A 55,845-nucleotide genomic window follows, 5' to 3' on the forward strand; every position below is an offset into this window, starting at 1 on the left:
CTGCCGGTTCGCCGAGATCGGCGCGCTGGAGGCGATCGTGACGAGCACCCTGCTGCCCACGGCCGAGGCCCACCGCTACTCACTGCTCGGCCCCCAGGTCATCCGCGTCTGACCCCCGGACCCCACACCCCCTCAGGGCGCAGCCACGCCCTGCCATGCCCCTTATCTCCCCATATCTCCAGGAGCGATCCATGCGAACCCAGAGCCGACGACGGCCACCGCGAGCCACGCTCGCCCTGGCCGCCGCAGGGACGCTGCTCGCCCCGCTGCTGTCCGGCTGCTGGGTCGGCGCGGGCGGGGCCGGATCCGGCGGCGACGCCATCAACGTCCTGATGGTCAACAACCCGCAGATGGTCGAGCTGCAGAAGCTGACCCGGGCCCACTTCACCGAGGAGACGGGCATCAAGGTCAACTTCACCGTCCTGCCCGAGAACGACGTCCGCGACAAGATCAGCCAGGACTTCGCCAACCAGGCCGGCCAGTACGACGTCGCCACCCTGTCCAACTACGAGATACCGATCTACGCCCGCAACGGCTGGCTGCACGAGATGAACGGCTACCTGGCCAGGGACCCGGCCTACGACGAACAGGACGTGCTCAAGCCGATGCGCCAGTCCCTCACCGGGGACGACGGCAAACTCTACGGCCAGCCCTTCTACGGCGAGTCCTCGTTCCTGATGTACCGCAAGGACGTGTTCGAGAAGAAGGGCCTCACGATGCCCGCGCGCCCCACCTGGCAGCAGGTGGCGGACCTCGCCGCGAAGACCGACGGCGCCGAACCGGGCATGAAGGGCATCTGTCTGCGCGGCCTGCCCGGCTGGGGCGAGGTGATGGCCCCCCTGACCACGGTCGTGAACACCTTCGGCGGCACCTGGTTCGACAAGGACTGGAAGGCGCGGCTCGACTCCCCCGCCTTCGAGAAGGCGACGAAGTTCTACGTCGACCTGGTGCGCCGGCACGGCGAGTCCGGCGCCGCCCAGTCCGGTTTCGCCGAGTGCCTCAACAACATGACCCAGGGCAAGGTCGCCATGTGGTACGACGCCACCTCCGCGGCCGGATCCCTGGAAGCGGCGAACTCCCCGGTCAAGGGCAAGGTCGGCTACGCCCCCGCCCCCGTGGAGAAGACCGAGTCCTCCGGCTGGCTCTACACCTGGGCCTGGGGCATCCAGAAGGCCTCCCGCAATGCGGACAACGCCTGGAAGTTCGTCTCCTGGGCGTCCGGAAAGGGCTACGAGGAACTGGTCGGCGACACGGCCGGCTGGTCCGACGTCCCCGCGGGCAAGCGGGCGTCCACCTACGCCAACCCCGCCTACCGCGCGGAGGCCGCCGCCTTCCAGGAGATGACCAGGAAAGCCATCGAGGGGGCCAGGCCCGACGACCCCGGCGTCCAGCCGCGGCCCGCGCCCGGCATCCAGTTCGTCGGCATTCCCGAGTTCACCGACCTCGGTACCAAGGTCTCCCAGGAGATCAGCGCGGCCATCGCCGGACGCCAGTCCGTCGAGTCGGCCCTGAAGAAGTCACAGGCGCTCGCCGAGAAGATCTCCGAGGAGTACGAGGGACGATGACAGCGACGACGACGGCCCCCGTGGCCACGACCCCCGTACCGGCGACCCGGCCACCCTCCGCCCGGCTGCGCGCCTGGGCGACCAGAGCCCCGCTGCTGCCCGCCCTGATCTTCATGATCGTCGTCACCCAGCTGCCCTTCGTGGCCACGCTGGTGATCTCCTTCTTCGACTGGAACGCCCTCTACCCCGACGCCCGGCACTTCACCGGCCTCGACAACTACCAGGAGGTCCTCACCGACGCGGACCTGCGCCACTCGGTGTGGACGACCGTGCTGCTGACGGTGGCGGTGGTGCTGGCCGGCCTGGTGCTGGGGCTGGTGCTCGCCCTGCTGCTGGACCGGAGGTTCCGGGGCCGGGGCGTGGTCCGCACGCTGCTGATCGCGCCGTTCCTGGTCGTCCCGGTCGCGGCGGCCCTGCTCTGGAAGCATGTGCTCTACAACCCCGAATACGGCCTGTTCAACGGGTTGTTGCACTATGTGGGCGGCCCGCAGCCGGACTGGATCTCCACCACCCCGCTGCTCGCCGTCGAGGCCTCGCTGGTCTGGCAGTGGACGCCGTTCATGATGCTGATCCTGCTGGCCGGCCTGCAGAGCCGCGACCACGAGCAGATCGAGGCGGCCCGGGTCGACGGCGCGAGCGACTGGCAGATCTTCGTCCACCTGACCCTGCCGCACCTGCGCCGGTACCTCGAACTGGGCGCCCTGCTCGGCTCGATCTACATCGTCCAGAACTTCGACGCGGTCTTCACGATCACGTCCGGCGGCCTGGGCACCGCCAACCTGCCCTACACCGTCTACCAGAGCTTCTACCAGGCGCACGAGAACGGCCTCGCCTCGGCCGCGGGCGTCCTGGTCGTCATCGGCTCGATCGTCATCGCGACCTTCGCCCTGCGCGTGGTGTCGTCCCTGTTCCGTGAGGAGGTGTCCCGCGCATGAGCGCACCGCCGGGCAACGTCATACGCCGTAACGGTCTGGGCCTGCTGGCCTGGCTGGCCGGGATCGTGTTCTTCCTGCCCATCGCCTGGATGGCCCTGACGTCGTTCCACTCGGAGACGGACGCGGCGACGAACCCGCCGTCCTTCGCGGCCTCCCTCACCCTGGACGGCTACCGGGAGTTCTTCGGCGCGGGCGGCGGCGCCAGCCCCTGGCCCGCCCTGGTCAACTCGACCGTCGCGTCGGTCGCCTCCACGCTCCTCGTCCTCCTCCTGGCCCTGCCGGCGGCGTACGCGCTGTCGGTCGACCGCGTCCGCAAATGGACCGACGTCCTGTTCTTCTTCCTCTCCACGAAGATGCTGCCGGTCGTGGCGGGCCTGCTCCCGGTCTACCTGTTCGCCAGGAACGCCGGGATGCTCGACAACATCTGGCTGCTGGTCGTCCTCTACACCTCCATGAACCTGCCGATCGCGGTGTGGATGATGCAGTCGTTCCTCGCCGAGATCCCGGTCGCGGTGATCGAGGCCGCACGGGTGGACGGGGCCAGGCTGCCGACGGTCCTCACCCGGATCGTCGCCCCGATCGCCCTGCCCGGCATCGCGGCGACCGCTCTGATCTGCTTCATCTTCAGCTGGAACGAACTGCTCTTCGCACGGGTGCTGACCGGCGTCGTCGCCGAGACCGCCCCTGTCTTCCTGACCGGCTTCATCACCAGCCAGGGCCTGTTCCTGGCGAAGGTCTGCGCCGCGTCGCTCGTCATCTCCCTGCCGGTGCTCGCCGCGGGGTTCGCCGCCCAGGACAAGCTGGTCCAGGGCCTGTCGTTGGGAGCCGTGAAATGAAGGCCGCCGTCATCGAGTCCGTGGGCAAGGCCGTCGTCGCCGAGGTCCCGGACCCGACGCCAGGGCCGCGGCAGGTCGTCGTCGAGGTCGCGGCCTGCGGGCTGTGCGGCACGGACCTGCACATCCTCCAGGGGGAGTTCGCCCCCGAGCTGCCGATCGTGCCCGGGCACGAGTTCGCGGGCGAGGTGGTCGGCGTCGGCACCCGGGTCACGGAGGTGTCGGTGGGCGACCGGGTGGCGGTGGACCCTTCCCTCTACTGCCACGAATGCCGCTACTGCCGCACCGGTCACAACAACCTCTGCGAACGCTGGGCGGCGATCGGCGTCACGACGCCGGGCGGCGCGGCCCGGTACGCCCTCGCCCCGGTGGCGAACTGCGTGAAACTGCCCGACCACGTCCGCACCGAGGACGCGGCGCTCGTGGAGCCGCTCTCCTGCGCGGTGCGCGGCTACGACGTGCTCCGCTCCCGCCTCGGCGCGCACGTCCTGATCTACGGCTCCGGCACGATGGGCCTGATGATGCTGGAGCTTGCCAAGCGCACGGGCGCGGCCAGCGTGGACGTCGTCGACGTGAACCCGGCCCGCCTGGAGACAGCCCGCCGCCTGGGCGTCTCGGCCGCCGCGGCGAACCCCGGCGAACTCGACCGCCCGCAGGGCTGGGACCTGGTCGTCGACGCCACCGGCAACGCGGCGGCGATCCAGGACGGCCTGGACCGGGTGGCGAAGGCGGGCACGTTCCTGCAGTTCGGCGTGGCCGACTACGCCACGCGCGTGACGATCGACCCGTACCGCATCTACAACCAGGAGATCACCATCACCGGCTCCATGGCGGTGCTGCACAGCTTCGAACGTGCGGCGGAGCTGTTCGCGAACGGGGTGCTGGACCCGGAGATCTTCATCAGCGACCGCCTGCCTCTCGACCAGTACCCGCAAGCACTGGAGCAGTTCGCGTCCGGGATCGGCAGGAAGATCGTGGTGGTCCCGTAACGCGCCGTACAGCGGGGGGGGCAGGCGAAAACCGCTGGGCCACCTGCCTCCCGCCCCCTACGCTCACGCCATGCGACGACCCCACGGATTCAGCTACGAGCAGCACACCGGCAATACCGTCCGCATCACCCACCACGGCCGCCCCGCCACCACCCTGCACGGGCCCCGGGCCGCTCAGTTCCTCACCGAGGTCGAGGCATCCGACCCCCAGCTCGTCATGGCCCGCTGGACCGGCAACTACAAGCGGGGCAACGAACGCACGGCGCGCGATCACCCCCGCAATCGCCGCTGACCCGATTGGGCGCAGAGTAAGGGAACGGCAAAACCGCCTCGCTCGTTCACGGGGCATGACAGCTATGACCCCCGGCTCGAACATCCCCCTCTCCGCCGCCCGCGTGACGGTGGACGTCGCCGCCCCCGTGCGGCTCGACGTTTCGGGCCTGCTGCTCACCGCCGACGGCAAGGTGCGCTCCGACGACGACTTCATCTTCTACAACCAGCCGTCGGGCCCGGGCGTGACGTACCGCTCGGGTGGCGGCACCTCGCCCGACGCGATCGTGGTGGACACCGCGGCCGTCCCCCCGGGCATCGAGAAGATCGTCGTCACGGCGAGCCCGGACGCCGCGGGCCAGACCTTCCAGGGCATCGAACCGACGGCCACCCTCCGCAACGCGGACGACAGCTCCGTCCTGGCCACGTTCACCCCTCCGCAGCTCGGCGCCGAGACGGCCCTGGTGATCGTCGAGATCTACCTGCGAGGCGGCCAGTGGAAGGCCCGGGCCGTCGGCCAGGGGTACGCCAACGGCCTCGCGGGCATCGCCACGGACTTCGGGGTCACGGTGGAGGAGCCGGCCGCCCCGGCCCAGACGGCGGCCCCGGCCCAGCCGGTGTCCCCGCCGCCGGCACCGCCGCAGCCCCCCGTCGCGCCGCCCGCCCCGCCCGTCTCCACGCCCGCGGCTGCCGCCGCCCCGGCCGCGCCCGCGCCGCCCGCGCCCGGCGCCGGGAAGATCAACCTCGACAAGGGCCGCGTCAGCCTCCAGAAGAACCAGACGGTCTCCCTGGTCAAGGGCGGGCGCCCCCTGCTCTCCCAGGTCCGGATGGGTCTCGGCTGGGAGCCGGCGTACCGCGGCAAGGACATCGACCTGGACGCCTCGGTCATCGCCTACGGGCCGCAGCGCAACCACATCGACAGCTGCTACTTCGGCAAGCTCCAGATCATCGGAGGCGCGATCCGGCACTCCGGTGACAACCTCACGGGCGAGGGCGGCGGGGACGACGAGGTCATCGCGGTCGACCTCGGCCGTCTCCCCCAGGAGGTCACGGGCCTGGTCTTCACGGTCAACTCCTTCTCCGGCCAGAAGTTCACGGAGGTCGCCAAGGCCTACTGCCGCCTCCTGGACGGCACGACCGGCGAGGAACTGGTCCGCTTCGACCTCACCAGCGCCGAGCCGCAGACGGGCGTGATGATGGCCAAGCTGATCCGCCAGTTCTCCGGAGAGTGGGAGATGACGGCGATGGGCGACTTCGTGAAGTCCCGCACGGTCAGGGGCATGGTCAAGCCGGCAGCCCAGGCCCTGTAAGCGCCTTCTTCCCCGCGCCCCTTCAAGGGGCGCGGGGAACTGCGCGACAAGCCCCCACCGGCGGCACCCTGCGACACTCCCGCACCCCTACGGCGCCCGGGAGCGGCGACCGGCGCCGCCGCTCACACGGCCCTCGGCCGCACGCCCTCCACCCACAGCATCAGATAGCGCCGCACGTACGCGCACTCCGCATCCGCCAGCTCCGCCGCGGCGGCTACACCATGGACCAGCCGCAGGATGTCGACCGGCTCGACGTCACCCCGCAGCGTGCCTTCTTCCTGAGCCGCCCGGACCAGCCGTCCCGCCGCGCTCCTCACCGAGTCGCCGCAGGCCGTCCCCACGGGGGAGCCGGTGTCGCTGGCGGCCGGGCCCAGCAGGGCCTTCAGGCCGCGCACCTCGATCAGCCCGGCGCCGAGTTCGTACAGCCACTCCACCAGCGCCTCACCCGGCGGCAGCCCGGCCGCCAGCTCGTCCGCCCGGGCCGCGATCGCCTCGACACGGTCGAGGTACACGGCCTCCAGCAGCGCGTGCCGTGTCGGGAAGTGCCGGTACAGGGTGCCGGAGCCGACCCCGGCCCGCTTGGCGATGTCGTCGAGCGACGCCCCTTCCCCGTACTCGGCGAAAGCCTCCACGGCGACCTTCAGCAACCGCTCGTGGTTGCGCCGCGCATCCGCCCGCATGGGCCTGGCCCGCACCATGCAGCACTCCTCACCAGCCGGGAACCCCACTCCTCAGCCTAGTGCCGGGGCAGGCGACGTCTTGCCCGTCGAGGAGCGGCGTCCGGTGCCTGCTCTCGGCGTGCCGGTGCGTGCCGGGCGTCGCGCCGGGGCGAACGTCGCCTGCCGCGGCGCCGGATCCAAGCCGCCGCCCCGGACGCCCGGCGTCAAGGGGTTCCGGTGCCGTCGCCCGGGCAGGTCCGCCGAGCCAGGCGGCCTCAGGCCGAGGCGCGCACCACGAGTTCGGGCACCACCCAGGCGTCCGCTCCGCGCAGCGGCTCCTCACCCGCGCGCAGCCGGGCCACCTGCTCGACGGCCAGCCGGCCGATCCGTCGCTTGTCGATGTGCAGGGTGGTCAGAGCGGGGTCCACCAGCTCGCCCAGCGAGAGGCCGTCGAAGCCGAGCACGGCCAGGTCGTCCGGAACCCTCCGGCCGTGCCGGCGGGCGGTACGCATCGCCCCCACCGCGATCAGGTCGTTGAAGCCGAAGACGGCGGTGATCTCCGGCCGCGCCGCGAGGAGCCGTTCCATGCCGGCCTCACCACCGGTCACGCTGTGCTCGGGGCACACCACGACCGCGTCCGCGCCGACCGGCAGGCCGAGCCGCCGTACCTGCTCCAGGAAGGCGAGCCTGCGGGGGCTGGGGCCGTGCACACCGTCCAGCATGCCGATCCTGCGGTGCCCCGCGCGGAACAGGTGGTTCATGCCCTGCTCGACTCCGGTGGCGGCGTCGATGCCGACGGCCGCGAACCGGGTCTGCTGCGGGCCGCGCTCCAGCAGCACCAGGGGCACGCCCCCGAGGTGCCGGGTCAGGACGTCGTCCGGGTCCCGGAAGTAGCCCACGACCGCGTCGGCCTGGTGGGAGAGCACGTCGAGGGCCTGCCGTTCCCTGGCCTCGTCGATCCGGGAGTCCCACACGACGACCTGCCAGCCGCGCTGCTCGGCCGCCTCCAGCACCCCGGCGGCCACCTCGGGGAAGAACGGGTTCCGCAGGTCCGGGATGACCAGGCCCGCCGTCACCGTCCCCTTCTGGACGAGCCCGCGCGCGAACCGGCTCGGCCGGTAGTCCAGCAGCCGCGCCGCCTCCAGCACCCGCTGCTTGGTCCCCGGGTCGATCTCCCCCTTGTCGTTGACCGCCCGGGACACCGTCTGGCGTGACACCCCGGCCAGTCGTGCGACGTCATGGATCGTCGCCCGGCGCCGGGCACCGGCGGGCCGGTCCGCACCCGGCTCCGCCCCCTGATTGTCCGTCCACACGCGCAGCACTGTATCCGGCGGCCCCGGGGCCCGGCAGGGTCAGCCGGGCCCCCGGGCGGCGGACCGGCGGGGACTCGGCCGGCGGCCCCGGCGACGCGCTCCGTACAGTGCCGGCGACCGTCGGTGATCCGGCGGCCTGTCAAACGCGAGGCACTGCTGACAGGCCCTGGGCGGCCGGTCGGCTTCGGCGTTCTAACGCCGCTGCCGCTTCCAGGGGCCGGTGATGGCGAGCAGAATGCCCGGGTCCTGGATGTTGGCGTAAAGGGTCCTGCCGTCGGGCGAGAAGGTGACGCCGGCGAACTCGCTGTACTCCGGCTCCTCTTCGGTGCCGACGTTCAGCTCGTTGCGGGCGATCGGGTAGGTACGGCCGCTCTCCGTGGCGCCGAAGAGGTGCGAGACGCCCTCGCCGTCCTCGGCGAGCACGATCCCGCCGTACGGGGAGACGGTGGTGTTGTCGGGACCGTCGAAGGCACCGTCCTCGGACGGGTCCGGGTTGACTCCGAGCAGGACCTTCAAGGTCAGTGTCCGGCGCCTGGGGTCGTAGAACCAGACCTGGCCGTCGTGCTGGACGGGGCTCTCCTCACGGGCGTACGAGGAGACGATGTAGGCGCCGCCGTCGCCCCACCACATGCCCTCGAGTTTCCGGGCGCGGGTGACCTCGCCGTCGCCGAACTGCTTGCGCACGGGGGTGGTGCGGGCGTCCCGGTCGGGGACGTCCACCCAGTCGACGCCGTACACCGTGCCGGTCTTCGTGGCGCGGGACAGGTCGTCCACGAACCTGCCGCCGGAGTCGTAGCACTTGGGCGCCTGCAGGACACCGGCGTCGTCGGCCAGCTCGCGGAACTTCCCGTGGCCGTACTCGAAGCCGCGCGGCGGAGTCCAGCGGAAGAAGAGGCCGTTGGGGGCGGCCGCGTCCTCGGTGAGGTAGGCGTGGCCGCGCTTGGGGTCGATGACGACGGCCTCGTGGTCGTAGCGGCCGAAGAACTTCAGGGGTTTCGGATCACGGTTGGCGCGCCGGTCGCTGGGGTCGACCTCGAAGACGTAGCCGTGGTCCTTGGTCATGCCGTTGAGGCCGGCCTTGTCGGAGTTCTCCTCGCAGGTGAGCCAGGTACCCCAAGGCGTCCGGCCCCCGGCGCAGTTCGTGGAGGTTCCGGCGATGCCCACCCACTCGGCGACCCGTCCGTCGGGGCGCACCTCGACGACGGTGCAGCCACCGGCCGCGGCCGGGTCGTAGACGAGGCCTTCGGTGAGCGGCACCGGGTACTTCCACTTGGAGCGCGGGCCCTTCAGCTCGTGGTTGTTGACGAGCAGGGTGGTGCCGCGAGGGCCGTCGAAGGTGGCGGTGCCGTCGTGGTTGGAGGGCGTGAACTCGCCGGATTCCAGCTTGGTCCGGCCGCTGTACGTGATGATCCGGTACTCGAACCCGGCGGGCAGGGCCAGGATTCCCTTCGGGTCGGGGACGAGCGGCCCGTAGCCGACGCCGTGCCGGGCATCCGCTGCCTCGTCCCCCGCGCTGCCGGTGTCGTAGGACGCCAGGGCGTTCGGCGCGGTGGCGAGGGCGCCGACACTGCCCGCCAGCGCGACACCGGCACCGGTGATCGCGGTGCTTCTGGCGAAGTCCCTGCGGGTGAGCGACATGGCTGTCTCCTGTGACGGTGAGGATGCCGTGGGAGGTGGCGGACCTCGTTCGGCGAAACCGTCCCGCTCATCCGTGAACACCAGTTGAACAACACCCCAGGGGCGCGGGGAACGGCGCGATAAGCCACAACGGCGCCGCACCCGCCGGGATGCTCAGCCCCCTTGCTGCGACCGCGCCTTGAACGCCGCCTTCCGGGCCTCCTTGGCGACCTTCTTGTCGGGATGCAACCGTCCCATCGCCTCCAGCACATCAGCCGTGGCCGGGTGATCGACTCGCCACACGGCTGCGAAGAACCCACCGTGCTGCTGCGCGAGCCCCTCCACCAGCGCCCGCAGCTCCTCGGAGTTGCCCTCCGCCGCCAGCTGCGCGGCCACCGTGTCGATGGTCAGCCAGTACACCATCGCCTCGGACGGCGCAGGCACATCCGCCGCGCCGTGCTCGGTCAGCCACACCCGGGCCAGCCCGCCCAGCTCGGGGTCGTCGAGCACCTCCCGCAGCGCCGGTTCGGCCGAAGCACCCACCAGCGACAACGCCTGCTGACACCGCAGCCGCCGCAACGGCGCCCCGGTGTCCGAACCCCGCGCCGCCGCCAGCAGCTCCCGCGCCGCGGCGAGGGATTCGCGCCGCTGGAGCCACTGCTCGGTCTCGGCCTGCGCAGCGCCCGGCGGGTACTCCGCCGTGCCGTCGAGCAGCGCGTCGGCCCCCTTGTCCACGAGGTCCCCGACGGCCGGCGCCTCGAACCCGGCCTCCATCAGCCGGGCACGCAACCCGTACAGCCCGAGCGGGGTGAGCCGGACCATGCCGTACCGGGAGACGTCGGTGTCGTCGACCGGCGCCGCGGGCTCCTCGTCGGCATCACCCATGAGCGCCTCGTCCACGGGCTGGTAGGACACGAGTCCGATCGGCTCCAGCATCCGGAACTGGTCGTCGAGCCGCATCATCGCGTCGGACACCTGCTCGAGCACGTCGTTGGTGGGCTCGCCCATGTCGCTGGGCACGATCACCGACGCGGCCAGCGCCGGCAGCGGCACGGGCGCGTCCCCGGGCGTGTCCTCGCCGGCGGTGAGCAGGTACAGGTTGCCGAGCACTCCGTCGAGGAACTCCGCCTCGGCCTCCGGGTCCCAGTCGAGGGCGGAGAGGTCGATCTCGCCCTCCTCGTCCACGAGATCCGCGATCCCTTCGAGGTCGGGCACGCTCGCGTCGGCGAGCACGGCCTCCAGGGCCGCCAGCCACACCGAAAGCACGTCGTGCGGCGAGCCGCCGGTGAGCAGGGCCAGCTCCTCGCCCGCCGCGACGGTGCCCTCCTCCTCGTCGACGATCTCGACGAGCCCGGCGTCCACGGCCACCCGCCAGGCCTCACTTGCGTCGGCGGCGGCGTCCTCACCGCTCAGTCCGAGTGCCTCGGCCGCCGCGGGCAGTTGTTCGTCGACGAGCCCGCCCCCGGCGTCGACCCGGGTCTCGGGCCCGGCCCAGCGGGCCAGCCGGGCGGCCCGGGAAAGCAACGGCGTGGACAGCGCGTCGCGCGCCAGCTCCGCTTCGGTGTGCAGCCGCACCGGCGGCAGGGGGGAGCTGTCTGACATCGGCTGGTTCTCCTAGGACGCATACGACTCAGCCGCTCAGCCTAGACGGATTTACACCCATGACGCCCACTTCATCTCCGCGTCAGCGGCCGTACATGGCCGAAACCTTGACAAGTGGCTTGGCCAGGCTGGAGATTGACGCGCGTAGAAGTCGGCGGACACTTGTTCACCGGGCTGGCCCCACCCACAGCCCGTCCACCGCCCTCTACGCGCGTCACACCGCCCGCCGCCCCACAGGTAGCGGCAGACAGTCCACGCACCACCCTCGTCCCGGCGCCCTGTCACGTCCCCGGAGGGATTCCCGTTGCCGAGCAAGTCGTCCGCGCGCCTCGCCGCGCTCACCGTCGCCGCCGCGTGCTCCGCGGTCTCCACGATCGTCCTCACCACTCCCGCGCACGCAGACGCCGTGCGCATCCACGACATCCAGGGCACCACCCGGATGTCCCCGTACGCCGGCCGGCAGGTCACCGACGTGACCGGAATCGTCACCGGCATCCGGACCTACGGCTCGTCCCGCGGCTTCTGGATCCAGGACCCGAACCCGGACGCCGACCCGGCGACCAGCGAGGGCGTCTTCGTCTTCACCGGCTCGGCGCCGAAGGGGGTCGCCGTCGGTGACCTGGTCACGGTCGGCGGCACGGTCACGGAGTACGTCCCCGGCGGCGCCGCCTCCGGCAACCAGTCGCTGACGCAGATCACCAAGCCGACGGTCACGGTCGTGTCCAGCGGCAACCAGCTCCCCGCCGCCACGGCCGTCACCGCCAAGTCGGTCCCCGCCGCCTACGCACCGGCCGGTGACACGACCGCGAACGGCTCGATCAACGCGCTCCCCCTGGAGCCCGCGAAGTACGCCCTGGACCACTACGAGTCGCTGGAGGGCATGACCGTCCGGGTCGCCGACACCCGCGTGGTCGGCGCCACCGACCCCTACACCGAGCTCTGGGTGACGGTGAAGCCGCACGAGAACCGCACCCGCAACGGCGGCACGGTCTACGGCTCGTACGAGTCCCAGAACACCGGCCGCCTCCAGATCCAGTCCCTCGGTTCGACGGCGGACTTCCCCAAGGCGAACGTCGGCGACACCCTCGCCGGCACCACGGCGGGCCCGCTGGACTTCAACCAGTTCGGCGGCTACACCCTGGTCGCGAGCGAGCTCGGCACGCTCAAGTCCGCCGGTCTGAAGCGCGAGACGACGACCGCGCAGCGCTCCTCGGAACTCGCGGTCGCCACCTACAACGTCGAGAACCTCGACCCGGCCGACGACACGTTCGCCGCGCACGCCTCCGCGATCGTGAACAACCTGAAGTCGCCGGACATCGTGTCCCTGGAGGAGATCCAGGACAACAACGGCGCCAAGAACGACGGCACCGTCGCCGCCGACCAGACCCTGACGAAGCTGATCGACGCGATCGTCGCGGCCGGCGGCCCGAAGTACGACTGGCGTGCGATCGACCCGGCGGACGGCGCCGACGGCGGCGAGCCGGGCGGCAACATCCGCCAGGCGTTCCTGTTCAACCCCGAGCGGGTCTCCTTCACCGACCGCGCGGGCGGCGACGCCACGACGGCCACCGGCGTGACGAAGATCCGCGGCAAGGCCCACCTCACCCTCAGCCCCGGCCGCATAGCCCCCGCCGACGAGGCCTGGAAGAACAGCCGCAAGCCGCTGGCCGGCGAGTTCGCCTTCCGCGGCCGCACGGTCTTCGTGATCGCCAACCACTTCAACTCCAAGGGCGGCGACCAGGGCCTGACCTCCCAGTACCAGCCGCCCGCCCGCAGCTCCGAGACCCAGCGCCACCAGCAGGCGACCCTGGTGAACGCCTTCGTCAAGGACATCCTCGACACCCAGAAGAACGCGGACGTCATCGCCCTGGGCGACATCAACGACTTCGAGTTCTCCCGCACCGCCCAGCTCCTCGAGGGCCGCGGCGAACTCTGGTCGGCGATCAAGTCGCTCCCGCGCGGCGAGCGTTACTCGTACGTCTACCAGGGCAACAGCCAGGTCCTCGACCAGATCCTGATCAGCCCGTCGATCCGCTGCGACTTCGAGTACGACAGCGTGCACGTCAACGCGGAGTTCAACGACCAGATCAGCGACCACGACCCGCAGGTCCTGCGCTTCCGCCCGTAACACGCGCACCCACGGGGCCGGCCGCACCACCGGGCCGGCCCCACCACACGAGCCTCACCCGGGCACGAGCCCCAGAGCGTGCCGGTACCTGCTCCCGCTCGCCCCCTTCATGCCCGGATACGTCCGCACCCGCTCCCAGGCGTCGGTCACGGGCGCGGCCAGGGTCCTGTCATAGGCCTGGTCACTCTCCCACTCGGCGTAGTTCAGCATGTGCCCGCCGTCCGCGCTCAGGTGGAAGTGGGCGGAGACCAGCCCGGCGTGCCCCTTCGGATCGTCACCCAACGCCTTGAGCACGAGATCGACCCACTCCTCCCGCCGCGCCCCCGCCTCGAAGTCGACCCGCACGACGACGATCAGTCCTGGAACCCGGTCGTCCCCGACCGCCCGCTCCCGGCTGCGGTACCGCCGGTACGGCGCGATCCCCACCCGCTCGATCCCCGGCACGGCAGTGTCGATCTCGTCGATTCGCTCCTGCCGCTGCGTCTTGACGAAGGCCTCGTATCCCTGCCGGCTGCTCCACTGCGAGTAGTGCATCAGCGTGGACCCGTCGTGCCCCACGTACACGTGATAACCCAGCAGATCCGCGCCGGGCCACGGCCGTCGCTCCCAGGTCCGCCCGATCTCCTCCACGGCCCTCTGCTGACGCTCGGGGGTTCCCACGCGCCAGGTACTGAAGAAGGGGACACCGATGCGGGGGTCGGTGAGGTCGGGGTGCTGCTCGGTTCGACGGCTCATGTGACACTCCAGTGATGTGCGCCTGCTGTGTGCACACCACTGTTCAACCTCGACCAAGCTTGAGGTCAAGGCGTGAGAGGAACTCGCCGTCGGGGCTGGGGCAGGGCGCGGCGGCGGCCTGCGCCCGGTTCCAGGTACCCGGCGTGGGTACTGGGGGCGGGGCGTTGCGCAGCCCGGCGTCGCGGGGTGCCGCTGCGCCCACCCGTGCCGCCCCAGCGGCACGACTGCCCGCAGCGGCGGCACGACTGCCCGCAGCTGGGGCGGCCACGACGCGCCGCAGCGGCGGGGCGACTGCCCGCAGCTAAGACGGCGTGCAGCCGCGTACGTACGGAAGGGGACGTGTCGGGGGGTGTCCGCCCGCAGCGGTTGGCGCGTCAACGGACAGTCACTCGTGATCCGACTCCGTCGCGCCGTTCCGAGGACGGACACCCCCCGACACGTCCCCGGCCCCACCCACCACGTAGGCGCTACTCAGCGATGCCCGTGGTTCCGCCGCCGATACACCTCGACAACCACCACAGCAGCCCCCGCGGCCACCCCGGCGATCAGCACCGGCTTCGGATGCCGCATCCCGGCCTGGACAGCACCCCGCACCGGACGGGGCCCCGCATGCGCAGCCCTCTCCTGCACCGTGTGCCCAGCCTGAGACGCGCTGCTGCGCAACTGCACCGTCATCGCCCCGGCCTTGTCCCGGAGATCGGCCGCCCGCGCCCGCGCACGCCCCTTCACATCCGCCTTCCCCGCCAATTCCTCCACCGTGTCCCCGAGCTCGGTACGAGTCCGCTCGATCTGCCGCCGCAGCTCATCGGGCCCCTTGGCCCCACCCGTCGCGTCCGTCATCGATGCGCCCTTTCCTTGATCGCCTCCACGTCCGCCCTGACACTGCCGAGTGCCTCCTCAGGCGTGGGAGGCGTGGCCCGGCGCAGCTGCCCCCGGCCGATCGCGGCGAGCACGGCCGCGATCACGAACAGCACCCCCATCACGATGAGCGCCGCGGCCCAGACAGGCAGCACCAGGGAGAGAGCGGCCGCCCCCGCACCGGCCAGCGCGAGAAACCCGGCGTAGGCGACCGCACCCGCCGCACCGAGCAGCCCGCCACCACGCCCCGCACGCCGCCCCTTCTCGGCCAGCTCTTCCTTCGCAAGAGCCACTTCCTGCCGCACGAGCCGGGAGAGCTGCTCCGCGGCCTGTGAGACGAGCTCGCCCACGGAGTGGTGCTCGTCGCGCACGGCCCGTCGTTCCATGGTCCCCGTCACGGTGTCCCCGCCTCCTCTCGAAGTAGGAACCCCCGAGTACCCGGCCCACCCCCCGCTACCCCTGCGGCGGATCCTCCACGCCCCCGAAGCCACCCTTTACAGTCACTTACCAATACCCGAAAGAAAATTTAATTGGAGCTACACAATCACCCCGCCGACACTACTCACCATGACGCCCCACTTCGGCCGCACCCTCTGCGCCATGGTCACCCCGTTCACCCCATCCGGCGCCCTGGACCTCGGCGGCGCGCAGCGCCTGGCCGCCCACCTGGTCGCACAGGGCTGCGACGGCCTCGTCCTGTCCGGTACGACAGGCGAATCACCGACCACCACCGACGCCGAGAAGGCGGCTCTGATCACGGCCGTCCGCGAGGCCGTGGCCGACCGCGCGTCGATCGTCGCGGGCATCGGCACCCCCGACACCCGGCACACCGCCGACCTGGCGAGGGAGGCCGAGAAGGCGGGCGCCGACGGCCTGTTGGTGGTGGCCCCGTACTACAGCAGACCTCCGCAGGACGCGATCGAGGCCCACTTCCGTGAGGTCGCGGACGCGACGGAACTCCCGGTCATGCTCTACGACATCCCGTTCCGCACCGGAACCCGCATCGAACCCGACACGATCCTCCGCCTCTCCGAACACCCCAGGATCGCCGCCGTCAAGGACTGCTCCAACGACTTCCTCGCCGCCCAGAAGGTCCTGGCCCGCACGGACCTGGCGTACTACGCGGGCTGCGACGAGCACAACCTCGCCCTCTACGCCGTAGGCGGCGCCGGCTACGTCAGTACGGTCGCGAACGTGATCCCGGCCCACCTGCGAGCGGTCCTGGACGCCTTCGACGCGGGCGACACGACCGGGGCGGCCGGTCTCCAGCAGCAGGCCACGCCCCTCATCGAGGCGATCATGGCGGCGGGCCTGCCGGGCACCGTCACGACCAAGGCGCTCCTGAACACCCTGGGCCTCCCCGCGGGCCCGGTACGCGCCCCGCTCCAGCCCGCCGACCACGAAACGACCGAAGGACTGCGCTACCTGCACGAGAACCTGATCAACGTGTGAACCACCGGGTCACCGAGCGGACGGCCCACACGAGACCGACACGAGAGCGGGCCGGGGCCGGGGCCCGCACCGCAACCGCACACGACGCGGCCCCCGGTCCTCCGGCGTGTCGGCTCAGTCCCACGCGTACCCGTCGCCGAACAGCAGAGTGTGCTCCAGCACGTCCTCCGCCGGGTCGTCGACCTGGCCGACGTCGGCGTTGAGCAGCCCGAACCGGTGACCGTTCTTCGAGTCCGTGGTGGTCTCGTCGGCGTGCGCGGCCCCCGCCTGAAGCCAGCACACCGCCAGCGCCGCGGCCACCCCGGCCAGCCCGCGCACCACGACCCGCCCCTGCTCGTTCCTCATTGCCCCGGTCCTCATCTCATCGGTTCGGCGTCTGATCGGACACTGCGTCCACCCGTTCATCCGCCAGGACCGCCGCGAGGTCACGCCGGATAACTCGTTCGTGGCCGGCTCACAGGGTTCACAGCCCTCCGCCTCACGCACAAGCGCCCTCCCGGGCCGTCCTGGGGCCGTGGAAGGGCGCTCGATGCCGGCCTCGTCCGGCGAGGCGATCAGTTGTGGCTGTGCAGGATCTCGTTCAGTCCGCCCCACACGGCGTTGTTCGGCCGGGCCTCGACCGTGCCGGTGACCGAGTTGCGGCGGAAGAGGATGTTGGAGGCGCCGGACAGCTCGCGGGCCTTGACGATCTGGCCGTCGGGCATGGTGACCCGGGTGCCCGCGGTGACGTAGAGGCCGGCCTCGACGACGCACTCGTCGCCGAGGGCGATACCGACGCCCGCCTCGGCGCCGATCAGGCAGCGCTCGCCGATGGAGATGATGACGTTGCCGCCGCCGGACAGGGTGCCCATGGTGGAGGCGCCGCCGCCGATGTCCGAGCCGTCGCCGATGACGACGCCCGCGGAGATGCGGCCCTCGACCATCGACGTGCCGAGCGTGCCGGCGTTGAAGTTGACGAAGCCCTCGTGCATCACGGTGGTGCCCTCGGCGAGGTGCGCGCCGAGGCGGACCCGGTCGGCGTCGGCGATCCGGACGCCCTTCGGGGCCACGTAGTCCGTCATCCGCGGGAACTTGTCGACGGAGGTCACCTGGAGGTGCAGGCCCTCGGCGCGGGCGTTCAGCCGCACCTTCTCGAGGTCGTCGACGGCGACCGGCCCGAGCGAGGTCCAGGCGACGTTGGCGAGGAAGCCGAAGATGCCGTCCAGGCTCTGGCCGTGCGGCTTGACCAGGCGGTGGGAGAGGAGGTGCAGACGCAGGTAGGCGTCGTGCGCGTCGATCGGCTTCTCGTCGAGCGAGGCGATGACCGTGCGGACCGCGACCACTTCGACGCCCCGGCGCGCGTCCGGGCCGATCGCCGCGGTCGCACCGCCGCCGAGCAGTTCCGCGGCCTGCTCGGCGGAGAGCCGCTCGGTGCCGGACGGGCCGGGCGCTTCGGCCAGCTCGGGCGCGGGGAACCAGGTGTCGAGAACGGTGCCGTCGGCGGCGATCGTGGCGAGGCCGGCGGCCACGGCGCCGGTGGTGCGAGGAGCAGTCGTGTCGGTCATGAGGGCAACCTAACCGGCGGACACCGGTCGAGGCGAACCCGTGTGTGGGCGTCTCACGGGACGGGCGGTATCCCCACCCGGACGCGGCCCGGCGGCAGCGCGGAGATGCGCCCCGGCGTCATTCCCGGGCCCCTGCGAGGACCCGCCCCAGCACCTCCCTGGCATACGCCTCGTCGTACGGCGCCCCCGTCAGCAGCACCTGCAGGCAGATCCCGTCCACGACCGCCACCAGCGCCCGCGCGGTCACGGGGTCCGTGCGCCGGGACAGCAGTGCGGCGACCCCTTCGGCCCACTCGGCGGCCACGGGCCGCAGGGCCGGCCTGCGCAGCGCGGCCAGGTACAGCTCGTACTCCAGCTCGACGCCGGTGCGGTCGCCCGCGAGCCACTCCCCCATCCAGGCGGCGAGCTCGGCCGCCAGATCGGTCCGGGGGTCCTCCAGCCCGCCCCGGCCCGCGACCACCTTGGCGAAGCCCTCGTTGGCCTGCCGCAGCGCGGCGACCAGCAATTCGTCGAGAGTCTTGAAGTGGTACGTCGTCGAGCCGAGCGGCACATCGGCCTCGGCGGCGGCACTGCGGTGGCTCAGCCCCGCGATGCCCTTGGCCCCGACGACCCGGATCGCCGCGTCGATGATCCGCTGCCGCCGCTCGGGGTCGTGGCGCCGGGCCATCAGTGGGCACCTCCCAGGTTCAGCACCACGACCCCGGCGATGATCAGCCCGATGCCGGCGGCCTTGGCCAGGGTCATCCCCTCTCCCAGGAAGACCATCCCGATCGTGGCGATGGCCGCGGTGCCGGCCCCGGCCCAGATGGCGTAGGCCGTGCCGACGGAGAGGGTCTTCAGCGTCTGGGCGAGCAGCGCGAAGGACACGAGGTAGCCGAGGAGCGTGAGGACCGAGGGCCCGGGTCTGCTGAAGCCGTCGCTGTACTTCATGGCGGTGGTCGCGCCCACTTCGGCGGCGATGGCGCCGGCCAGCAGCAGATAACCCATGTGTACGAGCGTACACACCATATGTACGTCCGTACACAACGGGCCCAAGATCTCAGCCGGAAAACGCTCTCATCAATCGAGCCCCAGGAATCACACGTGTGCACTACGGTGTCACCGATCACACACCGGGCCCCCACAACCGCACCGCCGTCAAGGGTGCCCCGCCGGAGGAACAACGCATGTCACAAGAGAAGTCCCGGCCGCCTCAGGACCGTCCCTGGGAGAGCGACTGGGCCCCGGACACCACCCGGGCACCCGGAACCTTGCGGCTCTGGCTGGCGGGCGCACTCGCCCTGGCCACGATCACCGCCTGTGTCACAGCCGTCACCGTGATGGAGAACGAGTCCAGCGAGCCGGCCGCCAAGGCGGCGGAGCCGAGCACACTCGCCAGCTCGGCCCCGGGCGGCCTCATCTCCTTCGCGACCCCGTCCAAGGGCGGCGGCGAATCCCCGGGCGCGGACCGCGACCGTCCGTCCCCCACGCCCAGCACGAGCGCGCCCAGCAGCGCCGCCCCCAGCGAGAAGCCGAAGAAGAAGGCCCCCGGGCCTTCACCGTCGGACGCCGCTGCGAAGCCGTCGAAGCGCCCGAAGCCGCCGGCCTCCCACGGGACGTCCATACGCTCGGTGAACTACCCCGACCGCTACTGGCACGTCCGCGACGGCTACGTCCGCCTGGACCGGATCGGCTCCGGCTCCGAGCAGCGCGAGGACGCCACGTTCCGGCGCGTCTCCGGCCTCGCCGACCCCTCCTGCTACTCCTTCGCCACGGCGGACGGCGGTTACCTCCGCCACCGCAGCTTCGTCCTGGTCAAGGACGCCGACGACGGCTCGGCCCTGTTCCGCAAGGACGCCACCTTCTGCCCCCGCCCCTCGGCCTCCTCGGGTGCGGTGATGCTGGAGTCGGTGAACTATCCGGGCCGCTTCCTGCGCCACCGCAACTTCCAGCTCCGCCTCGAGCCGTACCAGCACGACGGCCTGTACCGCGCGGACACGGCGTTCCGGCTGGTGGCCGGGCTGGACTGAGCACGGAAAAGGGCGGCACCCGCTGGTGCCGCCCTTTTCTCAGTCAATGGGTCTCAGACGTTGAACCCGAGCGCCCGAAGCTGCTCCCGCCCGTCGTCCGTGATCTTGTCGGGGCCCCACGGGGGCATCCAGACCCAGTTGATGCGCAGTTCGCTGACCAGGCCGTCCGTGGCGGACTTGGCCTGGTCCTCGATGACGTCCGTCAGCGGGCAGGCCGCCGACGTCAGGGTCATGTCCACGGTCGCGATGTTCGCGTCGTCGACGTGGATGCCGTAGATGAGACCCAGGTTGACGACGTCGATGCCCAGCTCGGGGTCGACGACGTCCATCAGGGCCTCACGGAGTTCCTCCTCCGAGGCCGGCTTCATCTCCACGGTCTCGCTCATGCCGTCGTCTCCTTCTCGGCGTCGGCTCCGCCCAGCACCTGGGCCGTAGCGTCCTTCCAGGCCATCCAGCTCAGCAGGGCGCACTTCACCCGGGCCGGGTACTTGGAAACCCCGGCGAACGCGACCGCGTCCTCCAGGATCTCCTCCATGGCGTCGTCGGGCTCGAGCTTCCCCTTCGACTGCATCAGCTCCAGGAAGGTCTCCTGGATCTTCCGCGCGTCGGAGAACTCCTTGCCGACGAGGAGTTCGTTCAGGACGGACGCGCTCGCCTGGCTGATCGAACAGCCCTGGCCCTCGTACGAGACGTCCTCGATCCTCGTGCCGTCGTACTTCACGCGCAGTGTGATCTCGTCACCGCACGTCGGGTTGACGTGGTGCACCTCGGCGTCGCCATTCCGCAAGCCCCGCCCGTGCGGGTTCTTGTAGTGGTCCAGGATGACTTCCTGGTACATGGAGTCCAGTTTCACCGTCTAGCACGCCCTTCAGCCGAAGAAGTTCCGTACGTGCTCCAGGCCGTCGACCAACGCGTCGATCTCGGCCGGCGTGGAGTACAGATAGAACGACGCTCGCGTGGTCGCGGGAATTCCGTACCGCAGGCAGACCGGCCGCGCGCAGTGGTGGCCGACCCGGACCGCGATGCCCTGCTCGTCCAGGACCTGGCCCACGTCGTGCGGGTGGATGTCGCCGAGGGTGAACGAGATCGCCGCGCCGCGCTCCTCGGCCGTGGTCGGGCCGATGATCCGCAGGTCAGGAACCTCCAGCAGCCGCTTCACCGCGTACTCGGTCAGCGCGTGCTCATGGGCGAGGATCTTGTCCATGCCGATCGACCGGAGATAGTCGATCGCCGCGCCGAGACCGACCGCCTGGGCGATCGGGGGCGTGCCCGCCTCGAACTTGTGGGGCGCCGGGGCGTACGTCGACGAGTTCATCGACACCGTCTCGATCATCTCGCCGCCGCCGAGGAACGGAGGCAGGTCCTCCAGGAGCTCCTGGCGGCCCCAGAGGACGCCGATGCCGGTCGGGCCGCACATCTTGTGGCCGGTGAAGGCCACGAAGTCGGCCTGCAGGGCCTGCACGTCCAGCGGCATGTGCGGCGCGGCCTGGGAGGCGTCGACGCAGACCAGGGCGCCGACCTCCTGGGCGCGGCGCACGATCGCCTCGACCGGGTTCTGGGTGCCCAGGATGTTGGAGACCAGCACGAACGAGACGATCTTCGTCTTCTCCGTGATGACCTGCTCGATGTTCGACAGGTCGAGGCGGCCGTCGTCGGTGAGGCCGAACCACTTCAGCTTCGCGCCCGTGCGCTGCGCGAGCAGCTGCCACGGCACGATGTTGGAGTGGTGCTCCATCTCCGTGATGACGATCTCGGTCTCGGAGTCCACGCGGTAGGGCTCGTCGGCCCAGCCCAGCATGTTCGCCACGAGGTTGAGCGACTCGGAGGCGTTCTTGGTGAAGATCACCTCGTCGCGCGAGGGCGCGTTGACGAACTCCGCGACCTTGTCGCGCGCGCCCTCGTACAGCGCCGTGGCCTCCTCGGCGAGCACATGCACACCGCGGTGGACGTTGGCGTTGTAGCGCTCGTAGTACTCACTGAGTGCGTCCAGCACCTGGCGCGGCTTCTGGCTGGTCGCCGCGTTGTCCAGGTACACGAGCTTCTGGCCGTCGTGGACCTGGCGGTCCAGGATCGGGAAGTCCTTGCGGATCGCCTCGGTGTCGAGGAGGCCCGGCAGCTGTGTCACGCGGATGCGCCACCCTTCTGGTATGCCTCGTAGCCCTCGTTCTCCAGCTTGTCGGCGAGCTCGGCGCCGCCGGACTCGACGATGCGGCCGCCGGAGAAGACGTGCACGTGGTCGGGCTTGATGTAACGCAGGATGCGCGTGTAGTGGGTGATCAGCAGGGTGCCGACCTCCCCCGTCTCGCGGACGCGGTTCACGCCCTCGGACACCACGCGCAGGGCGTCGACGTCGAGACCGGAGTCGGTCTCGTCGAGGATGGCGACCTTCGGCTTGAGCAGCTCCAGCTGGAGGATCTCGTGGCGCTTCTTCTCACCGCCGGAGAAGCCCTCGTTGACGTTGCGCTCGGCGAAGGACGGGTCCATGTTGAGGCGCTCCATGGCCTCCTTGACCTCCTTCACCCAGGTGCGCAGCTTGGGGGCCTCGCCGCGGACGGCGGTGGCGGAGGTGCGCAGGAAGTTGGAGACGGAGACGCCGGGGACCTCGACCGGGTACTGCATGGCGAGGAACAGTCCGGCGCGGGCGCGCTCGTCGACGGACATCTCCAGGACGTCCTCGCCGTCGAGGGTGACGGTGCCGCCGGTGATCGTGTACTTCGGGTGACCCGCGAGGGAGTAGGCGAGGGTCGACTTGCCCGAGCCGTTGGGGCCCATGATGGCGTGCGTCTCGCCCTGCTTCACGGTGAGGTCGACACCCTTGAGGATTTCCTTCGTGCCGTTCTCGACCTCGACGGTGACGTGCAGGTCTCGGATTTCAAGCGTTGCCATGGGTGCCTCAGGACTCCTGGGAGAGGGAGACGAGCACGTCGTCCCCTTCGATCTTTACGGGGTATACGGGGACGGGGCGCGTCGCCGGAAGGGCGTCGGGCTTGCCGGAACGGAGGTCGAAGCGCGAGCCGTGCAGCCAGCACTCGATGTGGCAGTCGTCGACCTCGCCCTCCGCCAGGGAGACGTTCGCGTGCGAGCAGATGTCGTGGATCGCGAACACCTCGCCCTCGGTCCGCACGATGGACATGGGCGTGCCGTCGAGCTCCACCCGCTTCGGGGTGTCGTCCTCCAGCTCGCTCAGTCCACAGACGCGTACGAATGCGGTCATCCGACCGACGCCTCCAGCTCCTCCTCGATCTTGGCGATCAGACGCTCCTCGATGTCGGGGAGGCCGATCTGCTGGACCAGCTCGGCGAAGAAGCCGCGGACCACCAGTCGGCGGGCCTCGAACTCCGGGATGCCGCGGGCCATGAGGTAGAAGAGCTGCTCGTCGTCGAAACGGCCGGTCGCCGAGGCGTGGCCGGCGCCGACGATCTCGCCGGTCTCGATCTCCAGGTTCGGTACGGAGTCCACGCGCGCCCCGTCGGTGAGGACCAGGTTGCGGTTCATCTCGTACGTGTCGGTGCCCTCGGCCTTGGCCTCGATGAGCACGTCGCCGATCCACACCGCGTGCGCGTCGTCGCCCTGGAGCGCGCCCTTGTAGACGACGTTCGACTTGCAGTGCGGGACGTTGTGGTCGACCAGGAGGCGGTGCTCCTGGTGCTGGCCCTGGTCGGTGAAGTACAGGCCGAACAGCTCGGCCTCGCCGCCGGGGCCGGCGTAGCTGACGCGCGGGTGCAGCCGGACGACGTCACCGCCGAAGGTGACGACGACCGACTTGAAGGAGGCGTCGCGGCCGACGAGGGCGTTGTGCTGGGCGACGTGGACCGCCTTCTCGTCCCAGTCCTGGACGGAGACGACGGTCAGCTTGGCGCCGTCGCCCAGCAGGTAGTCGACGTTGGCGGCGAGCACGGCGTCACCGGTGTGGTCGATGACCACGACGGCCTCGGCGAAGGCGCCCAGCTCGATCACCTGGTGGCCGAAGGCGGTGCCGCCCTCGCCGTGCACCGCGATGCGGATCGGCTCGGTGAGGACGGTCTCCTTGGGCACGGTCACGACCGAGGCCTTCTCGAACGCCGAGTAGGCCTGGGCTGCGACCCGGTCCACCGGGGTGCCCGCCTTGCGGAGGCGGGCGTCGTCGCGGCCGACGGTCTCGACGGTGACGCCCTCGGGAGCCCGGACGTCGACCTTCACGCCGTCGCCGTTCGCGACGGCGGTGCCGTCGTGCAGACCGCGCAGGCGCTCCAGCGGGGTGAACCGCCACTCCTCCTCCCGGCCGTGCGGGACGGGGAAGTCCGCCACGTCGAAGGAGGGCGGCGCGCTCATGCGCGTGGCGACGGTCGACTCCGCGGCGACCGCGATCGAGCCCGTGGTGGTGGATCCCACGGGAATGTTCTGGGCCTCAGCCATGGCTGTCGTAGTGCTCGCTTTCCGTTGCGTAAGGGGCTTGATGGGGCTGCGGACGTAATTAACCGACCGCGCCTTCCATCTGCAGCTCGATCAGCCGGTTGAGCTCCAGCGCGTACTCCATGGGGAGCTCCTTGGCGATGGGCTCGACGAAGCCGCGCACGATCATCGCCATGGCCTCGTCCTCGCTCAGGCCGCGGCTCATCAGGTAGAAGAGCTGGTCCTCGGAGACCTTGGAGACGGTCGCCTCGTGGCCCATGGACACGTCGTCCTCGCGGACGTCCACGTAGGGGTAGGTGTCCGAGCGGGAGATCGTGTCGACGAGCAGCGCGTCGCAGAGCACGTTCGACTTGGAGCCCGGGGCGCCCTCGCCGATCTCGATGAGTCCGCGGTAGGAGGTGCGGCCGCCGCCGCGCGCCACCGACTTGGAGACGATGTTCGAGGACGTGTTGGGGGCCATGTGGACCATCTTGGCGCCCGCGTCCTGGTGCTGGCCCTCGCCGGCGAAGGCGATGGACAGGGTCTCGCCCTTGGCGTGCTCGCCCATCAGGTAGACGGCCGGGTACTTCATCGTCACCTTGGAGCCGATGTTGCCGTCGACCCACTCCATGGTCGCGCCCTCGTAGGCCACGGCGCGCTTGGTGACCAGGTTGTAGACGTTGTTCGACCAGTTCTGGATGGTCGTGTAGCGGCAGCGGGCGTTCTTCTTGACGATGATCTCGACGACCGCGGAGTGCAGCGAGTCCGACTTGTAGATCGGGGCGGTGCAGCCCTCGACGTAGTGCACGTAGGCACCCTCGTCGACGATGATCAGGGTCCGCTCGAACTGGCCCATGTTCTCCGTGTTGATGCGGAAGTAGGCCTGGAGCGGGATCTCCACGTGCACGCCCTTCGGCACGTAGATGAAGGAGCCGCCGGACCACACGGCCGTGTTCAGCGCGGCGAACTTGTTGTCGCCGGCCGGGATGACCGTGCCGAAGTACTCCTTGAAGAGCTCCGGGTGCTCCTTCAGGGCCGTGTCGGTGTCGAGGAAGATGACGCCCTGCTCCTCCAGGTCCTCGCGGATCTGGTGGTAGACGACCTCCGACTCGTACTGGGCGGCGACACCGGCCACGAGGCGGTTCTTCTCGGCCTCGGGGATGCCCAGCTTGTCGTAGGTGTTCTTGATGTCCTCGGGCAGGTCCTCCCAGGAGGCCGCCTGCTTCTCCGTGGAGCGCACGAAGTACTTGATGTTGTCGAAGTCGATGCCCGACAGGTCCGAGCCCCAGTTCGGCATGGGCTTCTTCTCGAACAGGCGCAGGCCCTTGAGACGGAGCTTGGTCATCCACTCCGGCTCGCTCTTCTTGCCGGAGATGTCCCGGACGACGTCCTCGCCCAGGCCGCGACGCGCCGACGCACCGGCATCGTCCCGGTCGGCCCAGCCGTATTCGTACTTGCCCAGGCCCTCGAGCTCAGGGTGGGCAGTCTCCGTGGGGAGAGTCATGCGGGGTTCCTCCCGGCCGTGCTTGCAGATGCGTTGTGGGAAATCTTGGGGATGAACGTCGTGCAGACGCCGTCGCCGTGCGCGATGGTGGCGAGCCGCTGTACGTGTGTACCGAGCAGCTCGGCGAAAAATTCCGTCTCCGCCTCGCACAGCTGGGGGAACTGCTCGGCGACGTGGGCGACCGGGCAGTGGTGCTGGCAGAGCTGTTCACCCTTCTGCGGGTGGGGCGCACTGCGCGCCGTAGCAGCGTACCCGTCCGCGCTCAGGGCCTTGGCCAGCGCTTCGGTCCGCTCCTCGGGGGCGGCGTCCTCGACCGCCCGGCGGTACGCGCCGGCCTGCGCGGCGATCCTGGCCCGGGCGAAGGCCGCGATCGCCTCGCCGCCTCCCTCGCGATCGGCGATCCAGCGCAGGGCGTCCGCGGCGAGCTTGTCGTACGACTGGTCGAAGGCGTCCCGGCCGCAGTCCGTCAGGGCGAACACCTTGGCCGGGCGGCCGCGCGTACGGGCGCCGTAGACACGGCGCTCGCGCGCCTCCACGACGTTGTCGGCGACGAGCGCGTCGAGATGCCGGCGTACGGCCGCCTGGGTGAGCCCCAGCCTCTGGGCGAGTTCCGCGACGGTCGACGGGCCGTGGTCCAGGATGGACCGCGCGACGCGGTTGCGGGTGGACCGCTCCCCGGTCGCAAGCTCCTCGTGGGCCTCGCCGACGTTTTTCACAACGCCATTGTTGCGTAATTCCCGAGAGCCGGGCAAGCCGCGATCACATCGCCCGGCGGTGCCGTGCGTCACTTAGGTACACCTAAGCCGACCTGCGGAAACGATCTCCGGTCGGTCGCCGCCCGAGCCTGGGGCCCGTGATGCCCGTGTGGCCGAAGCGACCACTTGCATCTAATTTGTTACTAATTGCCCCAGTTGGTCTGGATGACGATGGACTCTCGACTCACATCGGTACACGTTCTGGTGATCGAGGACGACCGGGATGTCAGTGCCCTGCTGAAGCGGCATCTCAGTGGTCTCGGCTGCCGCGTGACGGTCGCGGACACGGGCGAGGAAGGGCTGGACCTCGCGTTCGCCGACCCCCCGGACATGGCGATCATCGATGTGCTGCTCCCCGGCATCGACGGGCGCGAGGTCATCCGCCGGCTGCGGTCGGACCGGCGGACACGGCACTGCCACCTCGTCGTCTCGTCCGTGCTCGACCCGGAGGACCTGGTCGGGCTCGCGACGGACGAACTGCTGGCCAAGCCGTTCCGGCAGGCGGCGGTGGCGCGACTGCTCGCTTCCTACCGACGCTCGGGATAGCAGGAGGAGTAATGGCTCATGTCCTGATCGCCGACGACGACGCCGACATCCGGGACCTCGTGGCGTTCAAGCTGACGCAGAGCGGACACCAGGTGGCGGCCGTGGAGGACGGGCTGGCGGCACTGCGGGTGGTTCGTGATCAACCGCTGGACCTCGCGCTCCTCGACATCCGCATGCCGGGGCTGTCGGGACTTGACGTGTGCCGGGAGCTGCGCTCCGCCCCGGGCACCGCGTCACTCCCGGTCATCCTGATCACCGCCCGGTCTCAGGAGGGAGATGTCGAACTCGGTTTCGCGGCGGGCGCGGACGACTACATCGTCAAGCCCTTCAGCCCCCGTGAGCTGTCCAGCCGGGTCAACGCGGTACTCGCCCGGGTAGAGCGGTGATCTCCCTCGGTCTCGTCACCCAGGCACTGCTGTACCTGATGACCGTCGGGCTGGTCCTGAGTCTGCTGATCACGGGTATCCGCGGGGTGCGCGGTTACCGCCGGCGCAGACGCCGCCGTCTCGCGGCGCCGGTGCGCGGTCTGCTCCTGGAACTGCTGTGCGCGCAGGACGACGACCAGGAAGCCCTGATCGACCGCATCGCACACACCGACAAGAAGACCTGGGCCGCGCTGGAGCCGACCGTGGCGGCCATGCTGGGCAAGGTGTCCGGAAGAGCACGCACGGCGCTCGTCCGGCTCTACGAGCGGCACGGCTCACTCGCGCAGGCCGTAGCCGATCTGCGCAGCCGCAGCGCGCCCCGGCGGGGTCGCGCCGCACAGGTGCTCGGCCGGCTGCAGTACCGCCGGGCGGCCCCCGCGCTGTGCCGCCTCCTCGACGACCGGGACCACGAGGTGCGCATGGCCGCGGCACGGGCACTCGGGCGGCTCGCCGATCCCCTTGCCGTACCGCACCTGCTGGACAGCCTGCACGGGGCGCGGACCGTGCCGCCCACGACAATCACCGCCGCGGTGGCCTCCATGGGTCGCGAGGCCTGGTCCCCCGTGGCGGCGGGGCTCGGTGACCCCGCACCCCTCGTCAGGGCCGTGGCCATCGAGGTGCTCGGAGTGACCGGCGCGATCGCCCGCACCCCCGAACTCGTCCACGTGTTGCGCGCGGACCCCGATCTCGAGGTCCGGATCCGGGCTGCGCGGGCGCTGGGCCGGCTGGGCATGCCCGAAGGCCTGGAACCGCTGCTGGCCGCCATCCGGCCCGGTCAGCCCGTCGCCCTGCGGATCGTGGCCGCCGGGGCCCTGGGCCGTCTGGGAGCCGTCGCCGCGACCCGGGCGCTGACGGAGCTGCTCGGCGACGACCGTCCGCACCTGGCGGCCACCGCCGCCCGTGCCCTGCTGCGGCTCGGCCCTGCGGGCGAGACGGCGCTGCGCGAGGCCGCGGACGACCGCTCGGACGGCGGGGCCGCCGCGCAGGCCAGGGCCGCCCTCGCGGAGGCGGCCGTCGGCGGCACCCGCTACGACGTCCTGGCCGAGGTGGCCCTGTGAACGCCGCGCCCGTCGAGATGTGGGACGGGTTGCTGGGGACGCTGCACGGCCTGATCGCGGTGTCCGACACCGCGATCATCCTGTACTTCCTGGCCATCAACACCGGCTACCTGGTGCTGATCCTGCTCGCCCTCGGCGAGCTCGTCAGGAGGGTGCGCCGCGCTCCCTTCGCCGGTTACGAGGACGCCGCCACCAGCCCGTTCACCCCTCCCATCTCGGTGATCATGCCCGCGTACAACGAGGCGGCGGGCATCACCGAGGCCGTGCGGGCCATGCTGCTGCTGCACTATCCGGTGCTGGAGGTGATCGTCGTGGACGACGGCTCCACCGACGGCACGCTCGAAGCCCTCACCGATGCCTTCGGCCTCGCCGAGGTGGACCATGTGGTCACCGAGGACGTCCCCGTGCGCGGCAAGGTCACCTCGCTGCACCTGCCCAGGGGCGGGCCCATCCCCGTGGTCGTGGCCCGCAAGGCCAACGGCGGCAAGGCCGACGCGCTGAACGTCGGGATCAACCTGGCGCGCTACCCGCTCGTGTGCATGGTGGACGCCGACTCCATCCTCGACTCCCAGGCCCTGCTCGCCGTGGCCAAACCGTTCGGGGACGACCCGCTGCGGGTGGTGGCGACCGGCGGAGTGGTCGGCATCGCCAACGGCTGCACCATCGAGGCCGGACGTGTGGCCGAGGTGCACGTGCCTCCCGACCTGCTCGGACGCGCACAGGTCGTCGAGTATCTGCGCGGCTTCTTCCTCGGCCGGACCGGATGGTCCAAGATCGGCGGTCTGCTGATCATCGCCGGCGCCTTCGGCCTGTTCCGGCGAGACGCCGTGGTGGCGGTGGGGGGCATGGACCCGGACTGCATCGGGGAGGACGCCGAACTCGTCGTCCGCCTGCACCGGCACCTGCGGGAGCAGGGACTCGGTCACCGCGACTACCGCATCGTCTTCGTCACCGAGCCGATCTCCTGGAGCGAGGCGCCCTCCAGCCTCCGGGTGCTGGGACGTCAGCGGCGCCGGTGGCAGCGCGGCCTGACGGAGATCCTGCTCAAGCACCGTCGCCTGATCGGCAACCCGCGCTACGGCCGCGTCGGCCTGACGGCCCTGCCGTTCTACGTGCTGTTCGAGCTGATGGCTCCGCTGGTCGAACTCGCCGGTCTCGTCCTCGTGCCCCTGGGCGTGCTGCTCGGCGCCGTCGACACGGACTTCCTACTGCGCTTCCTGCTCGCCGCCTACGCCTACGCGATGGTCGTCAGCCTGGTGTCGGTCGCGGTCGAGGAGTACGCCTACCACCGCTTCTCACGGTGGCGGGACGTGTGGGGTGCGTTCGTGGGCGTGGTCGTCGAGAACCTCGGCTACCGCCAGTTCACGGCGTGGTGGCGGCTGCGCGGCATGTGGGACGCGCTGCGCGGGGCCCCTCGGGTGTGGGGTGCCATGAGCCGCAGCGGATTCGGAACGACCCGGCGGGAGACCGAGGGCGGTGGCCGCGCATGAGATTCACTCCAGGACGGTCCGAAGTCTGCGTGGGACGCCGGCTCACCATGACCTTCGGGCTGCTGGTCGCCGTGCTCCTGCTCCTCGGCGTGGGGTCTCTGGTCACCTCGTGGGTGGTCGTGGAGCTGCACAGCCGAACCACCCGGGTGGAGCCGGTGCTGAACGAGAACACGCGTCTGCGGGACCAGGTGACCCGCATGACCCGTGCCGTGCGCACCTATCTGCTCACCGGCGACGCGGCTGCGCGCAGCGACTACCTCCGCATACGCGGGGAGCCCTTCGTCACCCTGGCCCAGGCCCGCGAGATCGCCACCCCCTCGGCCCGCCGGAATCTCGACGTCCAGGACCGGCAGCTCGGTGCCTACGTCCAGGTCTCCGATCAGCAGGCCGAGGCGGCACCCGGCAGCGCCGACGCCAGGCGGCTGACCACCGAGGCGACCCAGCGGTTCTCGGCCTTCGACAGGACCAACCGGCGGCTCGACGCGGTTCTCACCGGCGACAGGGAGCGCCTGGAGGACGGGGCCCAGAACTTCCTCTTCGGCAGTTCGCTGGCCATCGGGGTGCTGCTGACGGCGGGCGGGACGCTGTCCGTGTTCGCGGCGGTGCGCACCACCCGCTCCCTCACCCGGCCCCTGCAGAGCACCGCCGCGACACTCGACCGGCTGGCCTCGGGCGACCACTCGGCGCGGGCGGTGGCCGCGGGACCGCTGGAGATCAGCACCGTGGCGCGGTCGGTGAACGCGCTCGCCGACGAGAGTGACCGGCTGCGGGCGATCGAGCAGGAGCGCGCCAGACTGGCTCAGGTCGCGCGGGACATCGGTATCCGCGTCCGGGAGCGACTGGACGTCGACGACCTCCTGGACGCGGCGTGCGCCGGGATCGGCGAAGGACTGGAGGCCGACCACGTCTTCGTCCTGCTCGCCGAGGAGGACGGCCCGCTCGTTCGTGTGGCGCGCTCCTGGACAGCGGACAGGGGTCTGCTGCCCCCGGAGGAACAGCCGATTCCGCCGGTTCCGCTCGATGTGGTGCGCGAACACTACCGGCAGGGAAGAGCGTGGTGTCGCAACGATCTGCCCGCCGTACTGGCCGAGGGAGCCGCGCTGCCCGGGGCGCCCGGTTCGTACGGGGAGGCGGGGCTGCCGCCGGACGCCCGGGCCGCTGCCGAGAAGCTGGGCCTGGTGAACGTGCTCGTCGTCCCGATCGGCGTCGCCGACCAGCCCCTCGGAGCCCTCTTCCTCGCCCGGACCCGGCCGGACCGCCCCTGGCGCGAGGTGGAGATCGACATCTCCGAGTCCATGGCCTCCGGCGTCGGCCGCGCCCTGCACACCGCGCTCCTCTACCAGCGGGAAACCCAGCTGGTGGAGAAGCTGCGCGCCCTGGACCAGGCCAAGAGCGACTTCCTGTCCACCGTCTCCCACGAACTGCGCACCCCCTTGACCAGCATCGTCGGATACATCGAGTTGCTGGAGGACGAGGAGACCGGTCCCCTGACCCCGCCGCAGCGGCACATGCTGGACATCGTCGACCGCAACGCCAACCGTCTGCGGGCGCTCATCGAGGACCTGCTGACCCTCTCCCGCATCGAGTCGGGCGTGTTCGGCTCCAGGAGGGAACCGGTCGACCTGTGCCGGCTGGTGGCCTCGGCGACCGACGCCATCCGGCCGGCCGCCGAGTCGGCCTCCGTCACCGTGGAGAAGCACGTCCCCGACCGTCCGCTGGTGCTGGAGGCGGACAGCGACCAGCTCGACCGGGTTCTGATGAATCTGCTCTCCAATGCCGTGAAGTTCACTCCGGCAGGCGGGAAGGTGACCGTTCGAGCCGGGGCCCGGGACGGCCAGGCGGTCCTGAGCGTGAGCGACACCGGCATCGGCATCCCGGAGGCCGAGCAGCAGAAGCTCTTCCAGCGGTTCTTCCGCGCCTCCAACGCCACCGAGGCGGCCATCCCCGGCACCGGCCTCGGTCTGACCATCGTCCGTACCATCGTGGCGAACCACGGCGGGGAGCTGGAGGTCGACTCCGGGGAGGGGCGCGGCACCACCTTCACCGCCCGGTTGCCGATCGCCACCTCCTCCGGGGCGGCCTCCCGGGACTGAGCCCGCCCCGCCGTACGCGCCGGTTCAGACGGTGTCCTCGAACATCACCCCCCGCGTCCGGTAGTCGTCGACCGCGGCCTCCACCTCGGCCGGGCTGAGCACCTGGTCCTGGGCGTAGTACACGTAGTCGACCTGTTCCTCGTACGCGCGGGTCTTGCGGCTGCTGACCCCCTGGAGGTTGATCAGCCACTGGTTGAAGCGGATGCTCATGGTCGACTCGGGCAGGTACGGCTCGGTGTGGGTGGCGAAGACCCGGCCGTCGATGTAGTAGGTGACGGCCGTGCTGTCGACGGTGATGACCAGGTCGTGCCAGCCGGCGAAGCTCGCCCGCTCCTGGGTGCTGACGTTCTCCTCCTGGGGCGGGTCCTCCGAGTACGTCTCCCAGGAGGTGGCGAGCAGCGCGCTGCCGGGGATGCCCCACCCGCCGTTGGGCAGGTACTCGAAGTCGAGTTCGCTGTAGGACGGGTCCATCGGGTAGTTCAGCGGCGAGATGGTGAAGAACGTCTGCACCACGCGGTCGCCGTCCGGCCCGTAGATCGGCACGTCGCTGAAGCGGACGCGCGCGGCGTAGGTGCCGTACAGGAACTTGCGCTGCTGGTAGATCTCGGTGTGCTCGGTTCCGGCCGCCGTGCCGTTGGTCCCGGAGCGCATCGTCATGATCGAGTTGCCGGACACGGCGGCGAAGGTGATGTTCTGCGGCTTCCAGGTGGCGCCGGGAACGCCCGGCCCGCCCTTGCCGGACCGCAGGGTCCAGCCGCGCTGGGCGAGCCGCGGATCGAGGTGGCCGGTGTAGTCGAAGTCGTCGAACAGCGCCGGCCCGAGGACGGGCTGGGCGTCCGCGCGCGGGCTCGGAAGGACGACGAGGGCTGCGCTCAGCAACCCTGAGGCGATGAGCCCGGCAACGGCTCTCATACGGGACAGCGGCCTGTTTCTGAGCATGAGTCAACTGCCTTTCCCGAGGGGCCGGAAGGCGTTCGCGGCCCGGTCCGGCGGACCATGGCCAGTGAAGCGCCGTCAGAAGATCGGCATGTCCAGGACATGACTGGTTCACCCGAACGGCCCAGGGCCTCCACTGGGGGCGGATGTCCGCACGATCAAACCGGTGGCATGCCGAGGCCCCTTCGGGGAGACTCACGGACCATGTCCACACCCCCTCCGACCGGCCCGCTTCTCACTCGGGACACGCTGCGCACGCAGCTGGGCGAGCTGGGCGTGCGGCCCGGCGAGATCCTCCTCGTGCACTCGTCGCTGCGCTCGCTCGGCTGGGTCAACGGCGGTGCCGTCGCGGTGGTGCGCGGGCTCCTCGACGCGCTCGGACCTCAGGGCACGCTGGTCGTTCCGACGCAGACCGGTGACCTGTCCGACCCGGAGCTGTGGAGCAATCCGCCCGTGCCCCCTCAGTGGTGGCCGGCGATCCGCGCCACCATGCCCGCCTACGACCCTCGCATCACGCCCAGCCGCGGGGTGGGCGTCATCCCGGAGACCGTGCGCACCTGGCCCGGGGCGCTGCGCAGCGCGCACCCGCAGACCTCGTTCGCGGCGGTCGGCCGGAACGCGGCGGAGGTGATCGAGGGGCACGCGCCCGACTGCCGGCTCGGCGAGCGCAGCCCGCTCGCGAAGCTGGAGGCGCTGGGCGCCCGGGTCCTGCTGCTCGGCGCCGGCTACGCCTCCTGCACCAGCTTCCACCTCGCCGAGTACCGCATACCGTCCCCGCGCGTCGTCGTCGGCAGGCCGGGGCCGAAGGGCTGGGAGACGGTGACCGAGGTGTCGATCAGCTCGGACCGGTTCGACGAGCTGGGCTACGACTTCGAGCGGGACCGTCCCGTCGTACGCGGAAAGGTGGGGGCCGCCGAGGCGCGGCTTTTCCCGGTGGCGGAGGCGGTGGCCTACGCCGAGCGGTGGCTGGCGCTGCACCGGCCTCGTGAGGAGGAGTTCCGGCACCCCCGGGTCTGAGCCCCGTTCGGCGTACCTAGACTCTGGACTCATGCGAAGTGAGCCCGTGGTCCAGGTCCAGGCCCTGGTGAAGCAGTACGGCCCGAAGACCGCGGTGGACGGGCTCGACCTGGTGGCCCGGGAGGGCGTGACCGCCGTGCTCGGACCCAACGGGGCGGGCAAGACGACCACGGTCGAGACCTGCGAGGGGTACCGGAAGCCGGACTCCGGCACGGTGCGCGTCCTGGGCCTCGACCCGGTCGGGGACTCCCGCCGCCTGCGGCCCAGGATCGGCGTGATGCTCCAGTCCGGCGGCGTCTACTCGGGCTCCCGCGCCGACGAGATGCTCCGCCACGTGGCGAAGCTGCACGCCCACCCCCTGGACGTGGACGGGCTCATCGAACGCCTGGGCCTCGGCTCCTGCGGGCGTACGGCCTACCGGCGGCTGTCGGGCGGGCAGCAGCAGCGGCTCGCCCTCGCCATGGCCGTGGTCGGGCGTCCCGAGCTGGTGTTCCTCGACGAGCCGACCGCGGGCCTCGACCCGCAGGCCCGCCGGGCCACCTGGGACCTGATCCGGGACCTTCGGGCCGACGGTGTCTCGGTGATCCTCACCACCCACTACATGGACGAGGCCGAGCAGCTCGCCGACGACGTGGCGATCATCGACGCCGGCCGGGTCATCGCCCAGGGCTCCCCGGAGGAGCTGTGCCGGGGCGGCGCCGAGAACACGCTCCGCTTCTCCGGCCGCCCCGGCCTGGACGTCGGCTCGCTGCTGAAGGCCCTGCCCGCCGACTGCTCGGCCGCCGAGCTGACACCGGGTTCGTACCGGGTCGTCGGCAAGGTCGACCCCCAGCTGCTCGCGACGGTCACCTCCTGGTGCGCCCAGCACGGCGTGATGCCGGAGAAGATCTCGGTGGAGCGGCACACCCTCGAGGACGTCTTCTTGGAACTGACCGGCAAGGAGCTGCGTTCGTGACCGCCACCGGCACCTATGCGCCGAAGCCGGGGGCCGCGCCGCTCCCCCGCATGATCGCGGCCCAGGCCGCGCTCGAGACGAGGATGCTGCTGCGCAACGGCGAGCAGCTGCTGCTCACCGTCGTCATCCCGACCCTGCTCCTGGTGCTCTTCAGCACCGTGGACATCGTCGACACGGGCGCGGGTGAGGCGGTGGACTTCCTCGCGCCCGGTGTCCTCGCGCTCGCGGTGATGTCGACCGCGTTCACCGGCCAGGCGATCGCGACCGGCTTCGAGCGGCGCTACGGCGTGCTGAAGCGGCTCGCGTCCTCCCCACTGCCCCGGTGGGGCCTGATGACGGCGAAGACGCTGTCCGTCCTGGTCACCGAGGTGCTGCAGGTGGTGCTGCTGACGGTCATCGCCTTCGCGCTCGGCTGGTCGCCGCACGGCAACCCGTTCGCCGTGCTGCTCCTGCTGGTCCTCGGTACGGCGGCCTTCTCCGGCCTGGGCCTGCTGATGGCCGGGACGCTGAAGGCCGAGGCGACGCTCGCCGCGGCCAACCTGGTGTTCCTGCTGCTGCTCGTCGGCGGCGGGGTCGTCGTGCCGCTCGACAAGTTCCCCTCCGGCGCGCAGGACGTGCTCGGGCTGCTGCCGATCTCCGCGCTGTCCGACGGGCTGCGGGACGTGCTCCAGCACGGCGCCGGGATGCCCTGGGGGGACCTCGGGATCCTGGCCGTGTGGGCTGTCGTGGGCCTGGCGGCGGCCGGGAAGTTCTTCCGCTGGGAGTAGGGACGGTGTCCTGTGACGGACCCTCGTGAACGTATGCACAAGCGGCCGCCTACGATGGTTCGCGTGCCAAACGTGACCCGCGCCGACGCCAGTGCGGCCCTGCGCAACCCGCTCGCCTTCATCGCCGGCCGCTGGACCCCGCAACCCCGGACGGTCCGGCGCGCGGCTCTGTCCGCCGTCGTGATGTCGGTACTCATCGTCGTCACCGGCGGAGCCGTACGGCTGACCGGCTCGGGTCTGGGCTGCCCGACCTGGCCCAAGTGCACCGCCGACTCGCTCACCGCGACCAGTGAGATGGGCGTCCACGGCGCCATCGAGTTCGGCAACCGCATGCTCACCTACGTGCTGTGCGCCGCCGTCGGCTGGGCGATCATCGCCGCGCGCTCGGCCAAGCCGTACCGGCGCGGCCTGGTCCGGCTGGGCTGGGCGCAGTTCTGGATCGTGATGAGCAACGCGGTGCTCGGCGGCATCGTCGTACTGGTCGGCCTCAACCCGTACACGGTCGCGGCCCACTTCGTGGCGACGTCGGCACTGATCGCGGTGGCCACGGTGATGTGGCAGCGCGTGCGCGAGGGCGACGCGCCGCCGCGCCCGCTGGTCGGCAAGGCCGTGCAGCAGCTGGTGTGGTTCCTGGTCGCCGCCGCCGTCCTGCTCATCCTGGTCGGCACGGTCGTCACGGGCGCGGGACCGCACGCCGGTGACTCCAGCGAGGTCGAGCGGATGCCGGTCGACTGGGAGACGGTGACCAAGCTGCACGCGGTGCTGGCGTGGATCGTGGTGACGCTGACGTTCGCCCTGTGGTTCGTCCTGAAGGCGGTCGACGCGCCCAAGGGCCCGCTGAGCCGCACCCGCGAGCTGTTCCTCATCCTGCTCGCGCAGGGCGTCATCGGCTACGTCCAGTACTTCACGGACCTGCCGGAGGTCCTGGTCGGCCTGCACATGCTCGGCTCGGCCGTGATGTGGATCTGGGTGCTGCGGGTGGTGCTGTCGCTGCGGGAGCGGCCGGAGGCCGTGGCCGACGTGCCCGGTCCCGCGGCCGAGGCGAACCTGACCAAAGCCTAGGACCGGTTGCGGAAGCGGCCCTAGCCGAGTCCGTACACCCGGCACGCGTTCCCCGACGCCAGCATGCCCGCGACCCGCTGGGCGTCGGTCAGTGACCAGGCGCCTTCGGCGACCCAGGTGCCCAGCACCCGGCCGAGGGCCTCGCGGAACAGGCGGGCACCCACCACGTGCAGTTCGGGCAGGCCCTGGGCGCCGCTGGAGAAGAGGATCTTGCCGAACGGGGCCAGTTCCAGGATCTCCGCGAGGACGGTCGCGGCCCGGGCGCCGGTGCGGACCAGGGCGGCTCCGGAGTCGACGTGGACGTGCGGGAAGACGCCGGCCAGGTGGGCGGCGTTGCGGTGGTACGGGTAGCCGTGCAGCAGGACCAGGTCCGTGCCGAGGCCGGCGGTTGCCCGTACGAAGTCCGTCAGCAGCACCGGGTCCGTACGGTCGATGCGCAGGCCCGGCGTGCCGAGCCCCGCGTGCAGCTGGAGCGGCAGCCCCGAGGCGACGGCACTCCAGAGCAGATGCCGCAGCAGCACCGGGTCGCTCAGCTCCCCGCCGACGCCGCGCCCGGCGAGCCAGCGGCCGGCGGCCCCCCGCACCTCCCCCGGTCCGGGCGGCTCAGGAGCGAGCGCGAGGCCGTGCCGTACGCCCGCGACGGAGGTGAAGGCGACGGCGTTCGCGGCGGCGGCGTGCACGGACTCGGCGAGGTTGGCGAGGAAGGACTCGACGGTTCCCGAGGTGTCGGCGACCTGCTCGGCCAGCAGTTCCAGACGGACGATCTCGTGGGCCTCGGCGGCTCCGGCGGATGCCAGTTCGCCGGGTTCCGTCAGGTCGCCCGGGAGGCCGGTGTCGACCAGGTACGTGGTGATGCCGCTGCCGCGCAGGAGCCGGCGGCCGGACTCCAGGACGCCGAGTTCGCGGCGGCGGGCGATGTACTGGGCGGGGGCGCAGTGCGGTTCGAGGCCGAGCAGGGGTGGGCACCAGCGCCGTACGGCGAACCCGGTCTGGGTGTCGAAGAGCGTGGTGCCGGGGGCGGGTGGGCCCTCGGTGCGGGAGAGGTGGGCCTCGAAGGTTCCGAGGCCCAGCTCCGTGCGGAGCACTCCGTGGCAGTACTGGTCCACCAGCGACGGCGTTTCGATCATCCTGGCCTCCCCGTGGACCGTGTTGTTCTACGGGTCCTAACGGGTGAAGCGGGCCTGAGGTCGCGGTCCCGGGATGGGGTGCCTGTGTTGTTCGGCGGGTGCGGGCGGTGTGCGGTTGCTCGCGCAGTTCCCCGCGCACCTTTCAGGTCAGTTGTTCTTCGGGCCGCCTACCTGGATACCGGCCATGCGCGTCCACTCGTAGCGGCCGGTCCTGACCTTGGCCGCGAACTCGCCGTCGAAGGACTCGTGGGCGGTGATGCCGGACTTCTCCACGGCCTTCTCCGCGATCTCGCAGGAGGGGGCGACCAGGTCGCCCCAGTTGCCGTCCTCGCCGACCAGGACGATTCGGGCGCCGCGTTCGCCGAGGTAGGCGACCTGGCCCTCGGCGCCGCCGTGGGCCTTGGAGAAGGAGGTGATCTGCTTGGCGAGCCGGGCGACCTTGCGCTCGGCCTTCGGGTCAACCTGCTGCGTGTCTGCCATGACCAGGATGCTACTCACGAGTAGATCGACTCGCGAGGGCAGGGTGGTGTGACGTACGTCAGCGGTGTGTCAGCGCAGGAAGGGGTCGATCGCGACCGCCACGAAGAGCAGCGACACGTAGGTGATCGACCAGTGGAACAGGCGCATCTCCTTCAGCTTCGCGCCCGTGATCTCCGCCTTCGCGCGGTTCTGCAGCCCGTGCGCCTCCCAGAGCCAGAAGCCGCCCGCCAGGAGGGCGACCGCCGTGTAGAACCAGCCCGTGTAGCCGAGGGGGGTCAGCAGGAGCGAGACGGCGACCATGACCCAGCTGTAGAGCACGATCTGCTTGGCGACCACCTTGTTGGAGGCGACCACGGGCAGCATGGGCACGCCCACGCGCGCGTAGTCCTCCTTCACCTTCATGGACAGCGGCCAGTAGTGCGGCGGCGTCCAGAAGAACATGACGAGGAACAGGATGACCGGCGCCCACGACATCGAGTTCGTGACCGACGACCAGCCGATGAGCACGGGCAGGCAGCCGGCGATGCCGCCCCACACGATGTTCTGCGAGGTGCGGCGCTTGAGGATCATCGTGTAGACGACCACGTAGAAGAGCAGCGCGCCCAGGGACAGCCAGGCGCTCAGCCAGTTCACGGTGAGACCGAAGAGCAGGGTGGAGGTGATCGCCAGGGTGACGCCGAAGACGAGGCACTCGCGCGGGCTGACCATGCCGGTGACCAGGGGACGCTGCGAGGTGCGGTCCATCAGCGCGTCGATGTCGCGGTCGATGTACATGTTGAGGGCGTTGGCGCCGCCCGCCGACATGTAGCCGCCGAGGCAGGTCAGCAGCACCAGCGTCAGGTCGGGCACACCCTGCTCAGCCAGGAACATCACCGGAACCGTGGTGATCAGGAGCAGCTCGATGATCCGTGGCTTGGTGAGAGCCACGAACCCCTTGACACGGGCCCCGAACGGCCGGTGGGCCGGGCTCTGGTCCGTCCCGATCATCCCCGCTGGACGGGATTCAACGGCCGTCACGCACACCCCTACAGAGACATCCCAGCAAGCCCCACCCCGTGTGAAGTACCGGTAAAGGCTCGCGCGTACCACGCCACTTTAGACGTTGCCCAGAGTCGGACATCCGCGGGGGTCGCCTCGTGTTGGCGGGGGGCTCCGGAAGGGCGCCCGGAAGCTCGATTGAGCACCCGGATGAGCGGCTCCGTATTCACCTGTCGAACGCGGTACGGCCCAGTCAGGAGGCGTATCGGGACGAGTCCCGGCACTCTTGAGTGACCCGGAAGAGCGCACGTCCCACAGGGGTAGGCTCGACTGCGGCCGGTGGGCGCCCCGATACACCGGCATCCGACATGTGGAGAGGAGCCCTGACCCAGGGTGAGCACCAAGCCGACCACAACAGACCTCGAGTGGACCGAGTTGGACCAGCGGGCCGTCGACACCGCGCGTGTCCTGGCCGCCGATGCCGTACAGAAGGTCGGTAACGGCCATCCGGGTACGGCGATGAGCCTGGCGCCTGCCGCCTACACCCTCTTCCAGAAGGTGATGCGGCACGACCCGGCGGACGCCGACTGGGTCGGGCGCGACCGCTTCGTGCTGTCCGCCGGCCACTCGTCCCTGACCCTCTACACCCAGCTGTACCTGGCCGGCTTCGGCCTGGAGCTGGACGACCTGAAGTCCTTCCGCACCTGGGGTTCGAAGACCCCAGGTCACCCGGAGTACGGGCACACGACCGGTGTGGAGACGACGACCGGCCCGCTCGGGCAGGGTGTCGCCAACGCGGTGGGCATGGCGATGGCCGCCCGCTACGAGCGCGGGCTCTTCGACCCGGAGGCCGCCGAGGGCGAGTCCCCCTTCGACCACTTCGTCTACTGCATCGCCGGTGACGGCTGCCTCCAGGAGGGCATCTCCGCCGAGGCCTCGTCGATGGCGGGCCACCAGAGGCTCGGCAACCTGATCCTGCTGTGGGACGACAACCACATCTCGATCGAGGGCGACACCGAGACGGCCGTGTCCGAGGACACGGTGAAGCGCTACGAGGCCTACGGCTGGCACGTGCAGCGCGTCGAGCCGCAGGAGAACGGCGACCTGGACCCGGCCGCGATCTTCGAGGCGATCCAGAAGGCCAAGGCCGTCACGGACCGGCCGTCCTTCATCGCGATGCGCTCGATCATCGCCTGGCCGGCCCCCAACGCGCAGAACACCGAGGCGGCGCACGGCTCCGCGCTGGGCGACGACGAGGTCGCCGCCACCAAGCGCGTGCTGGGCTTCGACCCGGAGCAGAGCTTCGAGGTCTCCGACGAGGTCATCACGCACACCCGCAAGGCGCTGGAGCGGGGCCAGGCGGCCCGCGCGGTGTGGGAGAAGGCGTACCAGCAGTGGCGGGACAACAACCCCGAGCGGGCCGCCGAGTACGACCGGATCGCGGGGGGTGAGCTGCCCACCGGCTGGGAGGAGAAGATCCCGGTCTTCGAGGTCGGCAAGGGCGTGGCCACGCGTGCCGCCTCCGGCAAGGTGCTCCAGGCGCTCGGCGGGGTCATTCCCGAGCTGTGGGGCGGCTCGGCGGACCTGGCGGGCTCCAACAACACCACGATCGACAAGACCAGCTCCTTCCTCCCGGCGGACAACCCGCTGCCGGAGGCCGACCCGTACGGCCGCACGATCCACTTCGGTATCCGCGAGCACGCGATGGCCGCCGAGATGAACGGCATCGCGCTGCACGGCAACACCCGGATCTACGGCGGCACGTTCCTGGTCTTCTCCGACTACATGCGCAACGCGGTGCGGCTGTCGGCGCTGATGCACCTGCCGGTGACGTACGTGTGGACGCACGACTCCATCGGCCTCGGCGAGGACGGCCCGACCCACCAGCCGGTCGAGCACCTCGCGTCGCTGCGCGCCATCCCGGGCCTGAACGTCGTGCGCCCCGCGGACGCCAACGAGACCGCGATCGCCTGGCGCGAGATCCTCAGGCGCTGGACGAAGGAGTTCGGCAAGGGCCAGCCGCACGGCCTGGCGCTGACCCGTCAGGGCGTGCCGACGTACGAGCCCAACGACGATGCCGCCAAGGGTGGTTACGTCCTCTTCGAGGCCGACGGTGGCGAGCCCGAGGTCATCCTCATCGCCACCGGCTCGGAAGTGCACGTCGCCGTCGAGGCGCGCGAGCAGCTCCAGGGCGCCGGCGTGCCCACGCGCGTCGTGTCCATGCCCTCTGTGGAGTGGTTCGAGCAGCAGGACCAGGGGTACCGGGACAGCGTCCTGCCGCCGTCCGTCCGGGCTCGTGTCGCGGTGGAGGCCGGCGTGGGTCTCACCTGGCACAAGTACGTGGGGGACGCCGGCCGCATCGTTTCCCTGGAGCACTTCGGTGCTTCGGCCGACGGCAAGGTGCTCTTCCGGGAGTTCGGCTTCACCGCCGAGAACGTGGCCGCCGCCGCCCGGGAATCGATCGCCGCAGCTCAGCGCTGACGCTCATATACGACACGTAGGAGATGGAATTTCCATGACAGACGCACTGAAGCGCCTCTCCGAGGAGGGCGTCGCGATCTGGCTGGACGACCTGTCGCGCAAGCGGATCACGTCCGGCAACCTCGCCGAGCTGATCGACCAGCAGCACGTCGTGGGCGTCACCACCAACCCGTCGATCTTCCAGAAGGCGATCTCACAGGGCGACGGCTACGACACGCAGCTGACCGACCTCGCCGCCCGCAAGGTCACCGTCGAAGAGGCCATCCGCATGATCACCACGGCGGACGTCCGCGACGCCGCCGACGTCCTGCGCCCCGTCTTCGACGCCACCGGCGGCAAGGACGGCCGGGTCTCGATCGAGGTCGACCCGCGCCTCGCGCACAACACGCGGGCCACGGTCGCCGAGGCCAAGCAGCTCGCCTGGCTGGTGGACCGGCCCAACACCCTGATCAAGATCCCGGCGACCGAGGCGGGCATCCCGGCCATCGCCGAGACCATCGGCCTGGGCATCAGCGTCAACGTCACGCTGATCTTCTCCCTGGAGCGCTACCGCCTGGTCATGGACGCGTTCCTGACCGGCCTGGAGAAGGCCAAGGAGCGCGGCCTGGACCTGTCGCAGATCCACTCCGTGGCCTCGTTCTTCGTCTCCCGTGTGGACACCGAGATCGACAAGCGGATCGACGCGCTGGGCACCGACGAGGCCAAGGCGCTGCGCGGCAAGGCCGCCGTCGCCAACGCCCGGCTGGCCTACCAGGCGTACGAGGAGGTCTTCTCCTCGGACCGCTGGAACGCGCTGGAGAAGGCCGGCGCCAACAAGCAGCGTCCGCTGTGGGCGTCGACCGGCGTGAAGGACAAGGCGTACAGCGACACCATGTACGTCACCGAGCTGGTCGCTCCGAACACGGTGAACACCATGCCGGAGGCCACCCTGCTGGCCACCGAGGACCACGGCGAGATCACCGGCAACACCGTCGCCGGCACGTACGAGCAGGCCCGGGCCGACCTCGACGCCGTCGAGAGGCTCGGGATCAAGTACGACGACGTGGTGCGGCTGCTGGAGGAGGAAGGCGTCCAGAAGTTCGAGGACTCCTGGACCGACCTGCTGAAGTCGACCGAGGCCGAACTTCAGCGCCTCGCCCCCTCGGAGGGCTGAACAGGTGTCGAGCAGCAACCCGCTGCGTGACCCGGCGGACCGACGGCTCCCGCGTATCGCGGGGCCGTCGGGCCTGGTCATCTTCGGTGTCACGGGCGACCTGTCGCGCAAGAAGCTCATGCCCGCCGTGTACGACCTCGCCAACCGGGGTCTGCTCCCGCCGGGCTTCTCGCTGGTGGGCTTCGCGCGCCGCGAGTGGGCGCACGAGGACTTCGCCCAGGAAGTGCACGACGCGGTCAAGGAACACGCCCGGACGCCCTTCCGCGAGGAGGTCTGGCAGCAGCTCATCCAGGGCATGCGCTTCGTGCAGGGCACGTTCGACGACGACGACGCGTTCGAGCGGCTGCGCTCCACGATCGAGGAGCTGGACAAGGCCCAGGGCACGGGCGGCAACTTCGCCTTCTACCTGTCGGTGCCACCGAAGTCCTTCCCGGTGGTCATCCAGCAGCTGAAGAAGCACGGGCTGGCGGACCAGAAGGGCGGCTCCTGGCGGCGCGCGGTCATCGAGAAGCCGTTCGGGCACGACCTGAAGTCGGCCGAGGAGCTCAACAAGGTCGTCCACGAGGTCTTCGCGCCGGAGCAGGTCTTCCGCATCGACCACTACCTGGGCAAGGAGACCGTCCAGAACATCCTGGCGCTGCGCTTCGCCAACACGATGTTCGAACCGATCTGGAACCGGTCCCTGGTGGACCACGTGCAGATCACCATGGCCGAGGACATCGGCATCGGCGGCCGGGCCGGGTACTACGACGGCATCGGCGCCGCCCGCGACGTCATCCAGAACCACCTCCTCCAGCTCCTGGCGCTCACCGCCATGGAGGAGCCCTCCTCCTTCGACGCGGACGCGCTGGCCGCCGAGAAGACCAAGGTGCTCGGCGCGGTGAAGCTGCCCAAGGACCTTGGCCGGGACACCGTGCGCGCCCAGTACGCGGCGGGCTGGCAGGGCGGCACCAAGGTGCGCGGCTACCTGGAGGAGGACGGCATCGACGCCTCCTCCAAGACCGACACCTACGCCGCGATCAAGCTGGAGATCGACAACCGCCGCTGGGCGGGCGTCCCCTTCTACCTGCGCACCGGCAAGCGCCTGGGCCGCCGCGTCACCGAGATCGCGGTCGTGTTCCAGCGGGCCCCGCACTCCCCCTTCGACTCGACCGCCACCGAGGAGCTCGGCTCCAACGCGATCGTCATCCGCGTCCAGCCGGACGAGGGTGTGACGGTCCGCTTCGGCTCGAAGGTGCCGGGCACGTCGATGGAGATCCGGGACGTGTCGATGGACTTCGCGTACGGCGAGTCCTTCACGGAGTCCAGCCCGGAGGCGTACGAGCGTCTCATCCTGGACGTCCTTCTCGGTGACTCGAACCTCTTCCCGCGCACCGAGGAGGTCGAGCTGTCCTGGAAGATCCTCGACCCGATCGAGGAGTACTGGGACAACAACGGCAAGCCCGCCCAGTACCCGGCCGGTACCTGGGGGCCCGCCGAGGCGGACGAAATGCTCGAGCGACACGGACGGAGCTGGCGCCGGCCATGAAAATTGACCTCACGGACACCACCGCCAGCAAGATCAACAAGGCGCTGGTGCAGGGTCGCCGGGCGATCGGCACCCCGGCGGTCGGCATGGTGCTCACTCTGGTCATCGTGACGGACGAGGAGAACGCCTACGACGCGCTGAAGGCCGCGAGCGACGCCGCGCACGAGCACCCCTCGCGCACGCTCGTCGTCATCCGGCGTGTCTCCCGCTCGCCCCGCGACCGTACGCAGTCCCGCCTGGACGCGGAGGTCCGGGTCGGCGCGGACGCCGGCACGGGCGAGACGGTGGTACTGCGGCTGTACGGCGAGGTGGCCGAGCACGCCCAGTCGGTGGTGCTGCCGCTGCTGCTGCCGGACGCCCCGGTGGTGGTGTGGTGGCCGGTGAACGCGCCGCTCGACCCGGCGAAGGACCCCCTGGGTGCCCTCGCCCAGCGCCGTGTCACCGACACGTACGCCTCCGAGCAGCCGGTACGGGACCTGGCCACCCGGTCGGGGACCTACACCCCCGGCGACACCGACCTGTCCTGGACCCGCATCACGCCCTGGCGCTCGATGCTGGCGGCGGCGCTCGACCAGGTCGCCTGCGAGGTCAGGGCGGTCGAGGTGGAGGGCGAGGAGTTCAACCCGAGCTGCGAGCTGCTGGCGATGTGGCTCGCGGACCGGCTGGACGTGCCCGTGAAGCGCTCCCTGTCCAGCGGCCCGGGTCTCACGGCGGTCCGCATGACCACCAACTGCGGCCCGATCAACCTGGACCGCGCCGACGGCTCCCTGGCGACGCTCTCCATCGAGGGCCAGCCGGACCGCGCGGTGGCGCTCAAGCGCCGGGACACCGCCGAGCTGATCGCGGAGGAGCTGCGGCGGCTCGACCCGGACGACACCTACGCGTCGGCGCTGCGGTACGGGGTGGACCGGCTGAAGTCCTCCTGGTCGGCTCCGGCGCCGCCGGCGCCGCGCGCTTCGCTGGAGGAGCCGGTGGCCAAAGGAGAACCCAAAAGCGGCGAACGAGGCGGCGAAGGGGGACGGCTCGCGCTCCCCGCTCCCGTCGAGAAGGCTGCGAAAGCACCCGCCGCGGAGGCGACGGCGCAGGCACCGGTGAAGCAGGAACCGCCCGAGTTGGAACCGGTACGGAGGTCGACGGCGAAGTGAGTACGGCACCGCAGCTGGTCGTGCACCGCGACAAGGAGCTGATGGCACAGGCCGCGGCGGCCCGGCTGATCACCAGGATCGTGGACGCGCAGGCCTCCCGGGGCTCGGCGTCCGTGGTCCTGACGGGCGGCCGCAACGGCAACGGCCTGCTGGCCGCCCTGGCCGCGGCGCCCGCCCGGGACGCCGTCGACTGGAGCCGGCTCGACCTCTGGTGGGGTGACGAGCGGTTCTTGCCTGAGGGCGACCCGGAGCGCAACGTCACGCAGGCGCGGGAGGCCCTGCTGGACGCGGTGCCGCTCGATCCGAAGCGGGTGCACGCGATGCCGGCGTCGGACGGCCCGCACGGCGACGACGTGGAAGCGGCGGCGGCCGCGTACGCGGAGGAACTGGCGGGAGCGGCGGGCCCGGAGAACCACGGCCCCGTGCCGACGTTCGACGTGCTGATGCTGGGCGTCGGGCCGGACACGCATGTCGCGTCGTTGTTCCCGGAGTTGCCGGCGGTGCGCGAGACGGAGCGTACGGTCGTGGGCGTCCACGGCGCGCCCAAGCCGCCGCCGACGCGGGTGACGCTGACGCTGCCGGCGATCCGTGCCGCCCGTGAGGTGTGGCTTCTCGCGGCCGGGGAGGACAAGGCGCGGGCGGCGGCGATCGCGTTGTCGGGCGCGGGCGAGATCCAGGCCCCTGCGGCCGGGGCGTACGGCCGCAGCCGGACGCTGTGGCTGCTGGACGGGGCGGCGGCTTCGCAACTGCCGCGTTCGCTGTACCCGCCGGCTTCGGCTTAGGCCACCAGGGGGCTCCGCCCCCTGGACCCCCGGGCCTTCGCCCACCCACCACCCGAAGCAGTCGGCCAAGAGGCCGGACTCGCCGGTTGCCCCATTCAAGGGCCGTTTCGGGTGGCGGGTGGGCATAGGCGGGGGTCCAGGGGGCGGAGCCCCCTGGTACCGCTTCGGGTACCGGCTACTTGACCGACCCGGCCATGACGCCCTGCACGAAGTGCCTCTGGAACGCGAAGAACACGACGACGGGGACGACCAGGGACACGAACGCCCCCGGCGCCAGGACGTCGATGTTGCTGCCGAACTGGCGGATCTGCGACTGGAGTTCCACCGTCAGCGGCTGCGACGCACTGTCCGCGAACAGCAACGCCACCAGCATGTCGTTCCACACCCACAGGAACTGGAAGATGGCCAGCGAGGCGATCGCGGGCCGCCCCACGGGCAGGACGAGCCGCGTGAAGATGCGCCACTCGGTGCCGCCGTCCATCCGGGCCGCCTCCAGCATCTCCTTCGGCATCTCGGCGAAGTAGTTCCGCAGCAGGAACACCGCGAAGGGCAGGCCGTAGGCGACGTGGAAGAGGACGACACCGGGGATCGTGCCGAACAGCCCCAGCTGCCCGAAGAGTTTCGCCACCGGCAGCAGTCCGATCTGCACGGGCACCACCAGCAGCGCGACCACGACCAGGAAGATCGCCTCCCGTCCGGGGAAGTCCAGCCACGCGAAGGCGTACCCGGCGAGCGCCGCGATCACCACGACCAGCAAGGTCGCCGGCACCGATATCAGCACCGTGTTCCAGAACGCCTGCGTGATGCCCGCGTTCTGCAGCAGCGAGGAGTAGTTGTCGAAGGACAGCTGCCCGGGACTGGTGAACACCGTCCACCAGCCGCCCTTCGCGGTGTCCTCGGCGGACCGCAGCGAGGACAGGAACAGCCCCGCCAGCGGCGTCATCCACACCAGGCCCACCACCACGAGGAAGGCCTGGACGACCCCGTTGCCCAATCCGCGCCGGACCGCGTTCATCGCTGACTCCCTCGGAAACGGCGGACGTTGAACACCATGGCCGGGACCACCAGCAGCAGGAGCAGCACACCGAGCGCGCTGCCGAGCCCCTGGTTGTTGCCGCCGCCGAACGACACCAGCCACATCTGCGTCGCGAGCACGGTCGCGTCCTCCTGCACCGGCCCGGGCGCGATGATGTAGACGAGGTCGAAGACCTTCATCACGTTGATCACCAGCGTCACGAAGACGACCGTCAGCACCGGTGCCAGCAGCGGCACCGTGATCCGCCGGAAGATCTGCCACTCGTTGGCGCCGTCCATCCGCGCCGCCTCCAGCGCGTCCCTGGGCAGCGTCGACAGGCCCGCTCCGATCAGCACCATGGCGAAGCCGGTCCAGATCCACAGGTACGCCCCGATGATCGCCGGCGTGACGAGCGCCGGTCCGAGCCAGGAGACGCCCTCGTAGGGCGGGGCGAAGTTGGACGACGGCAGTTTCACCTGGTAGGAGCCCGGTTCGAGGTTCTCGAAGCGGAAGGATCCGTCGGAGGCGGTGGTGGCCGTGGCGACCGCCTTGCCCTCGCGCACCGCCTCGACCTTCATCTGGGGCAGTCCGCTCTCCCGCGCGTCGACCTTGCCCTGTTCCCCTCCCCCGCCGGGCGTGAAGTCGAGGTAGACGACACCGCGCAGTTCGCCGGGGGCGGCCTTCTGTCCCGCGGCCGCGGACGCGGGCCGGGCGTCGCCGGGCAGGTCGCCCGGCTGCACGCCGACCAGGCCCAGCGTCACCGCGTCCCCGGGCGAGACGGCCGTGCTCGTGCGGTACGAGCCGTCCTTCTCCTTCGTCAGCCCCTGCCCGTCACGCGCCCGGGCGGTCGGGTAGGAGGACGAGCTCTCGAAGGCGTCGTGGACGGAGACGACCGCCGCGTTGAGGACCCCCTTGTCCGGGTCCTCGTCGTAGGCGAGCCGGAAGATGATGCCGGCGGCGAGGAAGGAGACCGCCATCGGCATGAAGAGGAGCAGCTTGAAGGCGGTGGCCCAGCGGACCTTCTCCACCAGGACGGCCAGGATCAGGCCGAGCCCGGTGAGCAGCGCGGGGGCCACCACGACCCAGATGGCCGTGTTGCGGACGGCGTTCAGGGTCGCCGGGTCGCGGAACATCTCGGTGTAGTTGTCGCCGCCGACGAAGGTCGTGCCGGAGGCGTCGAAGAAGCTGCGGCCGATGCTGAACAGCACGGGGTAGACGACGAGCGCGCCGAGCAGCAGCAGCGCGGGGAAGACGAACAGCAGGGCGACTGCCTTGCCGCGCCGCCGCAGTCGCCGGGTGCGGTCGGCGACCGGGCCGGGCGGCGCGGGAGGGCTCGTCTTTTTCACGAGGGTGGCTGTCATCGGGTATCAGTCCTGGTACGCCTTGGCCGCCGCGGCCTCCAGCTTCGCCGCGGTGCCCTTCGGGTCGGAGGGGTCGCGCAGGAAGTCCTGCAGGAGCTTCCACTCGCCGGCGCCCTTCGTGCCGCCGAAGGCCGCCGGGGCCTGGTCGGACATGTCGAAGCGGACCGAGTCCCCGGCCTGGACGAGGGACTTGGCGGTGGCCCGGGTGACGTCGTCGCCGTACTCGGCGAGGTCGAGCTTCTTGTTCGGGGAGAGGAAGCCGCCCGCCTGGGCCCACACCGCGGAGGCCTCCGGGGTCGCCAGGTACTCCAGGAGGGCCTGGGCGGCCTTCTGGTTCTTGCCGTCCTTGAGGACGGCGGCGGCGTCACCGCCGCTGACGACCGGTGCCTCGCCGCCGCCGACGGCCGGGAACGGGAAGAAGTTCGCGTCCTCGCCGATGGTCTTGCCGAACTGGTCCTTGGCGACGCCGGCGACGAAGTCGCCCTCGTAGACCATGCCGGCCTCGGGCTCGGGCCCGAACACCTTCTCCACCGAGCCGGGGAAGTCGGTGTTCAGGGCGCCCTTCTGGCCGCCCGCGATGAGCTGCTTGTCCTTGAAGAGCTTGCCGAGCGTGGTGAGGGCGTCGACGACGGAGGCGTCGGTCCACTTCAGCTTGTGCGCGGCGAGGGCGTCGTACTTCTCGGGTCCGGCCTGGGAGAGGTAGACGTTCTCGAACCAGTCGGTGAGGGTCCAGCCGTCCTGCCCGGCGACGGAGAACGCGGCGAGGCCGGAGTCCGACACCGTCTGCCCGGCCTTCAGCATCTCGTCGTAGGACTTCGGCGGCTTCACACCGGCCTGGGTGAGGGCGTCGGGGCTGTACCAGACGGTCGACTTGTGGGCGGCCTTGAAGTACAGGCCGTAGAGGGTGCCGTCGACGGTGCCGTAGTTCTTCCAGACGTCGGCGTAGTTGGCGTCGACGGATGCCTGCGTCTTCTTCGACAGGGGCTTGAGCCAGCCCTTCTCCGCGAACTGCTTGAGCACGCCGACCTGCGGGACCATCACCACGTCGGGGGCGTTACCGCCCTCGATCTTGCTGCCGACGACGGTGGAGACGTTGTCGCCGGTGGACGTGAACTGCGTCTTGGCGCCGGTCTTCTCGGTGAAGGCGTCCAGCACCTTCTGGAAGTTCTTCTGCTCGGTGCCGGACCAGACACCGGCCACGGTGACCGTCTGGCCGCTGAGTGCCTTGTCGCCGCCGCCCGCCGAGACGGGGCCGCCGCCGCAGGCGGTCGCGCCGAGTGCCAGGACGAGGGCGGTGCAGCCGGTGAGCAGGGTGGTACGTCGTCGCATCATCGTTGATGTCCCTTCGGGAAGTTGACTTGCGGGGAGTTCAGGAACGGATCCACCAGGCGGCCGTCGAGCCGGAGAGCACTCCGGGCGGGCAGGGGCCGCTGGCGAGCAACGGGGTGCCGGAGACCGGCGCGGGGGTGGGGGCCGTACCGAAGTTGACGGCACACACCAGGTCGTCACCGCGTTCGAAGGCCAGGACGCCGGGCGGGGCGTCCAGCCAGCGCAGTGTGCCCTCGCCCAGCTGCGGGAGCTGGGAGCGAAGCTGGAGGCCGTCGCGGTAGAGGTGCCAGAAGGACCGGGTGTCGGCGAGGGCCCGGTCGGTGGCGTACTCGGCGAAGTACTCCGGCTGCGGCAGCCATGGTTTGGCGCTCTCCGTGCCGGGGGTGAAGCCGAACGGCGAGGCCTGTCCCGACCAGGGCAGCGGCACCCGGCAGCCGTCGCGGATGCGGGCCCTGCTGCCGGTGCGGCGGAAGATCGGGTCGGTGAGCACGTCGTCGGGCAGGTCCACGACCTCGGGCAGGCCGAGCTCCTCGCCCTGGTAGATGTAGGCGGCGCCGGGCAGCGCCAGCATCAGCAGAGCGGCTGCGCGGGCCCGGGCGGCGCCGAGTCCGCTGCCCTCGGTGGCGGGTTCGCCGTAGCGGGTGACGGTGCGGACCTGGTCGTGGTTGTTGAGGACCCAGGTGACCGTCGAGCCGGTCCCGGCGATGTCCTGCATGGCCTCGGAGATGACCTTCCGGAAGGCGTCGGCGTCCCAGGAGGCGCTGAGCAGGTCGAAGAAGAAGGCCTGGTGCAGTTCGTCGGGGCGGACGTACCGGGCGTGCTCGCGGGCGGTCGGGACGGAGACCTCGCCGACGAGCAAGCGGTCGAGGCCGTCGCGCTCGGTGTACTCCTCGCATATGGAGCGCCAACGGCGCCACACGTCGTGCACCTCGGGCTGGTTCCAGGCGAGCGGGTTGACCGAGTCGCGGGTGCGGGCGTCGGCCTCCGGGTCGTCGGAGTCGGGCAGCTCGGGGTGCTTGTAGAGCCCGGCGGCGACGTCGATGCGGAAGCCGTCGACCCCCCGGTCGAGCCAGAAGCGCAGCACCCGGTCGAACTCGGCGGCGACCTCCGGTTCGCGCCAGTTCCAGTCGGGCTGCTCGGGTGTGAACATGTGCAGGTACCACTGGCCGGGCGTGCCGTCCGGCTCGGTCACCCGGCTCCACGCCGGGCCGCCGAACATGGCGTGCCAGTTGTTGGGCGGCTCGGCGCCGTCCGGGCCGCGGCCGTCGGCGAAGTGGAAGCGGGCCCGGGCCGGGCTGCCGGCGGGGGCGGCGAGCGCCTCGCGGAACCAGGGGTGCTCGCTGGAGCAGTGGTTCGGGACGATGTCGAGCAGCACCTTGATGCCCAGCCGCCGCGCGGCCCCCACCAGCCGGTCGAACTCGTCGAGGTCGCCGAAGAGCGGGTCGACGTCGCAGTAGTCGGCCACGTCGTAGCCGTGGTCGTGCTGCGGCGAGGGATAGAAGGGGCTCAGCCAGATCCCGTCGACGCCGAGCTTCTTGAGGTACGGCAGTCCGGCCCGGACGCCGGCGAGATCGCCGATGCCGTCACCGGTGCTGTCGAGGAAGCTGCGGACGTACACCTGATAGATCACTGCGTCACGCCACCAGTGGTGCCTGTTCAACCCATCGACCTGTCTCTGAGGAGGGCAGCGGTTATGCATGCATGTTAAGTAGGCGTGTCGAGAGGGTGTCAATGAAAAACACAGAGGCCACTGGCCAGTTGGCTGCCGAAATACGGACTTAATGGGTCATCTCGCATCGAGATGAGACGTCCGCGTTACCTAACAAGTAACTAGGGGAGTTATCGCTGGGAGATCGCGGCGAGTTCCCGCGCCAGACGCCGCACCGCCGCCTCGGGCGTCTCCCGCCCGGCCATGGCGTCGTGCACGACCGCCTGCACCACCAGGCTGACCTGGTCGTAGCGCGGGCTCTTGGGGCGCGGCTCGGCCGCGATCACGCTCTCGCGCAGGGTCGGCAGGTACGGGAACCTGCGGATCAGGGCCGGGTCCCGGTAGAGATCGGCGCGTACCGGCGGCAGTGCGCCGCGGGTGAGGACCTGGCGCTGGACGCCCTCGCTGGTGAGGTACGCGATCAGGCGGGCGGCCGAGTCGGGGTGCCGGGTATGGGTGCTGACGGCGAGGTTGGAGCCGCCGAGGACACTCGTCCCCGGCCCGTCCGGCCCCGGCAGCGGTACGGCGCCGACCTTCCCGGCGACCGCGGAGCCCGGGGCCGAGGCGCCGACGTAGGCGTACGGCCAGTTCCGCAGGAAGAGCAGCCGGCCGTCCTGGAAGGCCTGCTTGGACTCCTCCTCCTTGTACGTCAGGGCCTCTTCCGGGATCCAGCCCTCACGTACTCCGCGCGCGAGGAACCCGAGGCCCTCGCGGGCCGCCGCCGAGTCGACGGTGACGCGCTCGCCCTCGTCGCCGAGGATCGAGCCGCCCGCCGAGTAGACGGCCTCGGCCGCGTTGACGGTGAGGCCCTCGTACGGCAGGAACTGCCCCGCGTAGCCGTCGAGGCGGTACTTCGGGGCAATGGTCTTCGCGTACCGCTCCAGCTCCGCCCAGGTGCGCGGCGGCCGGACGCCCTCCTTCGCGAGGACGTCCTTGCGGTAGAGGAGCAGGCCGGCGTTGGTGACGTACGGGACGGCGTAGAGCTGCCCGTCGTAGGTCGCCGTGTCCACGACCGGGGGGAGGAAGGTCTTCAGCGGGAAGCGGTCAGGGGGCAGGGGCCGGATCCAGCCCGCCGCGGCGAACTCCGGGGTCCAGTTGACGTCGATGTTGAGCACGTCGAACCGGCTGCGGTCGCCGTCGCGCAGGTCGGTGGCCATCTGCGCCTGGGTCTCGTCGGCCGAGTCGGGCAGCTCGACCAGGGTGACCCTCTCGCCGGGATGGGTGCGGTTCCAGCCCTCCAGCAGGGGTCCGAGGTAACCGGTGAGGTCCCCGGCGGTGGCGAGCGTGAGCGGGCCGCGGCCGGATCCCGTAGGCTCACCGGCCTGTGCGCCTGCTGCGACATAGCCGGTCAGCAGCACGACGAGAACGAGAAGGCCCCTACCCGCGGCATGGATCCACCGCATAGGTTCCTCCCTGTACACCGGCGACGGGCACCCTTGCCCGGAATCCGAGGCCATGTATACCTGTTAGGTATGGGCGATACTAGGGCCTGGAGCACATTGGACCGGACAGGAGGACTGCACGCGTGCGCCTGCCCCTCCTGGCACTCCTCGCCCGCGGACCCGCCCACGGCTACGAGCTCAAGCAGGACCTTGAGCAACTGCTGGGCTCCGCGTACCCTCAGCCGAACGTCGGCCAGATCTATGTGACCCTCGGCCGCCTCGAGAAGTCGGGACTGATCGAGGGCGAGGACGTGACGCAGTCCAGCCGGCCCAACAAGAAGGTCTACCACCTCACCGAAGCCGGGCGGGAGGCGCTGCGCGTCTGGTTCGAGGATCCCGAGGACGAGCCGCGGGTCCGGGACGAGTTCTTCATGAAGCTGGCGCTCGCTCCGCAGACCGGGCTCGCCGACCAGATCTCGCTGATCAACCGGCAGCGGCGCCAGTATCTGAACACCATGCGGCAGCTGTCCAGGCTGGCCGCCGCCGAAGACCGCGACAACCGCATCGCCCACCTGCTGATCGAGGGCGCGATGCTGCACCTGCAGGCCGACCTCGACTGGCTGGAACGGTGTCAGGAAGAGCTGGAGGAGCTGGAGTGAGCGACGAGCGCCCCACTCCTGTGCTGCGCGCCGAGGGGCTGGTGAAGACGCACCACGGCGAAGGCGCGCCCGCCCACGCCGTGCGCGGGGTCGACCTGTGCGTACGGCCCGGCGAGTTCGTGGCGATCACCGGCCCGTCCGGCGCCGGCAAGTCGACGCTGCTGCATCTGCTCGGCGGGCTCCAGCGGCCGGACGCGGGCAGCATCTGGCTCGACGGGGAGTGCACGGACCGCTACAGCGAGGCCCGCTGGGCGGTGGAGCGCAGGAAGCGCATCGGGATCGTCTTCCAGTTCTTCAACCTCGTGTCCAACCTGTCCGTCGCCGACAACGTGGAACTGCCCGCCCTGCTGGCCGGCGCCGCGCCGAAGCAGGCGCGGGCCGAGCGTGAGCAGCTGCTGGCTGAGCTGGGCCTGACGGGCAAGGAGCGCAGCATGCCGGGCGAGCTGTCCGGCGGTGAGCAGCAGCGGGTCGCCCTCGCCCGGGCCCTGGTCAACCATCCCCCGCTGCTGCTCGCCGACGAACCGGCGGGCAGCCTGGACAGCAAGGGCACCCGTGAGGTGATGCGGCTGCTGTCCCGCTTCCACCAGCGGGGCCAGACGATCCTCCTGGTCACTCACGACGCCCGCCTGGCGAGCGCCGCGGACCGGGTGATCAGCTTCTTCGACGGCCGGATCGCCGACGACGCGGCGCTCGACGGCGGCACACCCCCGCGCCGGCCCGGCATTTCCGGTGTGCTGGAACTCAAGGACTGACATGCCGGTGTACGACCACCGCGTCCGCCGCGGGCCGAGGGGCTGAGGGCCGTGCGAGCCCCCCTGCGCTGGGCGCACTCCGATCTGCGCACGCACCGCGGCGAGGCGCTGTTCCTGGTCCTCGCCACGGCGGGCATCGTCGCCTCACTGCTGCTGGCCTCGTCCCTGTTCGGGTACGCCACCAACCCCTGGCAGCGGGTGTTCACGCAGTCGCACGGCGCGCACGTGTGGCTGCACACCGACACCGCGACCGACACCGGCGAGCTGGCCGGGCTGGACGGTGTGGACTCCGTCGCCGGCCCTTACCCCACCGCCTCCCTCACCGTCGCCTCGCGCGGCAACCGCGCCTCCGCGGAGCTGCGCGGCACCGCGGAACGGCCCTCGGTCGGCCGGCCGCCGATCGTCTCCGGGCACTGGCTGGACCCCGCCACCCCGAACGGTGTGGTCCTGGAGAGCCGTTTCGCCCGGGCGCTGCTGGCCGAGCCCGGCGACACCCTCACCGTGCCCGGTACCGCCCGGGAGCTGACCGTGGTGGGCCTGGCCGACAGCGCCGAGCCGCGCTATCGGCCCGGTGAGCAGCCGGGCCTGGTGTGGGCGCTGCCGTCGGCCGTGCCGGACCCGGGCGGCCAGGTGATCGGGCTGCGGCTGACCGACCCCGCCGACACCTCCTACCTCGTCCAGCGCGCCGTGACCGTGCTGGGCGCCGGGGCGATCGGCGAGGTCTCCACCTGGCAGCAGGCACGGGCCGAGGCGCAGGGCGACAACCGGCTCCTCGGCCAGGTGCTGGGCCTGTTCGGGCTGGGCGCGCTGGTCGCCGCCGGGCTCGCCGTGCACGGGGCGATCGGCACCCGTATCCGCGGTCACCTGCGCGATCTGTCCGTACTGAAGGCGATCGGCTTCACACCCGGCCAGGTGGTCCGCGTCTTCCTGCTGCAGCACCTGGCCTACGCCCTGCTGGGCGCCGTCGCCGCCGCCGCGCTGGCGGAGCTTCTGGGCAGCCGGATCCCCGGGCGGCTGGGGGACGCGGTCGGCTTGTGGCAGGGACTGCCCGGTCACACCCTGGCACTGGTCGCGATACCGGTCGGCGCCGTGCTGTTCATCGGCGCGACCACGGGGCTCGCCGCCTGGCGGGCCGGACGGGTGCCGCCGGTCCCGGTGCAGAGGCCC

General features: G+C 70.8%; 55 protein-coding genes (2 of these 55 running past the window's edge). 27 read left to right on the plus strand and 28 right to left on the minus strand.

Annotated elements, in window-relative coordinates:
* The 7 genes from IE212_RS24985 to IE212_RS25015 form a co-directional block, all read left to right on the plus strand.
* On the plus strand, positions 1-112 hold the 3' end of the coding sequence (locus IE212_RS24985) for a DeoR/GlpR family DNA-binding transcription regulator (protein ID WP_190200184.1). It extends 656 nt beyond the left edge of the window; the window shows 112 of its 768 coding nt (coding positions 657-768); its start codon lies beyond the left edge, outside the window; the stop codon is at positions 110-112.
* Positions 113-191: 79 nt separating this feature from the next.
* Positions 192-1,565: an ABC transporter substrate-binding protein gene (locus IE212_RS24990; RefSeq protein ID WP_190200185.1), complete on the plus strand. Its 1,374-nt coding sequence runs from the start codon at positions 192-194 to the stop codon at positions 1,563-1,565.
* The gene (locus IE212_RS24995) at positions 1,562-2,500 is read left to right on the plus strand and encodes a carbohydrate ABC transporter permease (RefSeq protein WP_190200186.1); all 939 of its coding nucleotides are present in this window, start codon (positions 1,562-1,564) and stop codon (positions 2,498-2,500) included. The genes IE212_RS24990 and IE212_RS24995 overlap by 4 nt, the downstream gene beginning before the upstream one ends.
* Entirely contained in the window at positions 2,497-3,336 is an 840-nt protein-coding gene (locus tag IE212_RS25000) for a carbohydrate ABC transporter permease (protein ID WP_190200187.1), read from the plus strand. Before IE212_RS24995 ends, IE212_RS25000 begins: the two co-directional genes overlap by 4 nt.
* Positions 3,333-4,322, plus strand: a complete 990-nt coding sequence (locus IE212_RS25005; protein ID WP_190200188.1) for a zinc-dependent alcohol dehydrogenase family protein — start codon at positions 3,333-3,335, stop codon at positions 4,320-4,322. The genes IE212_RS25000 and IE212_RS25005 overlap by 4 nt, the downstream gene beginning before the upstream one ends.
* A gap of 70 nt (positions 4,323-4,392) precedes the next feature.
* Entirely contained in the window at positions 4,393-4,614 is a 222-nt protein-coding gene (locus tag IE212_RS25010; protein ID WP_190200189.1) for a hypothetical protein, read from the plus strand.
* Positions 4,615-4,678: 64 nt separating this feature from the next.
* The gene (locus IE212_RS25015) at positions 4,679-5,902 is read left to right on the plus strand and encodes a TerD family protein (RefSeq protein ID WP_190200236.1); all 1,224 of its coding nucleotides are present in this window, start codon (positions 4,679-4,681) and stop codon (positions 5,900-5,902) included.
* Between the two features lie 122 nt (positions 5,903-6,024).
* Here IE212_RS25015 and IE212_RS25020 read toward each other — a convergent pair whose 3' ends face one another.
* The 4 genes from IE212_RS25020 to IE212_RS25035 form a co-directional block, all read right to left on the minus strand.
* Entirely contained in the window at positions 6,025-6,600 is a 576-nt protein-coding gene (locus IE212_RS25020) for a TetR/AcrR family transcriptional regulator (protein WP_190200190.1), read from the minus strand.
* Positions 6,601-6,836: 236 nt separating this feature from the next.
* Positions 6,837-7,874, minus strand: coding sequence for a LacI family DNA-binding transcriptional regulator (locus IE212_RS25025; protein WP_190200191.1), 1,038 nt, complete (start codon positions 7,872-7,874; stop codon positions 6,837-6,839).
* A 192-nt stretch (positions 7,875-8,066) separates the two neighbouring features.
* Positions 8,067-9,512 carry an alkaline phosphatase PhoX gene (locus IE212_RS25030; protein WP_190200192.1) on the minus strand — a complete coding sequence of 482 codons (1,446 nt, stop codon included), beginning with the start codon at positions 9,510-9,512 and terminating at the stop codon, positions 8,067-8,069.
* A 153-nt stretch (positions 9,513-9,665) separates the two neighbouring features.
* Complete coding sequence (locus IE212_RS25035; protein ID WP_190200193.1) at positions 9,666-11,093, minus strand: hypothetical protein; 1,428 nt, start codon at positions 11,091-11,093, stop codon at positions 9,666-9,668.
* 304 nt (positions 11,094-11,397) lie between these two features.
* Between IE212_RS25035 and IE212_RS25040 the strand changes: the two genes are divergently transcribed.
* Positions 11,398-13,221: a DUF8508 domain-containing protein gene (locus IE212_RS25040; RefSeq protein WP_190200194.1), complete on the plus strand. Its 1,824-nt coding sequence runs from the start codon at positions 11,398-11,400 to the stop codon at positions 13,219-13,221.
* A 54-nt stretch (positions 13,222-13,275) separates the two neighbouring features.
* Here the strand turns inward: IE212_RS25040 and IE212_RS25045 are convergent, their stop codons facing one another.
* The 3 genes from IE212_RS25045 to IE212_RS25055 all read right to left on the minus strand — a co-directional run bounded on the left by IE212_RS25045 (position 13,276) and on the right by IE212_RS25055 (position 15,212).
* Positions 13,276-13,956: an antibiotic biosynthesis monooxygenase gene (locus tag IE212_RS25045; protein ID WP_190200195.1), complete on the minus strand. Its 681-nt coding sequence runs from the start codon at positions 13,954-13,956 to the stop codon at positions 13,276-13,278.
* Positions 13,957-14,427: 471 nt separating this feature from the next.
* Entirely contained in the window at positions 14,428-14,796 is a 369-nt protein-coding gene (locus IE212_RS25050; RefSeq protein ID WP_190200196.1) for a DUF3618 domain-containing protein, read from the minus strand.
* Positions 14,793-15,212 carry a phage holin family protein gene (locus IE212_RS25055; RefSeq protein WP_190200197.1) on the minus strand — a complete coding sequence of 140 codons (420 nt, stop codon included), beginning with the start codon at positions 15,210-15,212 and terminating at the stop codon, positions 14,793-14,795. Before IE212_RS25055 ends, IE212_RS25050 begins: the two co-directional genes overlap by 4 nt.
* Before the next feature lie 169 nt (positions 15,213-15,381).
* Here IE212_RS25055 and dapA point away from each other — a divergent pair, with 169 nt between their 5' ends.
* A complete protein-coding gene (dapA, locus tag IE212_RS25060; protein WP_190200198.1) occupies positions 15,382-16,266 on the plus strand; it encodes a 4-hydroxy-tetrahydrodipicolinate synthase in 885 nt (294 codons plus the stop codon).
* 114 nt (positions 16,267-16,380) lie between these two features.
* On the opposite strand, the gene IE212_RS25065 is transcribed toward dapA, so the two are convergent.
* The 4 genes from IE212_RS25065 to IE212_RS25080 form a co-directional block, all read right to left on the minus strand.
* Positions 16,381-16,611 carry a hypothetical protein gene (locus IE212_RS25065; RefSeq protein WP_190200199.1) on the minus strand — a complete coding sequence of 77 codons (231 nt, stop codon included), beginning with the start codon at positions 16,609-16,611 and terminating at the stop codon, positions 16,381-16,383.
* Positions 16,612-16,820: 209 nt separating this feature from the next.
* On the minus strand, positions 16,821-17,810 hold the full coding sequence (dapD, locus tag IE212_RS25070) for a 2,3,4,5-tetrahydropyridine-2,6-dicarboxylate N-succinyltransferase (protein ID WP_190200200.1): 990 nt from the start codon (positions 17,808-17,810) through the stop codon (positions 16,821-16,823).
* Positions 17,811-17,928: 118 nt separating this feature from the next.
* Positions 17,929-18,477, minus strand: coding sequence for a TetR/AcrR family transcriptional regulator (locus IE212_RS25075; protein WP_190200201.1), 549 nt, complete (start codon positions 18,475-18,477; stop codon positions 17,929-17,931).
* Positions 18,477-18,797, minus strand: a complete 321-nt coding sequence (locus IE212_RS25080; protein WP_190200202.1) for a DMT family transporter — start codon at positions 18,795-18,797, stop codon at positions 18,477-18,479. Before IE212_RS25080 ends, IE212_RS25075 begins: the two co-directional genes overlap by 1 nt.
* Positions 18,798-18,976: 179 nt before the next feature.
* Between IE212_RS25080 and IE212_RS25085 the strand changes: the two genes are divergently transcribed.
* Entirely contained in the window at positions 18,977-19,819 is an 843-nt protein-coding gene (locus IE212_RS25085; protein ID WP_190200203.1) for an AbfB domain-containing protein, read from the plus strand.
* Positions 19,820-19,872: 53 nt separating this feature from the next.
* Here the strand turns inward: IE212_RS25085 and IE212_RS25090 are convergent, their stop codons facing one another.
* Genes IE212_RS25090 through IE212_RS25125 form a run of 8 tightly spaced genes read right to left on the minus strand, consistent with a single transcriptional unit; the run spans position 19,873 to position 26,410 of the window.
* The gene (locus IE212_RS25090; protein ID WP_030403776.1) at positions 19,873-20,205 is read right to left on the minus strand and encodes a metal-sulfur cluster assembly factor; all 333 of its coding nucleotides are present in this window, start codon (positions 20,203-20,205) and stop codon (positions 19,873-19,875) included.
* A complete protein-coding gene (gene sufU, locus IE212_RS25095; protein WP_190200204.1) occupies positions 20,202-20,672 on the minus strand; it encodes a Fe-S cluster assembly sulfur transfer protein SufU in 471 nt (156 codons plus the stop codon). The genes IE212_RS25090 and sufU overlap by 4 nt, the downstream gene beginning before the upstream one ends.
* 15 nt (positions 20,673-20,687) lie before the next feature.
* Complete coding sequence (locus IE212_RS25100) at positions 20,688-21,944, minus strand: cysteine desulfurase (RefSeq protein ID WP_190200205.1); 1,257 nt, start codon at positions 21,942-21,944, stop codon at positions 20,688-20,690.
* Positions 21,941-22,705, minus strand: a complete 765-nt coding sequence (gene sufC / locus IE212_RS25105; protein WP_190200206.1) for a Fe-S cluster assembly ATPase SufC — start codon at positions 22,703-22,705, stop codon at positions 21,941-21,943. The genes IE212_RS25100 and sufC overlap by 4 nt, the downstream gene beginning before the upstream one ends.
* Positions 22,706-22,712: 7 nt before the next feature.
* A complete protein-coding gene (locus tag IE212_RS25110; RefSeq protein ID WP_190200207.1) occupies positions 22,713-23,033 on the minus strand; it encodes a non-heme iron oxygenase ferredoxin subunit in 321 nt (106 codons plus the stop codon).
* A complete protein-coding gene (gene sufD / locus IE212_RS25115) occupies positions 23,030-24,214 on the minus strand; it encodes a Fe-S cluster assembly protein SufD (RefSeq protein ID WP_190200208.1) in 1,185 nt (394 codons plus the stop codon). The genes IE212_RS25110 and sufD overlap by 4 nt, the downstream gene beginning before the upstream one ends.
* A 58-nt stretch (positions 24,215-24,272) precedes the next feature.
* Positions 24,273-25,694, minus strand: coding sequence for a Fe-S cluster assembly protein SufB (sufB, locus tag IE212_RS25120; RefSeq protein ID WP_190200209.1), 1,422 nt, complete (start codon positions 25,692-25,694; stop codon positions 24,273-24,275).
* Complete coding sequence (locus IE212_RS25125; protein ID WP_190200210.1) at positions 25,691-26,410, minus strand: helix-turn-helix transcriptional regulator; 720 nt, start codon at positions 26,408-26,410, stop codon at positions 25,691-25,693. Before IE212_RS25125 ends, sufB begins: the two co-directional genes overlap by 4 nt.
* A gap of 210 nt (positions 26,411-26,620) precedes the next feature.
* Here IE212_RS25125 and IE212_RS25130 point away from each other — a divergent pair, with 210 nt between their 5' ends.
* From IE212_RS25130 to IE212_RS25150, 5 genes are read left to right on the plus strand one after another with little or no spacing between them, the layout of a single operon-like run.
* Positions 26,621-26,995 carry a response regulator gene (locus IE212_RS25130; RefSeq protein ID WP_190200211.1) on the plus strand — a complete coding sequence of 125 codons (375 nt, stop codon included), beginning with the start codon at positions 26,621-26,623 and terminating at the stop codon, positions 26,993-26,995.
* A gap of 11 nt (positions 26,996-27,006) precedes the next feature.
* On the plus strand, positions 27,007-27,381 hold the full coding sequence (locus IE212_RS25135; protein WP_190200212.1) for a response regulator transcription factor: 375 nt from the start codon (positions 27,007-27,009) through the stop codon (positions 27,379-27,381).
* The gene (locus tag IE212_RS25140; protein ID WP_190200213.1) at positions 27,378-28,478 is read left to right on the plus strand and encodes a HEAT repeat domain-containing protein; all 1,101 of its coding nucleotides are present in this window, start codon (positions 27,378-27,380) and stop codon (positions 28,476-28,478) included. Before IE212_RS25135 ends, IE212_RS25140 begins: the two co-directional genes overlap by 4 nt.
* A complete protein-coding gene (locus IE212_RS25145; protein WP_229864576.1) occupies positions 28,475-29,968 on the plus strand; it encodes a glycosyltransferase family 2 protein in 1,494 nt (497 codons plus the stop codon). Before IE212_RS25140 ends, IE212_RS25145 begins: the two co-directional genes overlap by 4 nt.
* A complete protein-coding gene (locus IE212_RS25150; RefSeq protein ID WP_190200214.1) occupies positions 29,965-32,061 on the plus strand; it encodes a GAF domain-containing sensor histidine kinase in 2,097 nt (698 codons plus the stop codon). The genes IE212_RS25145 and IE212_RS25150 overlap by 4 nt, the downstream gene beginning before the upstream one ends.
* A gap of 24 nt (positions 32,062-32,085) precedes the next feature.
* Here IE212_RS25150 and IE212_RS25155 read toward each other — a convergent pair whose 3' ends face one another.
* Positions 32,086-32,973 (minus strand): glycoside hydrolase family 16 protein, encoded by an 888-nt coding sequence (locus IE212_RS25155; protein WP_229864577.1) that lies wholly within the window; start codon positions 32,971-32,973, stop codon positions 32,086-32,088.
* 228 nt (positions 32,974-33,201) lie between these two features.
* Here IE212_RS25155 and IE212_RS25160 point away from each other — a divergent pair, with 228 nt between their 5' ends.
* Genes IE212_RS25160 through IE212_RS25175 form a run of 4 tightly spaced genes read left to right on the plus strand, consistent with a single transcriptional unit; the run spans position 33,202 to position 36,798 of the window.
* Positions 33,202-34,014 carry an AAC(3) family N-acetyltransferase gene (locus tag IE212_RS25160; protein ID WP_190200216.1) on the plus strand — a complete coding sequence of 271 codons (813 nt, stop codon included), beginning with the start codon at positions 33,202-33,204 and terminating at the stop codon, positions 34,012-34,014.
* Positions 34,015-34,045: 31 nt separating this feature from the next.
* Positions 34,046-34,969 carry an ABC transporter ATP-binding protein gene (locus IE212_RS25165; RefSeq protein WP_190200217.1) on the plus strand — a complete coding sequence of 308 codons (924 nt, stop codon included), beginning with the start codon at positions 34,046-34,048 and terminating at the stop codon, positions 34,967-34,969.
* A 50-nt stretch (positions 34,970-35,019) separates the two neighbouring features.
* Positions 35,020-35,736 (plus strand): ABC transporter permease, encoded by a 717-nt coding sequence (locus IE212_RS25170; protein WP_229864579.1) that lies wholly within the window; start codon positions 35,020-35,022, stop codon positions 35,734-35,736.
* 54 nt (positions 35,737-35,790) lie between these two features.
* Positions 35,791-36,798: a COX15/CtaA family protein gene (locus tag IE212_RS25175; RefSeq protein WP_190200219.1), complete on the plus strand. Its 1,008-nt coding sequence runs from the start codon at positions 35,791-35,793 to the stop codon at positions 36,796-36,798.
* 20 nt (positions 36,799-36,818) lie between these two features.
* Here the strand turns inward: IE212_RS25175 and IE212_RS25180 are convergent, their stop codons facing one another.
* From IE212_RS25180 to IE212_RS25190, 3 genes are all read right to left on the minus strand, one after another.
* On the minus strand, positions 36,819-37,925 hold the full coding sequence (locus IE212_RS25180) for an amidohydrolase family protein (protein ID WP_190200220.1): 1,107 nt from the start codon (positions 37,923-37,925) through the stop codon (positions 36,819-36,821).
* 147 nt (positions 37,926-38,072) lie between these two features.
* Entirely contained in the window at positions 38,073-38,405 is a 333-nt protein-coding gene (locus tag IE212_RS25185) for a hypothetical protein (protein WP_190200221.1), read from the minus strand.
* A gap of 69 nt (positions 38,406-38,474) precedes the next feature.
* On the minus strand, positions 38,475-39,392 hold the full coding sequence (locus tag IE212_RS25190) for a heme o synthase (protein ID WP_190200238.1): 918 nt from the start codon (positions 39,390-39,392) through the stop codon (positions 38,475-38,477).
* Between the two features lie 384 nt (positions 39,393-39,776).
* Here IE212_RS25190 and tkt point away from each other — a divergent pair, with 384 nt between their 5' ends.
* From tkt to pgl, 5 genes are read left to right on the plus strand one after another with little or no spacing between them, the layout of a single operon-like run.
* The gene (gene tkt, locus IE212_RS25195) at positions 39,777-41,864 is read left to right on the plus strand and encodes a transketolase (RefSeq protein ID WP_190200222.1); all 2,088 of its coding nucleotides are present in this window, start codon (positions 39,777-39,779) and stop codon (positions 41,862-41,864) included.
* 34 nt (positions 41,865-41,898) lie between these two features.
* Positions 41,899-43,017: a transaldolase gene (gene tal / locus IE212_RS25200; protein WP_190200223.1), complete on the plus strand. Its 1,119-nt coding sequence runs from the start codon at positions 41,899-41,901 to the stop codon at positions 43,015-43,017.
* A 4-nt stretch (positions 43,018-43,021) separates the two neighbouring features.
* Entirely contained in the window at positions 43,022-44,545 is a 1,524-nt protein-coding gene (zwf, locus tag IE212_RS25205; RefSeq protein WP_190200224.1) for a glucose-6-phosphate dehydrogenase, read from the plus strand.
* On the plus strand, positions 44,542-45,690 hold the full coding sequence (gene opcA, locus IE212_RS25210) for a glucose-6-phosphate dehydrogenase assembly protein OpcA (RefSeq protein ID WP_190200225.1): 1,149 nt from the start codon (positions 44,542-44,544) through the stop codon (positions 45,688-45,690). Before zwf ends, opcA begins: the two co-directional genes overlap by 4 nt.
* Entirely contained in the window at positions 45,687-46,472 is a 786-nt protein-coding gene (gene pgl / locus IE212_RS25215; protein WP_190200226.1) for a 6-phosphogluconolactonase, read from the plus strand. The genes opcA and pgl overlap by 4 nt, the downstream gene beginning before the upstream one ends.
* A 175-nt stretch (positions 46,473-46,647) precedes the next feature.
* Here the strand turns inward: pgl and IE212_RS25220 are convergent, their stop codons facing one another.
* From IE212_RS25220 to IE212_RS25240, 5 genes are all read right to left on the minus strand, one after another.
* Positions 46,648-47,487 carry a carbohydrate ABC transporter permease gene (locus IE212_RS25220; RefSeq protein WP_190200227.1) on the minus strand — a complete coding sequence of 280 codons (840 nt, stop codon included), beginning with the start codon at positions 47,485-47,487 and terminating at the stop codon, positions 46,648-46,650.
* Entirely contained in the window at positions 47,484-48,848 is a 1,365-nt protein-coding gene (locus IE212_RS25225) for an ABC transporter permease (RefSeq protein WP_190200228.1), read from the minus strand. The genes IE212_RS25220 and IE212_RS25225 overlap by 4 nt, the downstream gene beginning before the upstream one ends.
* A gap of 6 nt (positions 48,849-48,854) precedes the next feature.
* A complete protein-coding gene (locus IE212_RS25230) occupies positions 48,855-50,180 on the minus strand; it encodes an ABC transporter substrate-binding protein (RefSeq protein WP_190200229.1) in 1,326 nt (441 codons plus the stop codon).
* Between the two features lie 37 nt (positions 50,181-50,217).
* Complete coding sequence (locus tag IE212_RS25235; protein WP_190200230.1) at positions 50,218-51,876, minus strand: glycoside hydrolase family 13 protein; 1,659 nt, start codon at positions 51,874-51,876, stop codon at positions 50,218-50,220.
* 140 nt (positions 51,877-52,016) lie between these two features.
* A complete protein-coding gene (locus tag IE212_RS25240; RefSeq protein ID WP_190200231.1) occupies positions 52,017-53,288 on the minus strand; it encodes an ABC transporter substrate-binding protein in 1,272 nt (423 codons plus the stop codon).
* 122 nt (positions 53,289-53,410) lie between these two features.
* On the opposite strand from IE212_RS25240, the gene IE212_RS25245 reads away from it, so the two are divergent.
* The 3 genes in view from IE212_RS25245 to IE212_RS25255 are tightly spaced (at most 51 nt apart) and all read left to right on the plus strand, a layout consistent with a single transcriptional unit that may run on beyond the window.
* Positions 53,411-53,926 (plus strand): PadR family transcriptional regulator, encoded by a 516-nt coding sequence (locus tag IE212_RS25245; protein ID WP_190200232.1) that lies wholly within the window; start codon positions 53,411-53,413, stop codon positions 53,924-53,926.
* Positions 53,923-54,678 carry an ABC transporter ATP-binding protein gene (locus IE212_RS25250; RefSeq protein ID WP_229864578.1) on the plus strand — a complete coding sequence of 252 codons (756 nt, stop codon included), beginning with the start codon at positions 53,923-53,925 and terminating at the stop codon, positions 54,676-54,678. Before IE212_RS25245 ends, IE212_RS25250 begins: the two co-directional genes overlap by 4 nt.
* 51 nt (positions 54,679-54,729) lie before the next feature.
* Positions 54,730-55,845, plus strand: the 5' portion of a protein-coding gene (locus tag IE212_RS25255; RefSeq protein ID WP_190200233.1) for an ABC transporter permease. It continues 1,290 nt past the right edge of the window; only the first 1,116 of its 2,406 coding nucleotides appear in the window; it begins with the start codon at positions 54,730-54,732; its stop codon lies beyond the right edge, outside the window.

The organism is Streptomyces djakartensis, assembly GCF_014651075.1.
Classification (GTDB): domain Bacteria; phylum Actinomycetota; class Actinomycetes; order Streptomycetales; family Streptomycetaceae; genus Streptomyces; species Streptomyces djakartensis.

What these genes read in the sequence shown, in the direction of transcription:
- dapA (WP_190200198.1), top strand. Translation starts at nt 15,382, where the DNA reads ATGACGCCCCACTTCGGCCGCACCCTCTGCGCCATGGTCACCCCGTTC.
- IE212_RS25135 (WP_190200212.1), top strand. Translation starts at nt 27,007, where the DNA reads ATGGCTCATGTCCTGATCGCCGACGACGACGCCGACATCCGGGACCTC.
- IE212_RS25185 (WP_190200221.1), bottom strand. Translation starts at nt 38,405, where the DNA reads ATGGCAGACACGCAGCAGGTTGACCCGAAGGCCGAGCGCAAGGTCGCC.
- IE212_RS25085 (WP_190200203.1), top strand. Translation starts at nt 18,977, where the DNA reads ATGTCACAAGAGAAGTCCCGGCCGCCTCAGGACCGTCCCTGGGAGAGC.
- IE212_RS25050 (WP_190200196.1), bottom strand. Translation starts at nt 14,796, where the DNA reads ATGACGGACGCGACGGGTGGGGCCAAGGGGCCCGATGAGCTGCGGCGG.
- sufD (WP_190200208.1), bottom strand. Translation starts at nt 24,214, where the DNA reads ATGGCTGAGGCCCAGAACATTCCCGTGGGATCCACCACCACGGGCTCG.
- IE212_RS25065 (WP_190200199.1), bottom strand. Translation starts at nt 16,611, where the DNA reads ATGAGGAACGAGCAGGGGCGGGTCGTGGTGCGCGGGCTGGCCGGGGTG.
- IE212_RS25000 (WP_190200187.1), top strand. Translation starts at nt 2,497, where the DNA reads ATGAGCGCACCGCCGGGCAACGTCATACGCCGTAACGGTCTGGGCCTG.
- opcA (WP_190200225.1), top strand. Translation starts at nt 44,542, where the DNA reads ATGAAAATTGACCTCACGGACACCACCGCCAGCAAGATCAACAAGGCG.
- IE212_RS25230 (WP_190200229.1), bottom strand. Translation starts at nt 50,180, where the DNA reads ATGATGCGACGACGTACCACCCTGCTCACCGGCTGCACCGCCCTCGTC.
- sufC (WP_190200206.1), bottom strand. Translation starts at nt 22,705, where the DNA reads ATGGCAACGCTTGAAATCCGAGACCTGCACGTCACCGTCGAGGTCGAG.
- IE212_RS25165 (WP_190200217.1), top strand. Translation starts at nt 34,046, where the DNA reads ATGCGAAGTGAGCCCGTGGTCCAGGTCCAGGCCCTGGTGAAGCAGTAC.
- sufB (WP_190200209.1), bottom strand. Translation starts at nt 25,694, where the DNA reads ATGACTCTCCCCACGGAGACTGCCCACCCTGAGCTCGAGGGCCTGGGC.
- IE212_RS25075 (WP_190200201.1), bottom strand. Translation starts at nt 18,477, where the DNA reads ATGGCCCGGCGCCACGACCCCGAGCGGCGGCAGCGGATCATCGACGCG.
- IE212_RS25175 (WP_190200219.1), top strand. Translation starts at nt 35,791, where the DNA reads ATGGTTCGCGTGCCAAACGTGACCCGCGCCGACGCCAGTGCGGCCCTG.
- IE212_RS25045 (WP_190200195.1), bottom strand. Translation starts at nt 13,956, where the DNA reads ATGAGCCGTCGAACCGAGCAGCACCCCGACCTCACCGACCCCCGCATC.
- IE212_RS25220 (WP_190200227.1), bottom strand. Translation starts at nt 47,487, where the DNA reads ATGAACGCGGTCCGGCGCGGATTGGGCAACGGGGTCGTCCAGGCCTTC.
- IE212_RS25180 (WP_190200220.1), bottom strand. Translation starts at nt 37,925, where the DNA reads ATGATCGAAACGCCGTCGCTGGTGGACCAGTACTGCCACGGAGTGCTC.
- IE212_RS25010 (WP_190200189.1), top strand. Translation starts at nt 4,393, where the DNA reads ATGCGACGACCCCACGGATTCAGCTACGAGCAGCACACCGGCAATACC.
- IE212_RS25235 (WP_190200230.1), bottom strand. Translation starts at nt 51,876, where the DNA reads ATGCATAACCGCTGCCCTCCTCAGAGACAGGTCGATGGGTTGAACAGG.
- IE212_RS25160 (WP_190200216.1), top strand. Translation starts at nt 33,202, where the DNA reads ATGTCCACACCCCCTCCGACCGGCCCGCTTCTCACTCGGGACACGCTG.
- IE212_RS25030 (WP_190200192.1), bottom strand. Translation starts at nt 9,512, where the DNA reads ATGTCGCTCACCCGCAGGGACTTCGCCAGAAGCACCGCGATCACCGGT.
- IE212_RS25020 (WP_190200190.1), bottom strand. Translation starts at nt 6,600, where the DNA reads ATGGTGCGGGCCAGGCCCATGCGGGCGGATGCGCGGCGCAACCACGAG.
- IE212_RS25080 (WP_190200202.1), bottom strand. Translation starts at nt 18,797, where the DNA reads ATGGGTTATCTGCTGCTGGCCGGCGCCATCGCCGCCGAAGTGGGCGCG.
- IE212_RS25090 (WP_030403776.1), bottom strand. Translation starts at nt 20,205, where the DNA reads ATGAGCGAGACCGTGGAGATGAAGCCGGCCTCGGAGGAGGAACTCCGT.
- IE212_RS25240 (WP_190200231.1), bottom strand. Translation starts at nt 53,288, where the DNA reads ATGCGGTGGATCCATGCCGCGGGTAGGGGCCTTCTCGTTCTCGTCGTG.
- IE212_RS25005 (WP_190200188.1), top strand. Translation starts at nt 3,333, where the DNA reads ATGAAGGCCGCCGTCATCGAGTCCGTGGGCAAGGCCGTCGTCGCCGAG.
- IE212_RS25190 (WP_190200238.1), bottom strand. Translation starts at nt 39,392, where the DNA reads ATGATCGGGACGGACCAGAGCCCGGCCCACCGGCCGTTCGGGGCCCGT.
- tal (WP_190200223.1), top strand. Translation starts at nt 41,899, where the DNA reads ATGACAGACGCACTGAAGCGCCTCTCCGAGGAGGGCGTCGCGATCTGG.
- IE212_RS25225 (WP_190200228.1), bottom strand. Translation starts at nt 48,848, where the DNA reads ATGACAGCCACCCTCGTGAAAAAGACGAGCCCTCCCGCGCCGCCCGGC.
- IE212_RS25155 (WP_229864577.1), bottom strand. Translation starts at nt 32,973, where the DNA reads ATGAGAGCCGTTGCCGGGCTCATCGCCTCAGGGTTGCTGAGCGCAGCC.
- IE212_RS24995 (WP_190200186.1), top strand. Translation starts at nt 1,562, where the DNA reads ATGACAGCGACGACGACGGCCCCCGTGGCCACGACCCCCGTACCGGCG.
- IE212_RS24990 (WP_190200185.1), top strand. Translation starts at nt 192, where the DNA reads ATGCGAACCCAGAGCCGACGACGGCCACCGCGAGCCACGCTCGCCCTG.
- IE212_RS25150 (WP_190200214.1), top strand. Translation starts at nt 29,965, where the DNA reads ATGAGATTCACTCCAGGACGGTCCGAAGTCTGCGTGGGACGCCGGCTC.
- IE212_RS25170 (WP_229864579.1), top strand. Translation starts at nt 35,020, where the DNA reads ATGATCGCGGCCCAGGCCGCGCTCGAGACGAGGATGCTGCTGCGCAAC.
- dapD (WP_190200200.1), bottom strand. Translation starts at nt 17,810, where the DNA reads ATGACCGACACGACTGCTCCTCGCACCACCGGCGCCGTGGCCGCCGGC.
- IE212_RS25110 (WP_190200207.1), bottom strand. Translation starts at nt 23,033, where the DNA reads ATGACCGCATTCGTACGCGTCTGTGGACTGAGCGAGCTGGAGGACGAC.
- IE212_RS25035 (WP_190200193.1), bottom strand. Translation starts at nt 11,093, where the DNA reads ATGTCAGACAGCTCCCCCCTGCCGCCGGTGCGGCTGCACACCGAAGCG.
- IE212_RS25015 (WP_190200236.1), top strand. Translation starts at nt 4,679, where the DNA reads ATGACCCCCGGCTCGAACATCCCCCTCTCCGCCGCCCGCGTGACGGTG.
- IE212_RS25130 (WP_190200211.1), top strand. Translation starts at nt 26,621, where the DNA reads ATGGACTCTCGACTCACATCGGTACACGTTCTGGTGATCGAGGACGAC.